Origin of the sequence: Shewanella sp. SR1, from assembly GCF_020447145.1 — a bacterium.
Taxonomy (GTDB): Bacteria; Pseudomonadota; Gammaproteobacteria; order Enterobacterales; family Shewanellaceae; genus Shewanella; species Shewanella baltica.
Window position 1 is genome coordinate 57,672 of sequence record NZ_JAJAEF010000011.1, and the last position, 57,671, is coordinate 115,342.

The 57,671-nt window shown below is 46.7% G+C and carries 50 protein-coding genes and 1 pseudogene (2 of these 51 cut by a window edge); 41 read left to right on the top strand and 10 right to left on the bottom strand.

Features of this window, described 5'->3' with window-relative positions; translation table 11 throughout:
• The 3 genes from KV201_RS12260 to KV201_RS12270 form a co-directional block, all read right to left on the bottom strand.
• Nucleotides 1–641, bottom strand: the 5' portion of a protein-coding gene (locus tag KV201_RS12260; RefSeq protein ID WP_226059482.1) for an ABC transporter substrate-binding protein. The gene continues 136 nt to the left of window position 1, outside the view; the window shows 641 of its 777 coding nt (coding positions 1–641); its start codon is at nt 639–641; its stop codon lies beyond the left edge, outside the window.
• Between the two features lie 236 nt (nt 642–877).
• The gene (locus KV201_RS12265) at nt 878–2,413 is read right to left on the bottom strand and encodes a tetratricopeptide repeat protein (protein WP_226059483.1); all 1,536 of its coding nucleotides are present in this window, start codon (nt 2,411–2,413) and stop codon (nt 878–880) included.
• 118 nt (nt 2,414–2,531) lie between these two features.
• Nucleotides 2,532–3,368 (bottom strand): mechanosensitive ion channel family protein, encoded by an 837-nt coding sequence (locus KV201_RS12270; protein ID WP_011847958.1) that lies wholly within the window; start codon nt 3,366–3,368, stop codon nt 2,532–2,534.
• Nucleotides 3,369–3,538: 170 nt separating this feature from the next.
• Between KV201_RS12270 and KV201_RS12275 the strand changes: the two genes are divergently transcribed.
• The 3 genes and pseudogenes from KV201_RS12275 (at nt 3,539) to KV201_RS12285 (ending at nt 5,836) form a co-directional block, all read left to right on the top strand.
• Complete coding sequence (locus tag KV201_RS12275; protein WP_226059484.1) at nt 3,539–4,018, top strand: hypothetical protein; 480 nt, start codon at nt 3,539–3,541, stop codon at nt 4,016–4,018.
• Nucleotides 4,019–4,321: 303 nt separating this feature from the next.
• Nucleotides 4,322–4,509, top strand: a pseudogene (locus tag KV201_RS22615) (hypothetical protein).
• Nucleotides 4,510–4,660: 151 nt separating this feature from the next.
• The gene (locus tag KV201_RS12285; protein WP_006083289.1) at nt 4,661–5,836 is read left to right on the top strand and encodes a type III PLP-dependent enzyme; all 1,176 of its coding nucleotides are present in this window, start codon (nt 4,661–4,663) and stop codon (nt 5,834–5,836) included.
• A gap of 64 nt (nt 5,837–5,900) precedes the next feature.
• Here the strand turns inward: KV201_RS12285 and KV201_RS12290 are convergent, their stop codons facing one another.
• Nucleotides 5,901–6,113, bottom strand: coding sequence for a YdcH family protein (locus KV201_RS12290; protein ID WP_006083288.1), 213 nt, complete (start codon nt 6,111–6,113; stop codon nt 5,901–5,903).
• Nucleotides 6,114–6,526: 413 nt separating this feature from the next.
• Between KV201_RS12290 and udp the strand changes: the two genes are divergently transcribed.
• Nucleotides 6,527–7,285: a uridine phosphorylase gene (udp, locus tag KV201_RS12295; protein WP_006083287.1), complete on the top strand. Its 759-nt coding sequence runs from the start codon at nt 6,527–6,529 to the stop codon at nt 7,283–7,285.
• A gap of 101 nt (nt 7,286–7,386) precedes the next feature.
• Here udp and KV201_RS12300 read toward each other — a convergent pair whose 3' ends face one another.
• Nucleotides 7,387–8,139: an outer membrane protein OmpK gene (locus KV201_RS12300; protein WP_226059485.1), complete on the bottom strand. Its 753-nt coding sequence runs from the start codon at nt 8,137–8,139 to the stop codon at nt 7,387–7,389.
• A 475-nt stretch (nt 8,140–8,614) separates the two neighbouring features.
• On the opposite strand from KV201_RS12300, the gene KV201_RS12305 reads away from it, so the two are divergent.
• Genes KV201_RS12305 through KV201_RS12315 form a run of 3 tightly spaced genes read left to right on the top strand, consistent with a single transcriptional unit; the run spans nt 8,615 to nt 10,971 of the window.
• Nucleotides 8,615–9,085, top strand: coding sequence for an NfeD family protein (locus tag KV201_RS12305; RefSeq protein WP_012586650.1), 471 nt, complete (start codon nt 8,615–8,617; stop codon nt 9,083–9,085).
• Nucleotides 9,086–9,097: 12 nt separating this feature from the next.
• Nucleotides 9,098–10,033, top strand: a complete 936-nt coding sequence (locus KV201_RS12310) for a slipin family protein (protein WP_006083284.1) — start codon at nt 9,098–9,100, stop codon at nt 10,031–10,033.
• Nucleotides 10,033–10,971 (top strand): SPFH domain-containing protein, encoded by a 939-nt coding sequence (locus KV201_RS12315; protein WP_011847954.1) that lies wholly within the window; start codon nt 10,033–10,035, stop codon nt 10,969–10,971. The genes KV201_RS12310 and KV201_RS12315 overlap by 1 nt, the downstream gene beginning before the upstream one ends.
• A 206-nt stretch (nt 10,972–11,177) precedes the next feature.
• Here the strand turns inward: KV201_RS12315 and KV201_RS12320 are convergent, their stop codons facing one another.
• The 4 genes from KV201_RS12320 to priA form a co-directional block, all read right to left on the bottom strand.
• Nucleotides 11,178–11,402 carry a hypothetical protein gene (locus tag KV201_RS12320; protein ID WP_006083282.1) on the bottom strand — a complete coding sequence of 75 codons (225 nt, stop codon included), beginning with the start codon at nt 11,400–11,402 and terminating at the stop codon, nt 11,178–11,180.
• 356 nt (nt 11,403–11,758) lie between these two features.
• The gene (locus tag KV201_RS12325; RefSeq protein WP_012586653.1) at nt 11,759–12,475 is read right to left on the bottom strand and encodes an SPOR domain-containing protein; all 717 of its coding nucleotides are present in this window, start codon (nt 12,473–12,475) and stop codon (nt 11,759–11,761) included.
• A 3-nt stretch (nt 12,476–12,478) separates the two neighbouring features.
• Nucleotides 12,479–14,224: an arginine--tRNA ligase gene (gene argS / locus KV201_RS12330; protein ID WP_226059486.1), complete on the bottom strand. Its 1,746-nt coding sequence runs from the start codon at nt 14,222–14,224 to the stop codon at nt 12,479–12,481.
• Nucleotides 14,225–14,347: 123 nt separating this feature from the next.
• Entirely contained in the window at nt 14,348–16,543 is a 2,196-nt protein-coding gene (gene priA / locus KV201_RS12335; RefSeq protein WP_226059487.1) for a primosomal protein N', read from the bottom strand.
• A 102-nt stretch (nt 16,544–16,645) separates the two neighbouring features.
• Between priA and KV201_RS12340 the strand changes: the two genes are divergently transcribed.
• The 34 genes from KV201_RS12340 to KV201_RS12505 all read left to right on the top strand — a co-directional run bounded on the left by KV201_RS12340 (nt 16,646) and on the right by KV201_RS12505 (nt 57,362).
• The gene (locus KV201_RS12340; RefSeq protein ID WP_226059488.1) at nt 16,646–17,740 is read left to right on the top strand and encodes a FimV/HubP family polar landmark protein; all 1,095 of its coding nucleotides are present in this window, start codon (nt 16,646–16,648) and stop codon (nt 17,738–17,740) included.
• Nucleotides 17,741–17,921: 181 nt separating this feature from the next.
• A complete protein-coding gene (rpmE, locus tag KV201_RS12345) occupies nt 17,922–18,134 on the top strand; it encodes a 50S ribosomal protein L31 (RefSeq protein ID WP_006083277.1) in 213 nt (70 codons plus the stop codon).
• A 536-nt stretch (nt 18,135–18,670) separates the two neighbouring features.
• Nucleotides 18,671–19,915 carry a malic enzyme-like NAD(P)-binding protein gene (locus KV201_RS12350; RefSeq protein WP_006083276.1) on the top strand — a complete coding sequence of 415 codons (1,245 nt, stop codon included), beginning with the start codon at nt 18,671–18,673 and terminating at the stop codon, nt 19,913–19,915.
• Between the two features lie 185 nt (nt 19,916–20,100).
• Entirely contained in the window at nt 20,101–22,044 is a 1,944-nt protein-coding gene (gene csrD / locus KV201_RS12355) for an RNase E specificity factor CsrD (protein ID WP_226059489.1), read from the top strand.
• Nucleotides 22,045–22,290: 246 nt separating this feature from the next.
• On the top strand, nt 22,291–23,169 hold the full coding sequence (locus tag KV201_RS12360; protein WP_226059490.1) for an MSHA biogenesis protein MshI: 879 nt from the start codon (nt 22,291–22,293) through the stop codon (nt 23,167–23,169).
• Nucleotides 23,166–23,768 (top strand): hypothetical protein, encoded by a 603-nt coding sequence (locus tag KV201_RS12365; protein WP_006083273.1) that lies wholly within the window; start codon nt 23,166–23,168, stop codon nt 23,766–23,768. Before KV201_RS12360 ends, KV201_RS12365 begins: the two co-directional genes overlap by 4 nt.
• On the top strand, nt 23,765–24,415 hold the full coding sequence (locus KV201_RS12370) for an MSHA biogenesis protein MshJ (protein ID WP_226059491.1): 651 nt from the start codon (nt 23,765–23,767) through the stop codon (nt 24,413–24,415). The genes KV201_RS12365 and KV201_RS12370 overlap by 4 nt, the downstream gene beginning before the upstream one ends.
• Nucleotides 24,402–24,722, top strand: a complete 321-nt coding sequence (locus KV201_RS12375; RefSeq protein ID WP_226059492.1) for an MSHA biogenesis protein MshK — start codon at nt 24,402–24,404, stop codon at nt 24,720–24,722. Before KV201_RS12370 ends, KV201_RS12375 begins: the two co-directional genes overlap by 14 nt.
• A 14-nt stretch (nt 24,723–24,736) precedes the next feature.
• Nucleotides 24,737–26,416: a pilus (MSHA type) biogenesis protein MshL gene (gene mshL / locus KV201_RS12380; RefSeq protein WP_226059493.1), complete on the top strand. Its 1,680-nt coding sequence runs from the start codon at nt 24,737–24,739 to the stop codon at nt 26,414–26,416.
• A 6-nt stretch (nt 26,417–26,422) separates the two neighbouring features.
• On the top strand, nt 26,423–27,331 hold the full coding sequence (locus KV201_RS12385; protein ID WP_006083269.1) for an ExeA family protein: 909 nt from the start codon (nt 26,423–26,425) through the stop codon (nt 27,329–27,331).
• On the top strand, nt 27,328–28,680 hold the full coding sequence (locus KV201_RS12390; RefSeq protein ID WP_226059494.1) for a tetratricopeptide repeat protein: 1,353 nt from the start codon (nt 27,328–27,330) through the stop codon (nt 28,678–28,680). Before KV201_RS12385 ends, KV201_RS12390 begins: the two co-directional genes overlap by 4 nt.
• Nucleotides 28,677–30,437, top strand: a complete 1,761-nt coding sequence (locus tag KV201_RS12395) for a GspE/PulE family protein (RefSeq protein ID WP_226059495.1) — start codon at nt 28,677–28,679, stop codon at nt 30,435–30,437. Before KV201_RS12390 ends, KV201_RS12395 begins: the two co-directional genes overlap by 4 nt.
• 2 nt (nt 30,438–30,439) lie before the next feature.
• Nucleotides 30,440–31,660, top strand: coding sequence for a type II secretion system F family protein (locus tag KV201_RS12400; protein ID WP_107946442.1), 1,221 nt, complete (start codon nt 30,440–30,442; stop codon nt 31,658–31,660).
• Nucleotides 31,661–31,710: 50 nt separating this feature from the next.
• A complete protein-coding gene (locus KV201_RS12405; RefSeq protein ID WP_226059496.1) occupies nt 31,711–32,205 on the top strand; it encodes an MSHA biogenesis protein MshF in 495 nt (164 codons plus the stop codon).
• Between the two features lie 75 nt (nt 32,206–32,280).
• A complete protein-coding gene (locus KV201_RS12410; protein WP_107946444.1) occupies nt 32,281–32,898 on the top strand; it encodes a prepilin-type N-terminal cleavage/methylation domain-containing protein in 618 nt (205 codons plus the stop codon).
• 64 nt (nt 32,899–32,962) lie between these two features.
• Nucleotides 32,963–33,469: a type II secretion system protein gene (locus tag KV201_RS12415; protein ID WP_107946445.1), complete on the top strand. Its 507-nt coding sequence runs from the start codon at nt 32,963–32,965 to the stop codon at nt 33,467–33,469.
• A gap of 13 nt (nt 33,470–33,482) precedes the next feature.
• Nucleotides 33,483–33,992, top strand: a complete 510-nt coding sequence (locus KV201_RS12420; RefSeq protein ID WP_107946446.1) for a type II secretion system protein — start codon at nt 33,483–33,485, stop codon at nt 33,990–33,992.
• 172 nt (nt 33,993–34,164) lie between these two features.
• Entirely contained in the window at nt 34,165–34,662 is a 498-nt protein-coding gene (locus tag KV201_RS12425) for a type II secretion system protein (RefSeq protein WP_226059528.1), read from the top strand.
• Nucleotides 34,652–35,230, top strand: coding sequence for a prepilin-type N-terminal cleavage/methylation domain-containing protein (locus KV201_RS12430; RefSeq protein WP_226059497.1), 579 nt, complete (start codon nt 34,652–34,654; stop codon nt 35,228–35,230). The genes KV201_RS12425 and KV201_RS12430 overlap by 11 nt, the downstream gene beginning before the upstream one ends.
• Nucleotides 35,230–36,096, top strand: a complete 867-nt coding sequence (locus tag KV201_RS12435; protein WP_226059498.1) for a PilW family protein — start codon at nt 35,230–35,232, stop codon at nt 36,094–36,096. Before KV201_RS12430 ends, KV201_RS12435 begins: the two co-directional genes overlap by 1 nt.
• A complete protein-coding gene (locus KV201_RS12440) occupies nt 36,086–36,580 on the top strand; it encodes an MSHA biogenesis protein MshP (protein WP_172599547.1) in 495 nt (164 codons plus the stop codon). The genes KV201_RS12435 and KV201_RS12440 overlap by 11 nt, the downstream gene beginning before the upstream one ends.
• A gap of 13 nt (nt 36,581–36,593) precedes the next feature.
• Nucleotides 36,594–40,361: a DUF6701 domain-containing protein gene (locus tag KV201_RS12445; RefSeq protein ID WP_226059529.1), complete on the top strand. Its 3,768-nt coding sequence runs from the start codon at nt 36,594–36,596 to the stop codon at nt 40,359–40,361.
• A gap of 340 nt (nt 40,362–40,701) precedes the next feature.
• On the top strand, nt 40,702–41,751 hold the full coding sequence (locus KV201_RS12450; protein ID WP_006083256.1) for a rod shape-determining protein: 1,050 nt from the start codon (nt 40,702–40,704) through the stop codon (nt 41,749–41,751).
• Nucleotides 41,752–41,795: 44 nt separating this feature from the next.
• A complete protein-coding gene (gene mreC, locus KV201_RS12455; RefSeq protein WP_226059499.1) occupies nt 41,796–42,806 on the top strand; it encodes a rod shape-determining protein MreC in 1,011 nt (336 codons plus the stop codon).
• On the top strand, nt 42,803–43,291 hold the full coding sequence (mreD, locus tag KV201_RS12460) for a rod shape-determining protein MreD (RefSeq protein WP_226059500.1): 489 nt from the start codon (nt 42,803–42,805) through the stop codon (nt 43,289–43,291). The genes mreC and mreD overlap by 4 nt, the downstream gene beginning before the upstream one ends.
• Before the next feature lie 2 nt (nt 43,292–43,293).
• On the top strand, nt 43,294–43,896 hold the full coding sequence (locus KV201_RS12465) for a nucleoside triphosphate pyrophosphatase (protein WP_226059501.1): 603 nt from the start codon (nt 43,294–43,296) through the stop codon (nt 43,894–43,896).
• Between the two features lie 229 nt (nt 43,897–44,125).
• Entirely contained in the window at nt 44,126–45,592 is a 1,467-nt protein-coding gene (gene rng, locus KV201_RS12470) for a ribonuclease G (protein WP_198555671.1), read from the top strand.
• Nucleotides 45,592–49,938 carry a YhdP family protein gene (locus KV201_RS12475; protein ID WP_226059502.1) on the top strand — a complete coding sequence of 1,449 codons (4,347 nt, stop codon included), beginning with the start codon at nt 45,592–45,594 and terminating at the stop codon, nt 49,936–49,938. The genes rng and KV201_RS12475 overlap by 1 nt, the downstream gene beginning before the upstream one ends.
• Complete coding sequence (locus tag KV201_RS12480; protein WP_226059503.1) at nt 49,862–50,692, top strand: carbon-nitrogen hydrolase family protein; 831 nt, start codon at nt 49,862–49,864, stop codon at nt 50,690–50,692. Before KV201_RS12475 ends, KV201_RS12480 begins: the two co-directional genes overlap by 77 nt.
• Nucleotides 50,693–50,805: 113 nt before the next feature.
• A complete protein-coding gene (gene tldD, locus KV201_RS12485; RefSeq protein ID WP_006083249.1) occupies nt 50,806–52,254 on the top strand; it encodes a metalloprotease TldD in 1,449 nt (482 codons plus the stop codon).
• Nucleotides 52,255–52,525: 271 nt separating this feature from the next.
• Complete coding sequence (locus tag KV201_RS12490; protein ID WP_107946452.1) at nt 52,526–53,947, top strand: TolC family protein; 1,422 nt, start codon at nt 52,526–52,528, stop codon at nt 53,945–53,947.
• Nucleotides 53,937–54,911, top strand: a complete 975-nt coding sequence (locus KV201_RS12495) for an HlyD family secretion protein (protein ID WP_226059504.1) — start codon at nt 53,937–53,939, stop codon at nt 54,909–54,911. Before KV201_RS12490 ends, KV201_RS12495 begins: the two co-directional genes overlap by 11 nt.
• An 80-nt stretch (nt 54,912–54,991) precedes the next feature.
• Nucleotides 54,992–56,209 (top strand): ABC transporter permease, encoded by a 1,218-nt coding sequence (locus tag KV201_RS12500; protein WP_226059530.1) that lies wholly within the window; start codon nt 54,992–54,994, stop codon nt 56,207–56,209.
• A 1-nt stretch (nt 56,210) separates the two neighbouring features.
• Complete coding sequence (locus KV201_RS12505; RefSeq protein ID WP_226059505.1) at nt 56,211–57,362, top strand: ABC transporter permease; 1,152 nt, start codon at nt 56,211–56,213, stop codon at nt 57,360–57,362.
• 85 nt (nt 57,363–57,447) lie between these two features.
• Here the strand turns inward: KV201_RS12505 and KV201_RS12510 are convergent, their stop codons facing one another.
• On the bottom strand, nt 57,448–57,671 hold the 3' portion of the coding sequence (locus KV201_RS12510) for a hypothetical protein (protein WP_006083244.1). It continues 178 nt past the right edge of the window; only the last 224 of its 402 coding nucleotides appear in the window; the start codon falls outside the window, past its right edge; its stop codon occupies nt 57,448–57,450.

A 57,671-nucleotide genomic window follows, 5' to 3' on the forward strand; every position in this document is an offset into this window, starting at 1 on the left:
GGGGACATGAGCGGAATGCTGAAATAGCGACCGTTCTTGCTGATGTCGACGTATTTCATCTGCTTAAGCTGGGGATCTTTAGCAAAGAATTGCATTTCATGTTGTTCGGAGGTGATGGCTAAATCGATACGTTCTGCCTTCAACATATTGATTAACTGGCCGTTATCATTAACAAAAGACACTTTTAGTTGATTTTGATTGTCATTGAACTGCGGGCAGTAAAAAGCGCCTCTGAGTGCGCCAATGATATAAGGCTTTAATTCATCGAAATTTTTGACCTCAAGCTGTCGATTCGCAAGGGCAAAGTAATAGACGTAGCGCTTGTCGTAGCCCAGTAGCATAGGGTCCAGAAAATCGTTGCGCTCGGGTGTCATCGAATGGACGGGAATGAGGTCGACTTGTCCCGTTTCGGCGACTTTAATCGTGCGTGCCCAAGGCACATTACTCCAATTTACCGTGTGACCTAGACGGGTGATGACTTGATTGATCACCGCAGCACCTGGGCCTTTGCACTCACCATTTTCGAAATAAATAACAGGATGCCTATCGCGGCAGTGTGCTTGCCAGACAACGGCAGAGGTTTCTGCTCTCGCTTGGGGCAGAAATAAGCATGAAATGACAATTATCAGTATCAGCCTCATTCATCTTGCCTATTAAAATGGTCAGTTTTAATTATCGGGCTGGACAGTTAATCCGACTAGGTTTTATGTCTAGTCATTTAGCCGTACAGGTTTAGTGAATACAATGATTGTAGTGCTTATAAATCCACTGTGCTTTTTAAGTAATTATAAATGCACTCTATTTTATCACTAAAAGGTTTGGCTTATTTAATTTGGCCAAACCTTTTCTGAGACTCATTCGCTGCAGCGAAACTTACCTATACAGACGCAAGATAGGGCGTTAATTGAGTTTCAATGGCCTCAATTTGGGTTTCGGCGTAGGCAAGCTCGGATTCTGTTAGGCAAGATTTAGCGCTGGTTTGATAGAGCAACTGATCGCTATTCATACCGTATTTGCCAAAATGAAGCAGTAATAAGCTAGACCAAATAAACACTTGTACTGGCTTGTTTAATCGCTCCGCGCCGTAAATATCGACCAGTTCTTGCATGGCATTTTCATTACCGAGCTCTGCCGATTTGATGTACCAAGCTTCTGCTGCCTGTAGAGCCTCTCGCGTAGGATTTTCATCACTTAAAAATGATTCAGCCTTGTTGCCATAGAAATAGGCTTGTTGCTCAGTGGGGATCGGATACTGATGCAAGAAACTGTCACGCAGCCGCTCGGCCTCTCTTATCTCTAAGGTGCCCAGTTGTTGACTCAATCTGGCTAATTCTTTTAGGTGATCAGCGCTATGGCTCATGGCCGCGAGCTGATAATACATTAATGCTTTAATCGGCTGGCGGCTTACGCCTAAGCCTTGTTCATGTATTTTGCCTAAGCCTGATAGGGCGTCTTCATTCCATTCTGTGATGAGTTCTTCGTAGTAATTTTTGGCTTGTTGGTAGTCATCATCATTTTGCGGGTCGACGAGTAAAAGATTGGCCAACGTGACCTGAGCAAAGCTATTACCTGCTTCAAAGGATTTTGTTAACCAATAACGGGCCTTGACATAATCTACTGGAAAATCTTCGCCATAAAAGAAGCGTCTACCCAAATAAAACTGTCTGAAATCATTGTCTTCAGCTTGTTCGCTGAGCAAAGTCTCTGCACGAGCTACATCTTTTGGCCCACCTTGGCCAGCGAGGAGCATATTGCCTAAGTGCTCTTTGGCCAGTTCATCGCCATTAGCCGCCGCTTTTTCAAAGTACTGTCTCGCTTTGGCAAAGTCAGACGTCACTCGTTTGTCATGCCAATAAAGCGCCCCTAGGTGGTAATCGGCATCTGGATGTTGTTGGGCAGCGGCTTTTTCAAACCAATCAATGGCTTGAGTCGCATTTGGATCGAGTAAAGGCTGTCTTTCATATAAAAGCCCAAGTTCATACTGAAACGCGGCATCGCCTGCTTCAGCATTGGGTTTGAGCTGAGCCTCCAGCATTTCTAGATCTTCCCGAGTTTGCGCTTCTGACGAAAGCAAATTCGGTAGTGTTAACAGTGATAAGTATTGGGAATCGAGTTCGGCCGCTTTTTTATACCAATCGTTCGAGGCTTTAGCATCGGCTGGCACTTGTGGAAATCGGCCCGAATATAATTCGGCAAGGGTGATAGCCGCAACTGCCAACCCTTTATCCACGGCTTGATGAATAAAATCTAAGCCTGCTTCTACTTGATCTTTATTAATCAGTGCGATGCCATGATGGAGTAGCGCATTGGGCTCTCCAGCGGCAAGCGCTTCGGCTTGAGCTTGTTTTTTTTGATATTTAGCGAAGAAAATAAACAGTACAACAAAAGCAATAATTATGAGTATCAACAACATAGTAATCCATCACTATCGATATTTGGGAGCATAGTAAACGTAAATTCGTACAAGAATGCAAGTTTACAATGTGGGCTAGGCAGACCGATTACGCCGGTCAACCCCATGATCATTAGCATTATTTATCTTGCAGATGGATCTCTCTGATGGGGCAGGCAATCTCGATTCCCGCCTGCTTAAGGGCGTTGTAGAGGGCTAAGTTCACCTTATATTTATGCTGAAAATAGCTTTGCGTGGGCACCCAATAGCGCACTCCCATTTCAATCCCGATAGCATTAAAACCATTGATGCCGATATTGGGCATGGTCTCTTGATAGACATAGGGATTGTTGCTCAATAACTCAGTGATCACACTAATGGCTCGTTCGGGATCTGTGTTGTAACTGAGATTAAACTGGGTTTCGACCAGTTTATTGCTAAAGGAATTATGCAGTATCTCACCGACGATATGCTTATTGGGAATGCTGATTTGCTCGCCTTCCTCATTACTCAGAATGGTCATGCCTAAGTGGATACGTTTAACGACACCGCTTTCCCCTTTGATTTCGATAGTGTTTCCCACCACGAAAGGACGGGTGACGATAATGGTCACGCCGGCGGCATAGTTGGCTAACATGCCTTGCAAGGCTAAGCCAGCACCTAAGGAGGCTGCACCAATGGCTGCCACCATAGGGGTGACGCTGATGCCAATTTTGCCGAGGGCGATGATCCCGACCATGATGATGATCAGAATGCGGATCAGGTTACTGACAAAATTGCTTAAGGTAATGTCGATATTGTGTTTTTCGAACTGCTTCGCGACTAAACGTGATGCCTTACTGGCGACCCACAACCCCAGTAAAAAGATCAGCAAAGCGCCGACCAATTGGAAGCTATAGGTGACTAGAAACTCTGTGATCAGCTGATAAACGCCTTGTAGTTGCTGCAATTCCTGATCGAGTCCAGGTGTTATCATTATGATATCCTTGTAATAAACTTAACTGTGCGATTATAGCGCAGAAATCCCATCAAATACTTATTCGCCATGCATGTGTGAAGCGTATCATGTAATCGCGGTTGGTTTAATGAGTCGATAGGGGGAGTCAGGTATGCTGTCCGCCTATCCAATAATGGAGTCGAGTGTTTATGAAAACGCTGTTGTTATGTCTGTCTTGTCTATTAACCCCCATGTGGGCGTATGCTGCGAGTTATGTTGCTGGCGATGCGATTAATCCTATTTCACTTCTCGATCAAAATGATCAAACGATAAGTGTGACAGATGAAACTCAAGTTTTACTCTTTAGCCGCAGCATGAAAGGCGGCGATGTGATTAAAGAAGCACTCACGCCTCTGAGTACGACTCAAATGCCTGCTGGGTTAGTTTATGTCGCGGATATCAGTGGCATGCCTTCTTTAATCGCTAAGTTTGTTGCTGTGCCACAAATGCAAGATTTACCCTTTTCGATTGGGTTAGATAGGGAAGGTGAGATCAGTCGCTTATTACCCGATACCAAAGATATGGCCACTATGATATTGCTCAATCAGCGTAATATTTTAGATATCGCCTATTTTGATTCCAGTGAAGCCTTGGGCCAAGCACTCGCAAAATTGAATCAGCCGCAGTAACGATTCAATTTAACGGACCTATTTTAAGGCATCAGATTAGCCTTCTTTCGTGGTGCGCTCGCCCCCTCAAGCTTATCGCTTTGGGATGGAAATGTTGGCTTGAGCCAGTCAATCCATCTCCTTTGCGATAACGTCGTAAAAAATTCACTTTTTATTCTGATAATGCACACAAATTTACCTTATACCAATCACATTAAATATCTAATCAGTTCAGAGCCTCACAGGCATCTCAATCCAAGGCGCATTGACGCAGAAATGGTTATTCCCTTTTAAGTCAATGCAACACCGGAGTGGGATGCCTGTGTGGCTCCCGAAGGGCGGGTTTCAAAGCGCTTTATACTGCGTTCAAGGCTTTCGACAGAGCACCACTATGCCTTCAAGCCTTCGCCTTGTCTAAAGCGCGTTGAACTCCCGCTGAATGAAAGATATTTAATACGATTGGTATTAGGGTTTGTGTGCATAATTATTTGTTTTATAGAGGCTTTTTTTGATGGTTTAGCCCCTTAAAACATTGTGGAATAAAAAGTTATAAATTCAGCATAAAAATTCGTTGCGTAAAGCGATAAAATATCGTTTACTGCGCACGTTTTTAAGACATTACACTCACTTTTATCTACCTGACCCAAAGGAGACTCTGGCCCAATGAGCCAATTTCAATCTATTGATGTTGCTGACTATTATGACATGGACACATTCAAGCGTATTGAAGCGTTTGCCAAAGACAAAGCAACCCCGTTCGTAGTGATTGATACCAGTATCATAGCGAAACAATACGATGACATGGTTAATAGTTTTCCTTACGCCAACGTTTATTATGCAGTTAAGGCAAACCCCGCGGCCGAGATCTTATCTTTACTGAAAGATAAAGGGTCTAACTTTGATATTGCCTCGATTTATGAGCTAGATATGGTTATGAATGTCGGCGTGACAACCGACCGAGTCAGCTACGGCAATACCATTAAAAAGCGTCAAGATGTACGTGCATTTTATGAGCGCGGCGTGCGTATGTATGCATCCGACTCAGAAGCCGATCTGCGAATGATCGCTGAAGAAGCTCCGGGATCGCGTATTTACGTGCGCATTTTGACCGAAGGTACAGACACGGCTGATTGGCCGTTATCGCGTAAATTCGGCTGCCAAAACGAAATGGCCTATGAGCTATTAGTATTGGCGCAGGAATTGGGCTTAGAACCTTTTGGTATTTCTTTCCACGTCGGTTCACAGCAACGTGATATCGGTGCTTGGGATTCTGCCATTGGTAAAGTGAAAAGCATTTTCGACCGTCTGCGTGATGAGCACAATATCACCTTGAAGATGATCAATATGGGCGGCGGTTTCCCTGCTAACTATATTGATAAAACCAATCAATTGGGTGTGTATGCCGAGCAGATCACTCACTTCCTGAAGGAAGATTTCGGTGACGATTTACCGCAAATCATCCTAGAGCCGGGCCGTTCGTTGATTTCTAACGCGGGGATTTTAGTGTCGGAAGTGGTACTGATCAGCAAAAAATCCTACACAGCGTTAGAGCGTTGGGTGTTTACCGATGTGGGTAAATTCTCAGGCTTGATTGAAACGATGGACGAGGCAATTAAGTTCCCGATTTATACTGATCGTCAAGGCGAGTTGGATAAGTGCGTGATTGCCGGCCCAACCTGCGACAGTGCCGATATCATGTACGAACACTACAGCTATGGTTTACCGAATGACTTAGCCATTGGTGACCGCATGTATTGGTTAACCGCTGGCGCTTATACGACGACGTATTCGGCAGTGTGCTTTAACGGTTTCCCACCGCTGAAAGATTACTATCTGTAAGCTATTGTGGTGACATGAATAAGGGCGCTTAGGCGCCCTTGTTGTTCGGTAAAGAAGTTTGGGATTACTCGTGGGATTTGAGGATCTGATAAATCTCTTCTTTTAGGTGTAACTTTCTGCTTTTGAGTTCTTTCACTGTCGGATTGAAATCACTGGCGACACGTTTTTCCAGTTGTTTGATTTCCTCGTCTAACTGATTATGCTCGTTAAACTTACGTTGAAAATGAGCATCTTGGGTTTTCAGGGTGGAAATTAATTCTCTGTACTCTGGAAACATCGGCATTCTCCTTGTCGTCATCTACTACACTTCTGGTTTCGCCTTAACCCTAACCTTTCACTCTATAGTGAAATGTGACTTAGATCACCTTTCGTCCCGCTTCAGATTAATACTAAATGATGATTTATTTTAATCATTTATAAATCATTGGATTAGATGATTTCGGCCGCTGTCTATGGCATGTGATTAGGATCTGGTTCACACTTTGTTAGGCATAAATCAGACTGACATTCGCAGCGCGGGCAAATTTGCTATCTTGTGAGCAGATGTGAGAGCAATTGGTAATTTCATTACGACTAAACAATTACTTCTTGCCGATAATTCTGTGATCAAGTTAACCTTCACCGCTTCGATACTAGGTTAAAGTCGATTTTATAAGAATTTAATTATCAAAAATGAAAGGGGTTTTCACAATGGCTGATGTATTTCATTTAGGTTTGACCAAAGCAATGCTCGATGGTGCAACTTTGGCAATCGTTCCTGGTGATCCAGAGCGCGTAAAACGTATTGCCGAACTAATGGACAATGCGACGTTTCTTGCTAGCCACCGCGAGTATACAAGCTATTTAGCTTATGCCGATGGCAAGCCAGTAGTCGTGTGTTCAACCGGTATCGGTGGTCCATCGACTTCTATCGCAGTAGAAGAACTTGCACAGTTAGGTGTGAATACCTTCCTGCGCGTTGGTACTACAGGTGCAATTCAACCTCATGTGAATGTGGGCGATGTGATTGTGACTCAAGCTTCAGTGCGTTTAGATGGCGCGAGCTTGCACTTTGCACCTATGGAGTTCCCTGCGGTTGCAAACTTTGAATGTACCACTGCTATGGTTGCAGCGTGTCGCGATGCAGGCGTAGAGCCACACATTGGCGTAACGGCTTCTTCTGATACTTTCTACCCAGGCCAAGAGCGTTATGACACTGTCACTGGCCGTGTAACGCGTCGTTTCGCGGGTTCAATGAAAGAATGGCAAGATATGGGCGTACTGAACTATGAGATGGAATCTTCCACCTTATTCACTATGTGTGCCACTCAAGGCTGGCGTGCAGCCTGTGTTGCTGGTGTGATTGTAAACCGCACCCAACAAGAAATTCCTGATGAAGCTACAATGAAGAAAACCGAAGTAAGCGCGGTTTCTATAGTGGTTGCAGCAGCGAAAAAATTGTTAGCCTAATTTTATTACGCTAAGCGACACTCCCCTGCAAAGTGAGTGAACAAACTAAAAAAGGTGCCAATGGCACCTTTTTTGTTACTTCAAAATTGTGTCTATACCGATTAGAAGTGGTATTGGGCAATCACAGAGTAAGTGTCTTGATCGACGCCTTTCACACCGTATTTATTGGTCCACAAATCGTATTCGATACCCACCAATAATTTATTGGCTTGATGATCACCGAACAAACTCTTACCAAGATCGTATTTCAGCTGTGGGTTGAAGTGGAAGTTCTCCTCGTAGCCATTATCATCTGTGGCAAATACCCAGTCGATAAAGCCATCGAGCACTATGTTGGCTGAGCCAACGGGAATATCGATGCGAAATACTGGGGTGAACTGCCAGCCGTCACTGTTGTTACCTGTGCTCATGCCATTGCGGCGATAGGTATTTAAGTTCAGGTAAGTGAAATAAGGCACGGCGACATCAACGCCTAAACCGTAAAGCAGGCTGTGAACTGGGCCTTCACCTTCTTCATAGGTCAGTGCCAGAGACAAATCTGTCACTGGACCAAAGGCGATTTTCTCGCCGAGGATTTTGCTGGCACTGAAGCGTGGCGAAATCTCACCATAGGTAGTGCTTTCCATGCCTGTATCGTTACCTTTGAAATAGATAAAGTCTTGGAAGGCAAACCAATCACCGTATTTCCAGCCGCCCGCCGTTTCTAAGGTGATAGTGGCTTGTTTGTCCGATGGCGCTAAATCGTAGTCTTCGCCATAGAGGGCTGTTGCACTGAAATCCCACCATTGTACTAAGTCACCCGCAAATGCTTGAGGAGAAAGCATGAGTGCTAGGCATAGGCATGTTTTTTTCATTGTTATTTCCTGTTGTATAGGTCGAAGTTAATTCGTGTCTTACTCAATCTGCTCTCTGACCTATGGCATGGTTTGATGGGTAAGTTCAAACCATGCGTGGGTGTACGTCAAAGGACTGGCACAAAAGTGGGGGCAATATATGCAAAAATTTACATTTATTCAAAGTTTTTATCGAATGTTGTTGTCAAAATCACATAATCGTTATGGTGGAAATCCATTTTTAGCCGATTGATTTTAAATGGATTTTTCTATGAATGAATAAGTGTCGGCTTTGAGGTTTGCTATCTTTTTGAATTGATTATGCTTAATCTTAAAACAACCTAAGGGCATTGCCGTATGGATGTGGGAGAATGAGGCTTAACACATAGGCGATTGATTGCGCGTTTGGCTGAGTAAATTTTGACATATTATGTCGCTTATCCGAAACGCTGCTGTTATAGTTGCTGCAAAGGACACTCTCATTTCAGGGGGAAATATGGAGTTTTCAAATCCGATTTTAGTGTGGGCTGTGGTGGGGCTAGTATTCATGCTCGCCGAAATAGTGGTTCCCGGTGGCATCATAGTGTTGCTGGGTGCGGCTTGTTTAGTCGTGGCTGGCGCGTTAGGCATAGGACTAGTCGAAGGCGTGGTGCAGAGCATGACCCTATGGTTTATCTCGGCCATTGTGCTGTTATTGACCTTCAGACAAGTGACTCAAAGGCTCGTTGGTGGTGATTCCCATGTGGATAACACGGATGAAGCAATCGATCTATACAATCAAATTGTTCGCGTTAAGCAGACCATAGGTCCTGGGCAAGCACCTGGGCGGGTGGAATTTCAAGGTAGTGAATGGCCAGCGCTTGGCGATGGCACCACTATCGCTGCGGGGACCGAAGTCAGAATTATTTGTCGTGAAAATATCGCTCTAGTCGTTGAGCCTATTTCAATAGAAGCTTCCAAAAACTAAAGGATGGAATCTATGTTTGTATTTACCTTAGTCATTTTATTTATCTTTTTTATTCTCTATAAGTTGATGCTTATCGTGCCGATGCGTGAAGTGCATGTCATTGAGCGTCTTGGCAAATTCCGTGCAGTATTAAGCCCTGGATTTCATTTTTTGATCCCTTTCTTCGATCGCGTCTCCTACCGTCACGATACCCGTGAGCAAGTATTAGATGTGCCGCCACAGAGCTGTATCTCTAAAGATAACACTCAACTGGAAGTGGACGGCTTAGTCTACCTAAAAGTCATGGACGGCAAACTGGCGAGTTATGGTATTGAAAACTATCGTAAAGCGGCGGTGAACTTAGCCCAAACCACAATGCGTTCTGAGATTGGTAAGCTGAGTTTGAGTGAGACATTCTCCGAGCGTGATAGCTTGAATGAATCCATAGTGCGGGAAATCGATAAGGCGTCTGAGCCTTGGGGGATCAAAGTATTGCGCTATGAAATTCGCAATATCACCCCTTCGCGCCATGTGATCCACACTCTTGAGAAGCAGATGGAAGCCGAGCGTCGCAAACGCGCCGAAATCACGTTGGCCAATGCGGAAAAAGCGGCGATGATCAATATGTCTGAAGGTGAGCGCCAAGAGGCGATTAACCTGTCAGAAGGTCAAAAGCAGAAACGAATTAATGAAGCCAAAGGTACCGGGCAAGAGATTGCTATTATCGCTAAAGCGAAATCCGAAGGCATGGCAATGATCTCGCAGGCGTTAGCGGTTAATGGCGGCACCGATGCGATGAATATGTTATTAAAAGAGCAGTTTATCGCTCAGGTTGGCAAGATCCTCAATGATGCACAAGTCTCTGTAGTCCCAGCTGAAATGGCGAAACTCGAAGGTTTCTTCGAAGGCATGGAGCAAGTCACTCAGACAGTGAGTGGCCAGAATAATAGTGGCAAAGGAGCGCGATAATGAATATTCCATTAGATACAGATTTGATTGTGATGGCAATTTGGGGGCTGATTTTTGCCATTTTCGTGATTAAGCTTTTTCAATCTATTCGCCTAGTGCCCACTAAATCGGCTTATATTGTTGAGCGTTTAGGTAAGTACCACAGCACCTTAGATGCAGGTTTCCATACCTTGATCCCCTTTGTGGATAAAGTCGCTTTCATTCATGATTTGAAAGAAGAGACCATCGACGTACCGCCGCAGGAATGTTTTTCGAGCGACGAAGTTAACGTTGAGGTCGACGGGGTGATTTATATCTCTGTGACCGACCCAGTCAAAGCCAGTTACGGCATTACCGATTATCGCTACGCCGCTATCCAGCTAGCGCAAACGACGACACGCTCCGTCATAGGGACGCTGGACCTTGACCGCACCTTTGAAGAGCGTGATGTGATTTCTGCCAAGGTCGTGCAGGTATTAGATCAAGCCGGTGCCCTGTGGGGAATACGTGTGCATCGTTATGAGATTAAAAATATCACCCCACCTGAAACCGTTAAAAATGCCATGGAAATGCAAGTGAATGCTGAGCGTGAGCGCCGGGCATTATTGGCTAAGAGTGAAGGCGACAAGCAGAGCAAGATTAACCGTTCAGAAGGTGTTAAAGCTGAGACGGTAAACCGCTCTGAAGGTGAGATGCAGCGCCGGATTAACGAAGCAGAAGGTAAGGCTGAGGAAATTTTAACTATTTCCCGTGCGACGGCGGAATCGATCGAACGTCTTGCCACAGTTATTGCCGCGCCGGGTGGCCACAATGCCCTGCGGATGCAGCTTGGCGAACAGTACTTTAAACAGCTCGATGGCTTAAGCCAGAAGAATAGCCGAGTGGTATTGCCGGGTAATATGGTGGATTTCGATTACTGGATGAATAGCATAGGCTTAACGGAAGAAAAACCGAGCTAAGGCTGTGGTTAACATCTGAAACTAGCTAGATCATTAAGGTCAAATACTCAGGTATTTGGCCTTATTTTTTGGCTGTAATTGGGTGATGTGTGTGACGGTTTGTGTGGTGGATAGTGTAGAGGAGAGGGGGAGATCATACAGCTTCTGTTGAATGAACCGCCAGAAGCTGCAGTTGGGCATAGATAAATTTTTCATTGAATGGAAGGCTAATAAGCTAGGCGTTCATGAATTTGGGAATGGGCGTGGGTTTCAATGAGTTTCGCAATTTGGTTTTGTTCTAATTGCTGAAGCGCTGAAATTTCGTCATAAATCTTGTCTTGAACATCCAGCGGCATGCGAACATGCTCCATAAACATTCTAATTCCTAGCATGTCACCACTTTTGAAAAGTTGGCTGAATTCGGTGGCTTCTATCTCTATTAATGCATTCATAATACTTCACCCTAAGGTTGGATTTGACACAGATACAACAGTCTTGCTGTTACTTAAGAGATACGCCTAAGTTTGATCTAGGTCAATTAAACTGCATATTAATCTTTATTAATAAAGGATTTTGTTGTTTATAAATAATCAGTTATAGATTTAACAAAACAGTACTTTAAAAAATAGGGCTGTTTAAAACTGGGGATATCGAGGTGAGCTTGGGTGAATAGTGAGTGATGTTATGTGGCAAGCTAAAGCGAGATCACATTAAGTCTAGCGGATAAAAAAATAGCGACGAGCGATAAACGCTGGCCGCTATTTTTTGTGACTAGGCTTATTAAAATAAGCCGAGAAAGGGTGAAGCCTTATTTAGGGATTGCCAGAATCTGACAACCATTAATCCCTGCATTTTGCAGCGTGTGACGCTTACGTTCTGCATCACGCTTACGTTCGTAAGGGCCTAAAGCGACTTTGTACCACATACCTGTCGTACCTTCGACCTGTCTTACTTGCGCCTCTAAACCTTGGAAAGCGATCACGGCTTTCATCTCGTTCGCCTGTGATTCTTGGCGGAAAGAAGCGCACTGCAACTGATATTGCATCGGTGTTCGGCTCGCGACCACATCGGGAATATCGACTTCAACATGCTTGTTTTCAAGCTCACTGAGATAGGTCCATTCTTCCTTCGGTTGAGGCGGCAGAGCGTTAGGGTCCTTCTTCGGCGGAGCAACAGGCTCTGCTGTCTCCTCGGTCGCTACAGGAATAACGACGGCTTTACGCTCGGGTTCTTTCACCTTAGGGGTGAGCACCACATTTTCTTGCGGCTTAACTCGAGTTTCGGTTTTCTTGGCCGGAGTTGGCCTCGGCTGCTCTTCTTGCTGAGCATTATCTTTAATGCTCCACAGAAAATAGACGAAACAACCCACAGCGAGTATGACAAAGCCTATCAGCGTCAGCGGCAGCTTCTTACGCGGCGCCGATTTAGATTGTGAAGGCTTTGCTCGGGTTGGGCGAGTCGCGCGGACTGGGCGCGGTTTAGCGCCCGACTGCGGCCTTCTATTGGCATAATCGCGATTACTCATGGCTTACATCCGCTCTAAGGTTTCGATACCGAGTAGATTTAGGCCTTTTTGTAACGTACGAGCCGTCAGTTGTGCGAGTAATAAACGGCTGTTCTTTTGCGCGTCGTTATCGGCAGCAAGCACTGGGCAGGCTTCGTAGAAGCTTGAGAAAGCACCCGCTAATTCATACAGGTAAGCACACAGTACGTGCGGTTGACCTTTATCGACAACGCGACTGAGGATCTCACCGAACTGCGCTAACTTGTTACCGAGGTCTTTCTCTTTTTCATGCTCAAGCACGATTTTCGCTTGGCTCAGATTCAGATCGGTTACACGCTTGAAGATGCCCGCAACACGAGTGTATGCGTACAGTAGGTAAGGCGCTGTATTGCCTTCGAAGCTGAGCATTTGTTCAAAGCTGAAAATGTAATCGCTGGTACGGTTTTTCGATAAGTCAGCGTATTTAACGGCGCTGATCCCAACGACGCGGGCGATTTCAGTCAGCGTGACTTCATCCATATCTGGATTTTTGCTGCGAACGAGTTCTAGTGCGCGCACGTTGGCTTCTTCTAACAGGTCGACTAACTTAACGACGCCGCCGCTACGGGTTTTGAATGGACGGCCATCTTCGCCGTTCATCGTGCCAAAACCTAAGTGTTCCAATGACATATCTTCACGAACAAATTTAGCCAGCTTGGCTAGGCTGAAGACTTGTTGGAAATGCAGTGCCTGACGTAGGTCAACAAAATACAGTACGCGATCGGCTTTTAACACGTTCGAACGGTAGCGCATTGCCGCAAGATCTGAGGTGGCATACAAGTAGCCACCATCAGCTTTTTGGATGATCACTGGCAGTGGCTCACCTTCTTTATTGCGGAAGGCTTCTTGGAACACAACTTTGGCGCCGTTGCTTTCGGTTAATAAACCTTGGGCATCTAAATCTTTAACCACTTGCTCGAGATCGGCGTTATACGCACTTTCACCGTGCACGTCGGCGCGGGTCAGGCTCACACCTAAACGGGCGTAGACTTCATGGCAGTGGCTCAACGAAATGTCGTTAAATTCGCGCCACAGTTTGTTGCAGTATTCGTCGCCAGATTGCAACTCAACCACTAATTGACGAGCGCGGGTCGCAAACTCGGCCGATTCGTCGAAGCGCAGTTTAGCAGCGCGGTAAAAGTTTTCTAAATCAGACAGTTCAAGTTGTGCTTTCTCACCATTTTTGGCGCGTAGCTCTTCCATATAGGCCAGCAACATACCAAATTGTGTACCCCAGTCGCCCACATGGTTTTGACGAATGACTTTGTGGCCTAAAAATTCCAGCGCACGTACCACACTGTCACCAATGATGGTTGAACGTAGGTGACCTACGTGCATTTCTTTGGCGAGGTTTGGTGAAGAGTAATCAACAACAACGGTTTGCGGTGTCGGTAACTTGATACCTAAATGCTCATCGTTGACGGCATTTTGCAGTTGATCCGCTAAGGCGCTGTCGTTGATAAAAAAGTTGATAAAGCCAGGACCTGCGATCTCAACCTTAGCCACATAAGCCGAAGCCGGTAAGGTGTCGATGATCAGTTGGGCTAATTCGCGTGGATTCTTGCCTGCGACCTTAGTCAGCATCATGGCTAAGTTGGTTGCCAAGTCGCCATGACTCTTATCCTTGGTTCGATCTACCTGAATGCGCGCTTCAAAGTCAGCAGGCACAATACCTTGTTGTTTAAAGGATTCTAGAGTTTGTTCAAGTAATGATTGGATATGTGATTTCATGGGTTCTAATCGGCACTAACTTTAAGAGTGAATACAGGGAATAACCGCATATTTTAGCCGTTTGTGGTTAACAATTGCTATCTTCCCGATGATTTTTTATCAAATGATTGTCAAATACTCGACTCAGAGGAGATCCTGCGGGTCTCTGTCTAAGCTCCATCGGCAGCGCTTGGCTTCGATAAGCTGCTCTACAAGCGGATGAATACGTTCAAACTCTTGCTGCAGACGGTTGCGGTTTTTCGCTTGGAATAGCAGTTGGCGACGGAACTTGCCGGCTTTTTTATCTAAGGGCGCTGGCATAGGGCCAATCACCTCAAATTCTTTATCTTGGGGCAAAAGCGCGGCGAAGGCGTTGAGAAAGTTATCGGCATCACTGGCTAAATGAGCTTCGGCGCGCACCAGCACCATGTGCCATGCTGGCGGCAGCAGTGCTTGTTGACGCTCTTTTAACTGGCTGCGAGCAAACTCGCCATAACCGCGGTGCAGCAAATCCCGTAAAATAGGATTGTCGCTCTGGTGAGTTTGCAATAATACCGTGCCGGGTTTACTGGCGCGGCCCGCACGACCGGCGACTTGGGTATAGAGTTGTCCAAAACGCTCGGGCGCACGGAAGTCGGCACTAAATAAAGCGCCATCGACATCGAGTAGCCCAACAAGCGTCACATCAGGAAAGTGATGACCTTTGGCCAGCATTTGCGTGCCGACGAGGATTTTATATTCGCCCTTATGAATTGCATTTAAGTGGGTTTCTAATGAGCCTTTCAGGCGGGTGGTATCGCGGTCGATGCGCACTACTGGATGTTTCGGAAACTCCAGTTGCAGTGCCTCGGCGAGTTGCTCTGTGCCTATACCTTGGCCCATCAACATAGTGCTACCACATTTGTGACATTGCTTAGGTATGGCATATTGATTGCCGCAATGGTGGCAGCAAATTTCACCAAGGGATTGATGTACTGTGAAAAACGCGTCGCAGCGGTCGCACTCATGTAAGTGCCCACATTCGTGGCAAAGCAGGGCGGGTGCGAAGCCGCGGCGATTGAGGAATAGTAGCACTTGGTTGCCTGCGTCTAAATGCAGGCGGATTTCGTTCAACAGCGGCACCGACATTCCTGCTTTGAGCGGCATATTTTTAATGTCGATAATGCCTTGGCGCACTTTTTTAGCTGCGCCTGCACGCTCACCCAATTGCAAATGATGGTAACGGCCGCTTAAGGCATTTTGTAGACTTTCGAGTGAGGGCGTTGCCGTACCTAATATCACAGGAATTGATTCTAAATGACCGCGCATGACAGCCAAGTCGCGGGCGTGATATCCGACGCCTTCCTGTTGCTTGAAGCTACTGTCGTGTTCTTCATCGAGTATGATGATGCCGGGATAGGCCATCGGCGTGAACAAGGCCGAGCGGGTGCCGATAATGATGGCGGCCTGACCACAGCGGGCTTGGCGCCAAGCTTCGAGTCTTTGATTGTCGGTTAACCCTGAGTGCAATATGGCGACATTGACTTTAAAACGGCGCTTAAAGCGGTTGATTGTCTGGGGCGTTAAACCGATTTCAGGCACTAAAATTAACGCTTGCTTGCCTTGCTTAAGAATTGCTTCCAGCACCGCCAAATAGACTTCTGTTTTACCCGAACCGGTAATGCCTTCTAATAAAGTACAGTGATACCCTTGTTGCAGATTTAAAGTGGCAACGGCGACGGCTTGTTCTTTATTGAGTTTATGTGGCGTTTCGTCCATTTCGAGTGTGGTGCGCCAGTCGAGGTTAAGCTCGGCGATTTTTTCGTGGCGTGCCACCCAGCCTTTATCTTCTAGGGCTTTCAGTGCCGCTTTACTGATATCTAAGCTGATCACTTCTTCTTGGGTTAAACTGGCGGGTTTGAGTAACTCGAGTAATTTTTTCTGTGCGGGTGCTCGCTTAACCGCTTCTGGCGCAATATTTTGGCCTATCTCAGTTAATTGCCAGAATTGGATCTTTTGCGGCGCGGCATCGAGCCCTTTGCGAAGGGCCACTGGTAAGGCTTGGGTTAGCATCTGCCCTTGGCTGCAAAAATAGTATCTCGCGGCCCAAAGGGTTAATTTATAAAGTGATTCAGGCAACAAAGGTTTATCGTCGATAAACTCAAGCACAGACTTAATCTGCTTAGGCGCTAAGCTGCACGTATCTGTGATACCTGTGACTAATCCGATTAATTGTTGACGACCGAAGGGGGCTTTAACGCGCACGCCTATCTGCGGTGTACTAGGATAAGTTTCGGGTACGCGGTAGCTAAAGGTTTGCCGCATAGGCACAGGTAACGCAACTTCGACAAACAATGACATATGCAGGCAAGTCTTAGGCAAGAATGTGGTTTAGTGTACTCAGCGCGGCTGGCTAGGGCTAGCCCTAATGATGGTTTACCAAGGATAGTTGAGAGTAAATAAATGGCTAATATAGTGAAATCATTAGGTCTACTCGCGTTAGTGTGTAGCGCACAGAGCATGGCACAAGTCTCCCATGTGAGCGTTAACAGCCGCATGTTTGAGTTAGGTGGTTATCCTAAACTCAGGGTGAATGTGATTGCGGACAATCAAGACATGTCGCGCTTAGAGTTTGTAGTGCAGCAAGCTGGCGGCGAAGAAAAGTTAATGGTTGAGGCGCTTAATCGCTTTTTAGTTTTGCTCACGGGTGTTGAAGATGTGAAGGATAGCAGCGCTAAACTCTTAGTGAGAGAGTATCGACTCGACCGTTGGTATGAGGTCAAAAGTATCAATCTATTTGGTGAGGCTAAGCCAACATCGGCCACGCTAACCGCAAAAGCGGCATCGGGCAGTAAAAATATGACGACAGCGCTGGTGCAAAAGCGTGCGGAGAAAGTGAATGCTCAGTCTGTAAAAGTGGCTGCTGAATCCACGCGAGAGTTGGAGGCTAAGCCTGCGACGGCGGTTATCGCGGCTGCAAATACTCATGTCGATACTCAGCCCACAGTGCCAGCGGCTGAAGTCGTGACTGGTTTTAAATTCCCTGAAGCAGTGAATGAGCAAAATACACAGGTTGCTGAGGCAAAGCCTGTCGCCAAAACCTCTGAACCTGTTGCTGTTAAAACAACGGCTGTTGAAACTGTGATGTCTGAATCTGTTGCCGTTAAAACAACGCCTGTTGAAACTGTAGTACCTGAGACTGTTATGTCTGAAGTCGTAGCTACAGAAACTGCGAAGACAACAAATAGCGAACTCAAAGCGAATGCCGCTGAAACGTCCCCAACAGCTTCGCAGATACCTGAACATTGTCAGTTAACTTATCTTGCTGGTGAGACCTTGTGGCGTATCGCGAATCGCTATGCCAACGATTGGGACGTGAGTGTTTATGGCGCTATGCTGGCGATCTACGAGGCGAATCCAGCGGCGTTCTCAAAAAATAAAATCAACGCACTCAAGAGTAATGCGGCTCTGTCCTGTCCTTCAAAAATGATTTTGGCACAGCATTCCAACGCCAAAGAGGCGCAGGCGATGTTTGAAGCTAAAGAGGCGGGAAAATGAAGCGGCGAACTAAAGTCAAAATAGCCGCAGATTAACCGTCAAACGCTCAGATAATCTACTTGTATCCCTTGTGGGTATGCTGTACCATTCTGCGCCCTAAACATATTGTTATTAACATGCATGTGGTGTCCGACTACGGGTTGGAAGAGCGACATGGCCTTACACTTTTGAGGTAACCCCAATGAAACCAGGTATCCACCCAAAATACGCTATCATCACTGCAAACTGTACTTGTGGTAACGTTATCAAAGTAAACTCTACTGCTGGTAAAGATCTGCATTTAGACGTATGTGGTGCATGTCACCCATTCTACACTGGTACACAAAAAGTTGTTGATACCGGCGGTCGTATCGACAAATTCAACAAGCGCTTCGCAGTGCTTGCAAAGAAATAATTGCGATTGCAATGTTTCTAGAAAAGGCGCCTATGGCGCCTTTTTGCTTGCTATCATTTGCCGAACCGCTTTATTTACGCCTATCTTAATACTTATGTTAAATCCCCCATCTGGTACGACTTCACTCAATTAATCGTCAACTTATTGCGTATTGCGAGTTCAAGTATGTAATTCGACTTATTTATAGCAATTAACTATAAGATAAATATGCTAGCCGCTATATATTGTAATTTAACCAACATTTTTGAGATTAACTCGCTACAACTAGCGCTATAACTACAAAATATATGTTTGTTTCCTACAAAATATATTAAGAAATGCAGCTTTATTATAGGAGATAAGTTTATAAAACTAAGCTTAGAGGGTCTATTTGCAGGCTAAAGTGAAATTTCTGAATCTCTTATTTAAAAATTCCCCTTATTGGCGTATCTTACCTCGACCAGCCAGACTATTAACATCACCCTTTGGTGAGACTAGATGTGTGTTGGTAGGCCTTACTCTCATAAATTATAAATGTCGCATTTCAGGATTTTAAAATGTCAGATATTCGTCAACAAGCACTCGATTATCATGAATTTCCAATACCAGGCAAAACCGCAGTTTGCCTTACCAAACCTGCCGAAACGAGTCACGATCTCGCCCTAGCTTATAGCCCTGGTGTGGCTGAGCCTGTGCGTGAAATCGCGGCTAATCCTGACAATGCGTATCGTTATACCAATAAAGGTAATACGGTTGCCGTGATTACTAATGGAACGGCGATCTTAGGTTTAGGCAATTTAGGCCCCTTGGCTTCTAAACCTGTGATGGAAGGCAAAGCATTATTGTTCAAGCATTTTGCAAATATCGATTCGACAGATATTGAGATCACCCACAATACGCCTGAAGAATTTATCAATACAGTTGCAGCGATTGCTGACACTTTTGGTGGTATCAATCTTGAAGATATTAAAGCGCCCGAATGCTTTGTTATCGAACGTGAATTGATTGCCCGTTGTAAAGTGCCGGTATTCCATGACGATCAGCACGGCACCGCAATTGTGACTGCGGCGGGTATGATTAATGCGCTGGAAATTCAAGGCAAGTTGATCAGCGATGCAACGTTTGTGTGTATGGGCGCCGGTGCCGCAGCCATTGCTTGTATGACTATGTTGGTTAAATGTGGTGCGAATCGCGCTAACATTTATATGCTAGACACTAAAGGTGTTATTCATTCTGGCCGTACGGATCTTAATGAATATAAAGCGCTATTTGCGAATGATACTGACAAACGCACGCTTCTTGATGTTATTAAAGGCGCAGACGTGTTTTTAGGCCTATCAGGTCCTGACGTGATTGGTGCAGAAGAAGTTGCGCTGATGGCCGATAAGCCGGTGATTTTTGCCTGTTCTAACCCAGATCCTGAAATCAAACCGGCACTGGCTCACGCAACGCGTAGTGATTTGATCATGGGTACAGGTCGCAGCGATTATCCAAACCAAGTGAATAACGTATTGTGTTTCCCGTTTATTTTCCGTGGTGCCTTGGATGTACGTGCGTCATGCATTAATGATGAGATGAAAATCGCCGCAGTTCATGCCATTGCTGCACTGGCAAAAGAGCCTGTGCCTGCGAGTGTATTAAAGGCTTATCCTAATGTGACTTCACTGAGTTTCGGCCCTGAATACGTGCTGCCAAAACCTATGGACCCACGTTTATTGCCTAATGTTGCCCGTGCGGTTGCACAAGCGGCTATCGACTCTGGTGTTGCTGCTATCCCTACTTTACCTAAATACGCCGACTAAGCTAAAAGTGGTAAAAACATCGAAAAGAGGCTAATTAGCCTCTTTTTTGTTTTTAAGTGGACATTAAAGTCACAGCGTCTTGGTTGCCTTTTAGGTTATGCTACTGAATAATCAACGGACAACTTTGTTGTACTCCTGTTAAAATCGCACAAATAATTATAATAATCCTGCAGGATAGCGGATAGATGAAATTCACCCGAATGTTAACTACAAAATTAACCAGCTTTTGGTTAATGTCATTAGCCGCTATTGCCTTCGTATTTTTGCTGAGCGCTATGATGAGTTTCGTGCAGCTGACCTATAAATTTCAGCAGCAAAAAGTCGCCGAACTCGAAACTATGTTAGTGGACCAATATCAACACCAACCCGATTGGGATTTGGAGGCTTGGCTGCCGCCCATGCTGCTCGCCTACAATGCTGTTGATTTTCGGCTGACCTTGAAAGATGAAGTGATCTTTGCCTATGAAGGCAATCTCACTACGCAAAATGCCATGGTGTATGACCATGTGTTAGATCCAAAATCTGGTCTGCGTATGCAGCTGACTTTGACCCAACCCTTCGAGCATTACACTTTTAGTTGGTATGAAATCCTCATCCTGTTGGTCGGTGTGTTAGCTGTGGCTGCCTTGGTGCGTTTTGGCTATTTATGGTTTTCCCAGCAATTGGATGGCATTGAAGAATTAGCCTTACGCAGCCGATTGATTTTGCAAGGTAAGCACGAGCAAGCGCTCGCGACTCCTGGAAATGGCAAGCCAAGGCTGATTAACCGCGCTTTGACCAAGTTGTTAGAAGAATTACAAGACGCACAAAAAGAGCGCGGTCGTTTTGACAAATTCATTCGTTCTAATACCTTTCTCGATGCGGAAACGCGCATTGGTAATCGACTTTTCTTAAATAACCGTCTCGACGCCCTTAGTCATAATCAGGCGATGCTCGCCCATGGGGTGATTTATTTATTAGAGATGGATGATCTGGATTTACTGCAGCAATCCCAAGGTGAAGCGGTAACCAAAGAGTTATTAAACTCGACTGTTAACGCGATAAGCCAATTACTGCAAACCCAAGCCAACAGTATCTTTGCCCGTCGTTCCCACAATCAATTTGCCATAGTTGTGCCGCAAATCTCGTTAATCGAAGCCGACCAATTCGCCAGTAAGTTACTTAAGATATGTTTGAGCCAGCCGTTACCCGAAGTCGAGAATAGCGATAACTTTTTCCACCTCGGATGCGCTTATTTTACCGCAGGCGACAATGCAGCTCAGTTAATTGAAGAAGCCGATATGGCATTAAGGGCGGCACAATTACAGGGCAATAGTAATTGGTTTATGTACGACAAAGGTGCGATTGATGAAGAGTTTGCTAAAGGCTCGGTGCGTTGGCGTAGCTTTTTAGAAAACGCGTTAGTGCAAAGGCGATTCTTCCCCTTTAGCCAGCCGATAATTGATTCAGATGGTAATGAGCACCATAAAGAGATATTTACTCGGGCGCGGGATAATCAAGGCGCGCTAATTCGTGCCACACTGTTTATTCCAATGGCGAATAAATGTGGTTTAATGCCGCAAGTCGAACGGCAAATTATTGAGCGGGTTTTATTGTTACTGTCGAATGAATTAGCGGGCGGCGTATCGAATGCTCAAACAAATAAAAAATCAGCGCCACAGATATACAGTATTAATCTGAGTTTGGATTCGCTAATGAGTCGAGCTTTTACCCAATGGCTAAAAACGACGCTGTTAGAATATCGTCATTTGACCACACGACTGATTTTCGAAGTGTCGGAAGATATCGTGATTCAGCATCAAGAAAAGTTGCAGCCTAAATTAGATATGATCCGTAAAATGGGCGCGAGATTATGCGTCGATCATGTGGGCCAGCAGGTCGTTGGCACTTACTATATCCGTGAATGTCATTTTGATTTAATTAAGCTACATAGATCGATTGTGCGGCATATTCATTTACGCCCAGAAAACCAATTATTCATCCGTAGCTTGATTGGCGGTTTGTATCGAACGGAAGTGCAAGTTTGTGCCGAAGGGATTGAAGTCTTCGAAGAATGGCAGACACTGCAAATCCTCGGCGTTGGCGCAGCGCAGGGAATGTATTTCAGTGAACCCATTGAAGCTAAGTAAGGCAAGTGCGGTATTTGGGTGACTAATGTCGTCTTAGAGACAAATAGATCCTATTATTCACGTATTTATCTATAAAATACGAGTATTTGCAGCTAAACTATTCAGTGCCAAAATAATGACGTTTGCCGTTTAAAATTAGGTATACAGCAGCTCATCGGGCAAGGAATACTGGAGAGTGGAGTAACAGGAAGTTTAAGCATTAGAGACTACTCACGCTTTTAAATTCAGTTGGTTACAGGCATCTTTATGGAAAAAAGTCTTATAGGTCGACTCGCCTTTTGGCAGAAAAGAACGGATCCGACTAGCCTTGGCGTCTATGTTTGTGCCGATAAATTATGGGTTTACGCACCTGCTCAAGGGGATAGTGCTGAGCAGTGGTTGCCGTTTGAGCTTAAAGATGAACACTGGTCATCGGCGTTTGCTGCCGTCGCTAAATCCTTCCCTAATGCCCAGTTACAACTGATTTTGGCTTCAGGGCTTTATCAATTACTGCTGACCGATAAACCCAATGTCGATACTGTCGAATTATCCCAAGCCTTGCTGTGGTCAATTAAAGACATGGTTACGCTACCTGTGCCGCAAATCCATTTAGACTATTTCGAGTCACCCATTCCCAGTAATAAAATCAATGTGGTGGTGGTCGATAAAGCTAAACTCGTGAGTATGGTGCAGGCCATTCATGAACAAGATTTACAACTTATCGGTATCAGTATCGAAGAGTTTGCCATGACCAACTTATTTGGTGATGACAACCAAGCACGTCTGGTGGTCAGCCATATTCCAGGGCAAGAATTGTTATTGACTGTGGTTAAGCAAGGTCAGCTGTACATGCAGCGGCGTGTGCGAGGATTTACCCAGCTGGATAAGACCCAAGCCGATGAGTTAACTTATGGCATGGCAGACAATTTAAGCTTAGAAATTCAGCGCTCTATGGATTACTTTGAAAGCCAGTTAAGACAAGCTCCAGTATCTTCTATTGAACTTCTCGCTGATGGTGCCGTGGATACTTTAGCTAAGCTAGTGTCGGCAAACTTTAATCAAGCTGTGAATGTCATCGATAAAAGCTGTGTTGGCGCGCGAATGGCGGGATTAGCCTTCGCCGAATTTTCCAGAGGTGCTGAGTGATTAAATACCGAGTCAATCTCTACACTCCTTCCTTACTTCCGCCGAAGCAAAGATTAACCTTTGCACGTTTGGGGGCTTATGCTGCGGGATTTTTGGTCCTATTTGCGGCTTTAGGCGGTTATAGCTACTGGCAAGTCAGTGAGCTGCAACAGGCTCAGCAATTGGCTGCTCAGCAAAAGCTGCAATTCGATACCCAAAAACAGGCATTAGAAGCACAAATTGCCGCGCGTAAACCCGATGCCGATCTCGTTGCGCGAGTCGATTTAGCGGCACAACAGTTAGAGCTGAAGCAGTTACTCATGGGTGAATTGAGCCTTAGGGCCTCTCTAACCAGCCGAGGTTTTGCGCCTGTACTTAAAGATTTAGCGGTCGTGTCGGATGCTAGCGTGTGGCTTAGTCATATCGTCATTAATGAGCAAGATTTTATGTTCGAAGGTTTTGCCGACCATCCCCAAAGCATTCCGCAGTGGATTGGCAAACTTAAGACTACGCAGACTTTAAAGGGGCAAGCTTTCTCGTCGATGAGCATGGATCGCGGTGAAGATAAACCTTTGGCCTTTACCTTGAAGAGCGATAACAAGGAGGAGGCCGCGCAATGAAGCAGAAGTTAGCCCAACTAGGACAACAGTTTGATGCGTTAAGTCGCCGTGAGCGAGTGCTTATCTCAGTCGCCATTCTGGCCGTGGTCGGTATGCTGAGTTATTTACCCTTAGAGTCTTTGTGGAAAACCCATGTGGCGTTGTCACAACAGTTAAAAGCTTTAGAGCAAGAAAACGCGATTTCGGCCCAGCAGGTTGACTTGTATCAGCAACGTTTAGCGTTAGATCCCAATCAAGATTACCAACAGCGTTTAGTGTTATTAGAGCAACAAAATCAAGCCTTAGATGCCCAGCTCAATGAGCAGATGGTGGATATGGTGCCGGCAGACTATATGCCACAGCTGCTGGGTAATTTACTGGGACAAGTGCAAGGGATTAAATTAATTAAGTTTATGTCGATAGCGCCTATTCCCCTGTTAGCTGTGGGTGACGAGAAGAAACTCAATCTGTATAGCCATGGTATTCGTATGAGCTTAGAGGGCGATTATTTCTCTGTGCTGCGCTTTGTGGAAGCCGTGGAGGCCATGCCAGATAAACTTTATTGGAAGCGTCTCGACTATAAAGTCGCAGAATATCCCCAAGCGACAATAGAGATTGAACTTTATACCTTGAGTATTAATAAGGACTTTATCAGTGTCTCTAAATAAGTCTTATATTATCAGTGTGTTGTTATTGGTCAGCAGCCCTATGGTGTCTGCTGAATCACTGCGTGACCCTACCTTGCCCGGTAAAGGTTTTGCTGTGGTGGGTCATGCGAGTCAAGCGCAGGATCAGGCAATGGTACTTAACAGCATAGTGAGTTCAGGCAACACGGCTTATGCTGTGATAAATAACAAGATATTGTCTGTTGGCGACAGCATTGAGGGGCAGAGTATCGTCAAGATCACCCCCACTTATGTGTCGCTATCCGATGGACGGAAATTGACATTGTTTCAAGCAATAACAGAGAGATAGGGAATACACCTCAGATGAAAGCGATTAAATACTTTACACCTCTGCTCTCACTTTGCCTTGTGGCGTGTCAGACCACAAACAGGCCACAGCCGGAGGCGAGTAAGGCGGAATTAGCGGCCTCAATGGCGACGGCTACGGCATCAACGACGCCACCGCCTGCGACTATGCCGGATGCGGTTCAGCGAGAATTGAATTCGGGCGCTTTACTGTCAGGCTTAACCCCTGCGCTGGAAACTGAGCGTCGTTTCGATGTCTCTGCCCATGATGTGGATGCCAAAGTATTTTTTCCAAGCTTAGTCCAAGGTACGCCGCTGAGTGTTGCCGTGCATCCCGATGTGCAAGGTACGATTTCGCTATCCCTTAAAGGTGTAACCTTAAGCGAAGCGATTCAAGTGGTTGAAGATATCTACGGTTACGAAGTGAGCCGTGAAGGGCGTATTCTAAGAGTGTTCCCCGCTGGAATGCGTACTGAGACTTTCCCGCTGAATTATCTTTATATGGAGCGCGACGGCTTATCAGTGACCTCTGTGAGTTCTGGACGGATTTCCGATAGCAATAATTCCAATAGTAATTCGAGCAATAACAACTCAAATAACAGTGGTTCGAGTAATAACAGCTCCAACAGCAGTAATGGTAATAACTCCAGCAGCAATGGCAGCAGCGATAGCAGTAACGGTACATTTATCCGCTCGCGCACTAAGACTGATTTTTGGGGCGAGCTGAAAGAAACGTTGACGGCGATTATTGGTGACACAGGAAATGGGCGGCAAGTGGTGGTCACGCCGCAGGCGGGTTTAGTGACCATTCGTGCTTTCCCAAGTGAATTACGCCAAGTTCGCACTTTCTTAAATTCTGCCGAGAGTCATCTGCAGCGCCAAGTGATCTTAGAGGCTAAGATCATCGAAGTCACATTATCCGATGGCTACCAGCAGGGCATCCAATGGGACAATGTGCTTGGTCATGTTGGCAATACGAATGTGAATTTTGGGACTTCGAAAGGCCCTGGTTTAAGCGATAAAATCACTTCGGCGATCGGTGGTGTGACCTCGCTGAGTATTAAAGGCTCCGACTTTACGACCATGATCAATCTGTTAGATACCCAAGGCGATGTGGATGTATTGTCTAGCCCAAGGGTTACTGCATCGAATAACCAAAAAGCGGTGATTAAAGTCGGTACTGATGAGTATTTTGTCACTGACGTTTCATCGACGACAGTTGGTGGCACGCCGCCTGTTACTACTCCACAAGTCGAGCTTACGCCGTTTTTCTCAGGTATTGCCTTAGATGTCACGCCGCAAATTGATAGTGACGGCAATGTGTTATTGCACGTGCATCCATCCGTTATCGATGTGAAAGAGCAGACTAAAAATATCAAAGTGAGTGATGCTTCGTTGGAGCTACCTTTAGCTCAGAGTGAAATTCGCGAGTCTGACACCGTTATCCGCGCCGCTTCCGGTGACGTGGTCATCATCGGTGGCTTGATGAAGAGTGAAAACATTGAAGTGGTATCGCAAGTGCCTTTGTTGGGTGATATTCCTTTCCTCGGTGAATTGTTTAAAAACCGCAACAAGCAGAAGAAGAAAACTGAGCTGATTATTCTGTTAAAACCTACGGTAGTTGGCGTCGATACCTGGAAAACTGAGCTACAACGTTCTAAGACCTTATTAGATCGTTGGTATCCGGAGACAAAGTAAGCTTCTATGTATCAGAAGCATTTTGGCTTAAACCAAGCCCCATTTTCACTAACACCCAATACCGGATTTTTTTTCGGCCTGTCGCCACACGTAGAAGCCTTGCAAGTGTTGCAAACTGCGCTACAAACGGGCGAAGGTTTTATCAAGGTGACAGGGGAAGTGGGGACTGGTAAAACTCTGATTTGCCGCAAGCTTATCAATGAATTACCGACTAAGTTCCATTGCGCCTATCTACCCAATCCTTACCTTACGCCTGCAGAGTTACGCTGGGCGGTGGCGAGTGAGTTAGGCCTTAAATACGCCAGCAATATCGACCAGCAGCAGCTCACTGGGCTTATCCAGCAGCAGCTTTTAGCTTTGAGCGCCCATGGTCACGCCATCGTATTAGTGCTCGATGAAGCGCAGGCATTGCCGGACGACAGTTTAGAGGCGCTGCGGTTATTCACTAATCTCGAAACCGAGACGCGTAAGTTATTGCAGGTGGTGTTATTTGGGCAACCCGAACTTGATGAAAGACTTAAACGCCAAGAATTCAGGCAATTAAGACAACGTATTACTTTTAGCTACAACCTTCGCCCACTGACATGGGATGAAACCGATGCTTATATTCGTCACAGATTAGCCATAGCAGGGCGTGCGGGCGAACCACTCTTTACATCACGGGAAACACGTCAGATTGCCTATGCGTCCCGAGGGATCCCCAGATTGATCAATATTCTTGCCCACAAAGCCTTGTTACTGAGTTTCGGCGAGGGCGCTACGCGTGTGCAAACCTCCCACGTTAAAGCAGCGATTCAAGATACCGAAGATGCAAGTGTTCGCCGATTATTATCTTGGAAATGGCTGCCTTTTTTCACTCTGATAACTGTGGCTTTCGGTTTGGGATTACAACACGTTTTGAGGAGTGTTGTATGAGTGTGATCAACAAGATGTTGCAGGACCTCGACAAACGTCAGCAGGGGCACGAACTCAGCAATGTGGCTCAACCGCAGGTGCAATATTTAGCTCGCAGGCGTTCATCATCTCACTGGCTGCTGCTCTGTGGTTTTTCACTGCTACTCGGTGGCGGCGCGGTTTATGGCTGGCAATTTTTCATGGCAGAGCCTGCAGAAGCGACAGCTTCATCTCAAGTGCAGGAACAACATACATTAACCGTCCAAACTGAGTCTGTGCGGATCGACAGTGTTGCCTCAAACGAATCTGCACCTAACGTCGATGCCGCTGCTGAACCCTTGAAGCTTGCGACGACACAGAAGATTGCGGCGGCGATGACAGCGAATAGTGAAGAGTTTGAACCAAGTGCCACCGAAGGAGCATCGAGTCAGGCACCAGAATTGGGAACCGCAAAAGAAGCTGAGCATGAGCAACAAGCTCAGCCACACTCGCAACCACAACAAAAACCACAAGCAGACGTGAGCCTTGCACTCGCAGATGACAAGGTCGATACGGTAAGCGAGCCAAGCCATTCACAGCCAAATCGTGCGACATCGAGTGTGCGTAGCGCCGAGGTCACTGTAGCCGCGCCCTCTGCATTAATGATGTCGGAGCGGGCCAGTGTTGCCGCCGATAATGAAGGTCACGCGAGCAATGGGCTTAACGTACAAGAAGTTAAAGCAGATGCAGGCACTAATCGACTCGCGCCCAAAGAACAAGGGCAAATGGCGATTACTGAGGTGAAGTTAACGCCAAAGCAGCTGGCAAAGAAGCGGTTCACGTTAGCGAGCGAGGCAGAAAGGGATGGTAAGCTCAAAGATGCCATTAGTTACTATGAGCAAACATTAGGCTTTGATCCCAGTATGCATGAAGCGCGCAAGCAGTTAGCTGCGCTGCATTATGGCCAAGGTCAATTAGCCAAAGCCAGCGAAGTGTTACAGCAAGGCATGCTGTTATTCCCGCAGCAATTAGACTTTGCCTTATTGCTCGCTCGGGTTCAGCAAGCCTCTGGTCAGGCTGATCTCGCATTAGCGACGTTAGCCAACATACCTGATACGCATCCGCTGGCGAGACAAAAGTGGATGGCACAATCGGATCTGGCGCAAAAGCTAGGGCAGTTTTCAGTGTCGGAACAAGCCTACAGGCAGTTATTACAACAAGAACCCCAACAGGCTAAATGGTGGATGGGACTGGCTTATGCGCTTGATTCGCAGCAGCAATTTTTCCAAGCACGCCAAGCCTATCGGACTGCATTAGGCCACAGAGGCTTATCGGCGCAGGCGAGTGCTTTTATCGAACAACGTTTGACTCAGCTAGGAGATAGCCAATGAAACCCAGATTAAAAATGCGTTTGGGCGATCTGTTAGTTCAAGAAGCCATTATTACCGAAGCGCAGTTGCAACAGGCGTTAGGCGAGCAGCGCAATACGGGCAAAAAACTGGGCCGTACCCTCATTGATTTGCAATCGATTACTGAGCATCAGTTGCTGCAGTTCTTGTCGCAACAATTGAATGTGCCTTTGCTTGATATCAGTAAAATGCCGATCCCAGCGGAAGTTGTGCATCTTATTCCTGAGGTGCAAGCCCGACGTTTCCGCGCTTTAGCGGTTGAAGACAGGGGCGATAGCGTACTGGTAGCTATGAGTGATCCTGCCGATTTGCAAGCGCTCGATCACCTCGAAATGCTTATCGCACCTAAGCGTTTGAAGTTAGCGGTAGCGCCCGAGCAGCAACTGCTGCAAGCGTTTGATAACTTATATCGCCGTACAGATCAAATAGCTCAGATCGCCGGTAAGCTCGAAGAAGAATACGCCGCCGATGAGATGTTCGATTTAGCCAGCCTGACTTCTGGTGACAGTGACAATGAAACCACAGTGGTTAAGTTGCTGCAGTCGATTTTTGAAGATGCGGTGCAAATGCGCGCCTCGGATATTCATATCGAACCCGGTGATAAAGTTTTACGTATTCGTCAACGTATCGATGGTCAGCTACATGAAACGATTCTGAATGAAGTTAATATTGCCGCAGCTTTAGTATTGCGACTTAAGTTGATGGCTGGACTCGATATTTCTGAAAAACGTTTGCCGCAGGATGGCCGTTTCCACATGGAAATCAAAGGTCATCATATCGATGTGCGTATGTCGACTATGCCGATTTACCACGGCGAATCTGTGGTAATGCGGTTACTCGATCAATCGGCGGGGTTATTGACCCTAAACGAAACTGGTATGCCGCCTGCTATTTTGGCGCGTATTCGTAAACAGATTAAACGCCCCCACGGCATGTTGTTGGTCACTGGTCCCACGGGTAGCGGTAAAACCACCACTTTGTACGGTATTTTGAGCGAGCTCAATACCGCCGACCGTAAGATCATCACGGTGGAAGATCCGGTCGAGTATCAATTGCCACGGATCAACCAAGTACAAGTTAACCATAAGATTGGCTTAAACTTTTCCAACGTATTGCGCACCACCTTACGTCAAGACCCCGATATCATCATGGTAGGGGAAATGCGTGACCAAGAAACCGTGGAGATTGGTCTGAGGGGCGCATTAACGGGTCACTTTGTGCTATCAACCTTGCATACTAACGATGCGGTCACCAGTGCGCTGCGTTTACTCGATATGGGCGCTGCGAGTTATTTAGTTGCCAGTGCCTTAAGGGTGATTATTGCCCAGCGTTTAGTGCGCCGCGTTTGCCATAACTGTGGCGTTGAGTATCAGCCGACACCGCAGGAAAAAGCTTGGCTGAGTAGTGTGAGTCGTAAAGATTTTACCCATGCAAACTTTAGAATCGGTACCGGTTGCCAGAGTTGTAACGGCAGTGGTTATCGTGGCCGTATTGGTATTTTTGAGATCCTCGAGCTCGACGAAAAAATGATCGATGCGATGCGTACCGGTAATCCGCAGGATTTTGCCAGAGCCGCGTTGCAGAGCCCTAACTTTACCCCGCTCGCCGAGTCAGCGTTGCAATATTTGAGCGAAGGCATGACGACCATTGAAGAGGTGGCTAAGTTGGTCGAGGATGTGAGTGAATCACAAATACCTTTGTCGAAGGATATTATTAGCCAACAAGGCGTTGAGGCGTAATTATGCCGATTTATCAATACCGTGGACGCAGTGGTCAAGGTCAATCCGTTACGGGGCAATTGGATGCGGCATCGGAAAGTGCCGCTGCTGACATGCTATTGGCGCGGGGGATTATCCCCCTTGAGGTCAAAGTCGCCAAAGTGGTTAAGTCATTCTCACTGGCTAAGTTATTTGGTGGAAAAGTCGCGTTAGAAGAATTACAGATTTTTACTCGGCAAATGTACTCCTTGACCCGTTCTGGCATCCCGATTTTGCGGGCGATTGCGGGCTTGTCTGAAACCGCGCATTCCCAGCGGATGAAAGATGCGCTCAATGATATTTCTGAGCAGCTCACCGCAGGCCGACCCTTATCATCATCCATGAATCAACATCCCGATGTATTTGATTCCTTGTTTGTTTCTATGGTGCACGTGGGCGAAAACACCGGTAAGTTAGAAGATGCCTTTATTCAGCTGTCGGGTTATATCGAGCGTGAGCAGGAAACGCGGCGACGAATTAAATCGGCCATGCGTTATCCCATGTTTGTATTGATTTCGATTGCACTCGCTATGGTGATCCTCAATATCATGGTGATCCCTAAGTTCGCCGAGATGTTTTCCCGATTTGGCGCCGACTTACCTTGGGCGACAAAAGTGTTGATAGGTACATCGAATCTGTTTGTGAATTATTGGGCGCTGATGTTGGTGGCGCTGATTGGCACTATCATTGGCATCCGTTATTGGCACCATACGGAAAAGGGCGAGAAACAGTGGGATAAGTGGAAACTGCACATCCCCGCCGTAGGATCGATTATCGAGCGCTCGACGTTAGCCCGTTATTGTCGCAGTTTCTCTATGATGCTGAGCGCTGGCGTGCCGATGACACAAGCCCTAAGTTTAGTGGCTGATGCGGTAGATAATGCCTACATGCACGACAAAATAGTCGGTATGCGTCGTGGGATTGAGTCTGGCGACTCTATGCTAAGGGTATCGAATCAGAGTAAGTTATTTACGCCGTTGGTGCTGCAAATGGTGGCAGTGGGTGAAGAGACGGGGCAAATCGATCAATTACTCAATGATGCGGCAGACTTCTATGAGGGCGAAGTAGACTATGATTTAAAGAACCTCACCGCTAAATTGGAGCCTATTTTGATCGGTTTTGTGGCCGTGATTGTTCTCGTGTTGGCCTTAGGGATATACCTGCCCATGTGGGATATGCTCAATGTGGTCAAGGGCGGTAAATAATCGATATGGAAAATGTTTATCTCCTCTCTTATGTGTGGGGCTGAGGTTAAATGCAGACTCAGCAAAAGACAGAAAGCGATCTATTACGCCTCTATGGGCGTATGATAACCATAGGGTTAGTGTTGGTTATCATGGCGGTGATTGGTGCTAAGTACTTTTTTACCCTACCGCAAATCGCTGCCCGTGGATTAGAAGTCGATCATGCGCGTTTTTTAAATGTGCTGGTGATGGTGCGCTCCCAATGGCTATCTTTGGGCAAGCCGCCGCAGATGCAGTTGAATTGGGAGGTGTTTGACAACATATCCAAAGACACTGAGTTTAGTGTCGTCGATATCAATAGTTTAGGATGGCCACAACCTAAACAGTTAAACGGCCAAGGTTGCCAAGATTTGTGGCAGCAACTTATGGGTGCCGAAGTGGATAACGCAGGGCTGGTTGCTGATTATTTAGTTAAGGATAACAGCTGCCACTATCGGTCGCACAATGGCGATAGTTTAGGCTATCAACTGAACTCTGGCAGGGTCATTTTTTTGACTGCACCCTAAAATATTGTTAACTCAAAGGCTTTTTAAAATTGATTTAGCTGTTAGAATAAAATTTCTTAAGTATGGGGCATATATATGAAAACTAAGCAAACAGGTTTCTCATTAATAGAGCTTGTGATTGTGATTGTGATTTTAGGGCTACTCGCCGCAACCGCGATCCCACGATTTTTAAATGTCACCGATGATGCTGAAGACGTCAGTGTTGATGGTGTCGCGGGTGGTTTATCGACTGCCGTTAGCTTTGTGCGTTCGCAGTGGGAAGTCGATGGGCGCCAAAATAGCAGTGTGATCTTAGATGGTACGTCAGTTTCGCTCGATCCTCGTTTTGGTTATCCAACGGGAACTTCAGTAACTAGTGCCACAGCTATGACAAATGTCAGTTGCCAACAAGTATTTAATACCGTGTTGCAGAGCGCTCCACGAAACGTATTATTTAACCAAGATGCACGTAATCAACGTTATACTGCCCGTGTCATTAACGCTGCAGGTGGTAGCGCTAATTCGATTACAGGCACTGTCGTTGCTGGTTTAGATTTATGTGTTTATCACCAGGTGGCTTCACTGGTGCTAAATCAAACGAATGGTGTACCCACTCCCGCTCCCGATTTAACAACGGTAGGTGCTAAGGGAATAGTGTATAACCCCGGCACGGGCAGAGTGTTAAGCTTTACCCAAACGCCATTTGTACCATAGAAACTAAAGCGTCATGCTTAAGTTAATCAACTTTTTTGTAAAGTTATTGAATAGGTAATTAAGAATGAAAAGACAACAAGGTTTTACCTTAATAGAATTAGTAGTAGTGATCATCATCTTAGGTATTCTTGCTGTCACAGCGGCACCTAAGTTTATTAATCTCCAGTCTGATGCATACGCATCCACTTTGAATGGCGTCAAAGCCTCTTTGCAAGGTGCTAATTCGCTTGTTTACTCTAAGGCGGCTATTCAGGGAGTGGAGAGTAAGGATGTATCTAGCATTATCATCGATGATAAAGGTAATTCTGATGCAGCTGACGATGTTGAAGTTGACGGTGTTTATGGATATCTGAAGCAAGCTGCAGCTGATATGGTCTTAGTGCTTGATTTAGATACCACTAACGAGTGGACGATTGTTGAAGCGCCTGCGGTTACAACGACGCTTACAACTCCTGCAATAATTCATCCTAAAAAGTTAACGCCTTCAAATACGGCAAAATGCTGGGTTGAATACAAACAGGCGGATGCCAGCAATCCTCCTAAGTATCATATTGAGTCATCTGGTTGTTAATTAAGGGTTTTAAATGAAAAGACAAAGTGGTTTTACATTAATTGAGTTAGTGGTTGTGATCATTATTTTAGGCATTTTAGCTGTTACCGCAGCGCCTAAGTTTATTAATCTACAATCGGATGCTAGAGCTTCAACAGTGAAAGGATTAGAAGCTGCAATTAAAGGTGCGGATACGCTTATCAACTCAAAGTCTTTAATCGCAGGCAATAATACTGTTGCTTCAACAGCTACACCCCCGCCATCTGTTAGTGTATCTACAGGTAACAAAGTTTTGATTAACTATGGACATGCAACACCTTTATGGACAGGTTCCTTGGAAAATGCTTTGGATATTAAGGTTGCTCCTAGCGGAACATCAAGTGAGTGGCTCTATGTTTTAGCTACTGGTAGCATTTATTTCTATCCTCAAGGGCAAACTGTTCCTGACGGAACGGCCGCAGGTGGCCAATGTTATGTTCAGTACGTGAATGATTTGGATTCATACGGTCCAATTACAGTGACTCCTGTAGTAACAGGCTGTTAAGTCTATTAAGACTTAAAGGCCTGCCTAGCAGGCCTTTTTTTTAGGTAAAATGCGGTTCTTGCATTATTTTAAAGAAATGAGTCCGCCAAGAATTTACCGACATTTATTTGCGTTAATCATACTGTTGGCAGAAACTGAACTTAGTACTTGAAATCAGCAATTAACCCGAGTGATGCTTAACTTCTCTATGTCAAAACAGGCCGGATTTACCTTAGTTGAATTAGTGACGACCATCATCTTGATTTCAATTCTTGCTGTGGTTGTACTGCCACGCCTGTTTACTCAGTCTTCTTACAGTGCCTATAGTTTACGTAATGAGTTCATTAGCGAGCTGCGTCAAGTACAGCAAAAAGCGCTCAATAATACTGACAGGTGTTTTCGTGTAACCGTTTCTGGTACTGGCTATCAAGTGAGTCAATTCTCTACCCGAAATGGGGCGGTTTGTTCTGGTACAGCATTATCGCCCAACCCGCTTTATAGCCAAGCTTTTCAAGGTGGTGCTCAATTAGTGCTAGTAGGCCCTAACAGTATTAACAGCAGTAACTTCAGCCTCGATTTCGATATCGATGGTAGCACTTCGTTGGCTTGTAATGGGCCATGCATTAATGTGATTGCTAATGACACTGTGATGATTAACGTCTCCAGCGAGGGTTATATTTATGCGAATTAATCCTCGGTTGCTATTGGGTAAAGCATCAGTAAAAACATCCAAAAAAGCCAAACCACAGAAGGGTTTTACCCTTATCGAATTAGTGATTGGCATGCTGGTGATTGCCATTGCGATAGTGATGCTAACCAGCATGTTATTTCCAGAGGCGGATCGTGCGGCTAAGACTTTGCATAGAGTGAAGAGTGCCGAGCTTGCTCATTCGGTGATGAATGAGATCTGGGGCAAGCGTTACGATCAAAACACTAATGCCAATGGCGGTGTGCCTGCCTGTGGTAGTCTTTTAGGGTTACCTTGCTCAAATGTGACCAGTTTAGGGTCATCGGAGTGGAAATGGCCTAATGAAGGCGAGGGCCGTAACGATTTTAACGATGTGGACGATTATCACGGTTTAAGTCAAAACGCCACTATGCTCAACTCAACCCAAACCTATGCCGCTGCTTATCCTAACTATCGTTTAAGTGTCACTGTCGCCTATGGGCCTGCGCCCAATACTAAGCTAGTCACCATTAATGTGACTACGCCGGACAATGAAGTGATCACTTACAATCTGGTGAGGAGCAATTACTAATGGGCTCTTTAACTGCACAGCGTATGCAAGCATCCACACGGGGGTTTACCTTAGTTGAGATGGTCACAGTGATCTTGATTCTGGGGATTCTTGTGGTCGGGGTGAGCAGTTTTATTATTTTTGGTACGCGGATTTTTGTTGAGTCGAGTTCAGTCGATCAAGTACTAAGCCAGAGCCGTTTTGCCGTTGAGCGAATGACCCGTGAGCTACGTAGTGCTTTGCCCAACAGTGTGCGTCTTAATAGCGATTCGCTGACCTATCAATGTATTGAATTTGTACCGATCGAGGCCAGCACAACTTATCTCACTATGCCAATCATCCCCGCAGCGGCTGCGAGTACTGGGATCGTGATTCTTGATAGAAATCAGGATGAGAATAAGATTAGTGAGAATCAATTCGCTTGGATCTATCCTTTGGTTGACGCCGATGTGTATAGCAGCGCGAGACAAAAACGGGCACAGGTTAAAACGATTGCTATCTCGGATCCCTCTTTTGAGCATCAAGTGACACTGACTTTTACTGCGCCAACACGTTTTGCCGAAGCATCACCACGACAACGGATCTATTTTGGTTCGAGTCCTGTGAGCTATTGCTTTGAAAAGGGTGCAAGCGGTAATGATTTACAAATAGTGCGTTATGCTGGTTATAACTTTAATACCGTTCAACCAAATCCAGCCACTATGGGTACGGGCGTGCTAATGGCGCAAAGTGTGGCGAATCGTCTCGATAATAGTAATGACTTGCCGTTGATCTTAACGCCATCGAGTTTAGTCAATAATGCCATGGTGCACTTGCAGCCAAGATTTAATGTCAATGGTGAGACGTTCCAATATCGACATCAAGTGCAGGTGATCAATGTTCCTTAATTCATATTGTCGCTCGGTAGGGCGTAACTCAGCATCCAGAACATCACTATCAAGATCAAAATCTTATGTTCTACCTGTGCGGCAGCGGGGCAGTGCGCTGATCATCGGCGTGTTTGTGATTTCTGTGATGTTTTTACTGGCTTCGGCACTGATTAAGATCGTGGAGGACGGCGATACAGGGTTAACCCAAGAAGTGTGGGGCACTCGTGCCTTTGCCGCTGCAAACAGTGGTGCAGATGCGGCATTAGCGCAGTTATTTCCACTCGCAGCGGCAGTAGGGGATGTGCCAGCCTGCTCTAGCGTGTCTTCAACTTGGAAAAATATGCCTAATGTGACTGGTTTTCATGCTTGTAGTGTTTCTTTGACTTGTACTGAATATAAGGTGGGCGCAGTGACTCAGTATAGAATTAACAGCACGGCAGTTTGTGAAAGCGGTGATACGCGTGTTAGCCGACAAGTTGAGGTAGAAGCTCGTGGAAACTGATTTTTCGGCTGTAATGATTAGGCGTCAGTTATTTAAATTACTCATTATTGTGACATGCCTCGTTTTTTCTTCTTTTTCATCTGCGTTAAAAGCCGATTGGAGTAATACCTTTATTGCGGGGGTTAACAATTATGATGTAAGCGGCACTATAACGTTTAATAGCGCATACTTGTACAACGCTCCCTATGATGGTTTTTTCTCTATATACAGTTCATTACCCACCCGTAATTATAACCAAGGTGGTTACTGGGCTGATTTTTTATGCGTGCCTTCTAATGGGTCAGCTCGATTCTGTCGGGCTGGAAATTATGTTGCGAGTCTACCGTCAACACGCTTGGATTTTGGTCAGTGTAAGTCTTCCAGCTCAGTGGATATTGGTCCTCCAACTTATAATAATACGCAGATTGATATAGTTCAGGGTGAGTATAAGAACGTTCTTTTAAAGGGTGAATCCGATAAAACAATTCGATTTGTAAGCCCTAATGGTGTGTACAAAATGAAATCGTTGACGGCTACCTCTGGGAGAATTGTACTGTCAGCAGGTCAGTATTGGATTGAAAACTTAGCGATAAATGATGGCGTTACTTTAGTTTTTCCTTCTACGGGTACAGTGTCATTTTTTATTAAGAATAACTATAGACATTACAACTTAAATACCATTGGACAGCCAGAAAAATTTCTCATTTATAGCTATTCAAATTTCACTCTCAATGGAGGGGCATCTCTTAAATCCTATGTTGTTGCAGAAGGAAATGCGGTGCTAGATGGTAGTTCTTATTTGGAAGGAGCTATTACTGCAAGAAATATTAGTTTAGGTGGCAACAGTAGTATTAAATTTGATGATAATGCTGCAAAGATTGATGTTGTTCCAAATTGTAATCCTGCGCCCGTTTTACAGTGCTTTAATGATCGTTTCTCTCTGGGTGCTTTAAGCAATGACTGGGTGGTTTCACGTAGTAGTGGTTCGTTTACTCCTTCGGTTGTCAGTGGTCGTATGCGCTTAACCGAGGCGAAATCGAATCAATCCACCGCCTCGACCTATCAAAGATTATTCCCAGCAGCCAATAACTTAGTCGAGATCCAGTTCGAGCACTATGCCTATGGTGGTACTGGTGCCGATGGTATCGCGGTGGTGTTATCAGATGCCGCCATTACGCCCCAGCCCGGTGCCTTTGGCGGCCCCTTAGGTTATGGATTTAAGCCCGGCATTAGCGGCTTTGCTGGCGGCTGGTTGGGTATTGGGATCGATGAGTTTGGTAACTTCTCCGGCGAAGGCGGTGACGCTGATACTAATATTGGGCAGCGGCGCCAATCCGTTGCAGTACGGGGTTCTGGTGTTGGAACATCGGGATATCGTTACTTACACGGTGCCTGTAATGATGGCAAAACAAATGTTAATAGTAATTGCTTATCGCCAACCGTTGATAGCAGTAGTAATAGTGCGACATCAAGATACAAAATCACCGTTGACTCACGGACTACGGGTCAGGCTGTGGTTAAAGTCGAACGGAATACTGGTTCCGGTTTTCAGTCCTTAATTTCTCCTTTCAACGTAGCCACAGAAAGAGGCCAAGCGGCGATTCCGAGTGATTTTTTATTGTCATTAACTGGCTCGACGGGGGATTACTATAACAATCATGAAATCGATAATATTCAAGTCTGTGCTTTAAAAGCTAACCCTATTGGCGCACAAATCGATCATTTTGAGTTTGATCATACGGGTCAAGGGCTGACTTGTAGTCCTGAAACGGTCACTATCCGAGCTTGTGCTAATGCGAACTGTAGCCAACTGTTTACCGATCCAATAACGGCCACTTTACTGCCTGACTCAACGACAGATGGCGTATGGGTTGGCGGTAACCCAGTTAGTTTCAGTAATGGAACGACACAATTGCAGCTGAGACGAAATACACCTGGAGTCACGACGTTAGGAGTCAAGGGCTCAAACCCAACGACCAAAGCCTTAAGTAAGACGCTTTGTCGTATTGGCAATAGTGCATTAAGCGAGAATAATTGTTCTCTGATTTTTGCTGATAGTGGTTTTATTTTTGACGTGCCTGATAAGGTGGCAAATAAAGCCGTTAATGTTTCAGTAAAAGCGGTTAAAAAATCGGATACCACTCAACAGTGTGTTGCCAATTTTAAAAGCCAGACTAAAAGCGTTAGTTTTTGGAGCACCTATGTGACGCCAAACTCACCTATTTCTCCGCAAGCCGTCACTATTAATAATACGGCTATTGGTAAAGTTAGTACGGCAGCAAAACCCGTCAATATTGTGTTTGATGCTAGTGGCACAGCAACCATTGCCGTGAATTACCCTGATGCAGGCAAGTTACAGTTAGATGCACAATATACTGGGACAGGCGATGAACAGGGGTTAGTGATGATAGGCTCTGACCAATTTGTCAGCGTACCTGCTGGGTTATGTGTCAAACCCGTGGACGCCAGCGCCAGTTGCCCAAGTGCGGATATGAGCTGTAATGCCTACCGTAAAGCGGGACAGAATTTCGGTATGACGGTTCAGGCAATGGCTTGGGAGAAAGATGGCGATAAGGACTTTTGCTCGGGCAACTTATCTACGCCTAACTTTAGCGATCAAGCCATGCGGCTTGCTAGTAAAGTCGTTGCGCCAAGCATTTCCAGTGGTGGCCATGATGGCGCATTAGGCGTGGCATCCTATAGCCACTCGGCACAGGCCAATAATCTCAATACCTTAACTAATCAGACGATTAGCGAAGTGGGGGTATTCCAAATTGCGGCGCAGGCGAGCCCTAATTATTTAGGGACGGCAAGCAGTTTAAATATTCCAATTGGCTATTCAGCCAATATTGGCCGTTTTGTGCCTGACAGATTTTTAGTCAGTGACATATCTGTCATACCTGCCTGTGGCGGCTTTAGCTATATGGATCAGTTGTTCCCTATGTCGATGAAGCTCAGTGCTTTAAATATCGCGGGGGATATAACGAAAAACTATTTCCCGCCATTCTCCCTGGCTACTGCCAAATTAGTGGGAGAAAACAACAATAATGGTGTCGATTTACAGAGTCGCTTAAGTGCCTTACTTATAAATGCTGATAGTTGGGATCAAGGCGTGGCGATGGTCGATGCTTCTTACCGAGCTAACTTTAGTCGGGTGACCCCAAATGTGGCGACGAATTTGTATCAAGATGGTCCTTTCGAATCATTTGATATTGGCGTGCAATTGATGGATAACGATCCTCATCCCAATAGCATTTATTCCTATGTCGCTTCGCCAGATATGGATGCGACAACGACGGGCAATTGCACTAACTGTAGTTCTAAGAAAATCAGCACTCAAATCTTGCGTCACGGCCGTGTGGTGATGGATAACACCTATGGTCCTGAGACAGAAATACTGCGTATGCCGACTCGGGCCGAATATTGGAATGGTAGCAGTTGGGTATTGAATACCAACGATAGCTGCACTTTCACCACCTATGGCCTTGCTTCTCAGGTTGATAATGCTGGTCTTGGCTACAACTTTGATCCTGACTTAGTGGCGGGGCAAAGTGTTGTACGTTCTGGCGGGACTGCAACATTCCAAGCTGGCCAATTTGAGTTGCTCTGGCAAGCTGTAACCTCAACTGGTGCGCCATACCGCGGTCAAGTGACTGCGCCCTTTGATGTGCCGACATGGCTAGAATGGTACTGGAATTGGAATGGTGTATCACCAACAGATCTTACTGATCCGCGGGCAAGTGCGTATTTTGGCCGTTATCGTGGTCATGACAGAATCATCTATTGGCGTGAGGTAAACTAATCTAAGTGATTTCAGTCATTAGATTGAACTGAGTCTTTCGTATTGATTGGGCGTCAGTTTCATTTATTGAAGGTCGATTGAAACCCTAGCGACAGATTCTAAATGCAATTTCTGAGTTTGACATTTGTTGTTGGTTTGTATGTTTCTTCGTTTTCGGTTGTCGATATTTTCGTCAATAAACAGTATTTTCCGCTTAAATACTGTTTTTTAGAGGACGATTTGAAAAAAAATCACTTCATTAGCGATTGTTAACCTCCTCGGTCTTGTGGAATCAGGGTGGCATTGATAAAGTTAGCTGATTTTTCTTTTCTTCTGACTCCACAGAATACAGGCTAGTTACATGTTTAAGAAGCTACGCGGCATTTTTTCTAATGATCTATCGATCGATTTGGGTACAGCTAACACATTAATTTATGTTCGTGGCGAAGGCATAGTGCTCAATGAGCCTTCTGTTGTTGCTATACGTGGTGAGCGTGGTGGCTCCGGTCAGAAATCTGTTGCCGCGGTCGGCACAGAAGCTAAACAAATGCTCGGCAGAACGCCTGGCAATATCCAAGCTATCCGCCCAATGAAGGACGGTGTAATCGCTGACTTTTATGTGACTGAGAAAATGCTGCAGCACTTTATCAAACAAGTGCACAACAATAGCTTTTTTCGTCCAAGTCCACGGGTTCTAGTGTGTGTGCCAGTTGGCGCCACTCAAGTTGAACGCCGTGCGATCCGTGAATCAGCCATGGGCGCTGGTGCTCGCGAAGTATATTTGATTGAAGAACCTATGGCTGCTGCGATTGGTGCGGGTTTACCTGTATCTGAAGCGACGGGTTCTATGGTAGTGGACATCGGTGGTGGTACCACTGAAGTCGCGATTATTTCGCTGAATGGCGTAGTGTATTCGTCTTCCGTCCGTATCGGTGGTGATAAGTTTGATGATGCGATCATCAACTATGTTCGCCGTAACTACGGTAGCTTAATTGGTGAAGCCACGGCTGAGCGTATCAAGCACACTATCGGTACTGCTTATCCTGGCGATGAAGTGCTAGAGATCGAAGTCCGCGGCCGTAACTTGGCTGAAGGTGTACCTCGTAGCTTTACACTGAACAGCAACGAAATTTTAGAAGCCTTACAAGAGCCATTATCTGGCATCGTAAGTGCTGTGATGGTGGCGTTAGAGCAATCTCCACCAGAATTAGCTTCAGATATTTCTGAGCGCGGTATGGTGTTAACTGGCGGTGGTGCGTTATTGCGTGATTTAGACCGTTTATTAATGCAAGAAACCGGAATTCCAGTAATGGTGGCGGACGATCCATTGACCTGCGTAGCACGCGGCGGTGGTAAAGCCCTCGAAATGATTGATATGCACGGCGGCGATCTGTTCTCCGAAGAAACCTAATTTAACTTCGGTATAGGGCGGTTAATCACCGCCTTAGCTTTCCTATGAAGCCAATTTTTGTTCGTGGTATTTCAAACCAATTCCGTCTGACACTGGCAATTATTTTGTCGGTGGCCTTGCTTGTGGCTAATCATCGCCTCGATCCTGTGCGGCAAAACCTATCCTCTGTCTTTAGTCCATTACAGTATTTAGCCAGCGTGCCCGGTGCGGCGCTTGACTGGTCATCTGAAAGTTTTGCCACCCGCAATATGCTGGCGTTGCAAAATAAAGAGCTGCTCAGGCAACAACTGTTGATGAGTGAACGCTTACAGCGTTTCGAACATTTACGCCAAGAAAATGAGCGTTTGCGGGCATTGTTAGGCTCACCCGCCTATCTGGATTCGCGCAAGATGGTGGCCGAAGTGCTAGAGGTCGCCAGCGATCCTTTCCATCACTACGTGGTGTTGAATCACGGTTCTCGTAGCGGTGTATTTGTAGGTCAGCCAGTGGTGGATGCGCAAGGTGTTGTCGGCCAAGTGGTGCAGGTCAGTGAAATGACCAGCAGGGTGCTATTGCTCTCCGACGTATCACACGGTTTACCTGTGCGTATTACCCGTAATGATGTGCGCCTTGTCGCCAATGGTACGGGTGAGCTTGATGAGATAGAACTGCGCCATGTGGCCAAGAGTACCGACATTCGTGTCGGCGATTTATTGGTGACTTCAGGCTTAGGCAATCGCTTCCCCGAAGGTTATCCCGTCGCACGGGTATTGGAAGTCTTGACTGAAGACGGCCAAAGCTATGCTCGAGTTACTGCTCAACCACTCGCAGCGTTAGATCGTATTCGTTATGTGTTGTTGATTTGGCCGTCTCCCGATTCAGGTGTGACCTTGCCAAATCAGCCCACAGCTCCTGCTGCGGATCAATCGCTTAGCGAAGAGGCATCAAAAATCGGCAGCGCAAGCCCTGCTGAAGGCACATCTGCAGAGACGACTAAGCCTGTGACGACACCCGCAGCCACTGTGGCCAAACCGGCAACGGAAACCACTCCTTCAGCGACTGAGGTGCATCGATGAGCTTTCAAGCTGCCAATGGGCGCTTTATTGTTTGGGTGACATTATTTATCGGCGTGATCAGCCAGATCATGCCTTTACCGAGTGCGGTTGATGCTTGGCGTCCCGACTGGTTGTTGATGATTGTGCTCTACTGGTCAATCGCATTACCCCATAGATACAACATCTTAACCGCTTGGGTGTTAGGCCTAGTGTTAGATATTTTATTGGGCGCTACTTTAGGCGTGCGCTCTTTAGCTATGTCTTTGGTGATTTATGTCGCCATCTTGCATTGCCAGCGATTGCGAAATTTCCCTAAATGGCAACAGTCGTTGGTGATCATGTTGCTCATTTGTATGTATCACTTAGTGATTTACTGGGTCGAGTTTGTCATGCAAGAGGCGGTGTTCGATACCGATCTATTCTTACCTGCGATTTCGGGACTCGTGATCTGGCCTTGGATATTTTGGATTCTACGTCGGGTTCGACGTCATTATAAGGTTCGCTAACTGTGGATTTAGTTTTAGCTTCAACTTCGCCACGTCGCAAAGAATTATTGGCTCACATTGGACTCGGTCGTTCTGAGTTTTGTTTCACGCAAGTGGCGCCGGATATTGATGAAACCGTGCAGCAAGGTGAAGCGCCAAGGGATTATGTACGCCGTTTAGCCGTCGAAAAAGCCCATGCTGGACTGGCATTATGCGCAGATATGTCACAGCCTGCTGTATTAGGTTCTGATACTATCGTTGTGCTTGAAAACCAAATATTAGGCAAACCGCTGGATGTGGCCGATGCTAAGCGTACGCTCAGTGAATTATCTGGCCGAACGCATACAGTGATGACCGCTGTGGCGCTGACTTACCAAGCGGATGCAGATTTAAGCTTCAAAACCTCAGTGCGCTTAGTCGAAACACAAGTGCGTTTTTGCGCTTTATCGGCCGCCGATATTGACGCTTATGTCGCTTCACAAGAGCCAATGGATAAAGCCGGTAGTTACGGTATCCAAGGACTTGGCGGTTGCTTTGTGGCTGCGATTGAAGGCAGTTATTCTGGCGTCGTGGGTTTACCTTTGGTTGAAACACGTGAGTTGTTAGCCGAGGTTGGGCTGATTTAACGCCTTGTTACTGGTATTGCGGCTTGAGGTTAGAATGAACCTTGTGGAGGTTTTAGGCTCTTAATCGAGTATCTCCATGAAGTTACCCTTAGCCTTGTTCCTTTATTCGGTTTTCATGCTTAGATAGTGGGTAACTTCTAGTTTGTAACTTCGATTAATTAATCTAGTTTCCCGAATGGGGTGAGTCGTGAATACCAGTCGCTTAAATCCAAATAAAATACAGCGCAAGATGGGTTCAGAATTACTGATCAACGTAACCCCCTCTGAGGCGCGCGTAGCCTTAGTTGAGCATGGCGTGCTGCAAGAAGTACACATTGAACGCCGCATGAAACGGGGTTTAGTTGGCAATATTTACAAAGGTAAAATCAGCCGTGTGTTGCCCGGTATGCAAGCCGCCTTTGTCGATATTGGCTTAGATAAAGCCGCTTTTCTACATGCTTCCGACATAGTGCCGCACACTGAATGCGTTGCCGATGTTGAGAAAGGTCATTTTGTTGTCCGTGATATCGCCGAATTAGTCCGTCAAGGACAAGACATTATGGTGCAAGTGGTTAAAGATCCGCTGGGCACTAAGGGCGCACGCCTGACTACCGATATCACTTTGCCTTCCCGTTATTTAGTCTTTATGCCTGGCTCTAGCCACGTTGGCGTTTCCCAGCGTATCGAGCTTGAAGAAGAACGCAGTCGCCTTAAACAAATCACTTTGCCCTATGTCGATGATGACGGTGGTTTTATTATCCGCACCGCCGCTGAAGGCGTGGGTGAGGATGAGTTATCCCAAGATGCGGCGTTTTTAAGGCGTGTTTGGTCAAAGGTCAGTGAGCGACGTAAGCGCAGCGGCGTGTCTTTGTTATATCAAGATTTAGCCTTACCCGTGCGGATTGTGCGTGACTTTGTCGGTACTGAACTTGACCGTATTCAGGTCGATTCTCGCCGTACTTTTGCCGAGTTACAGTCCTTTGCCCAAGAGTTTATGCCTGAGATTGCCGAGAAGATTGAGCATTATTCAGGGCCTGCGCCTATTTTCGATCTCTACGATGTGGAGAACGAAATTCAACGCGCGCTTGGTCGTAAGGTTGAGCTCAAGTCTGGCGGCTATTTGATTATCGATCAGACCGAAGCCATGACGACTGTGGATATCAATACCGGCGCCTTTGTCGGACACAGAAATCTTGAAGAAACCATTTTTAATACCAATCTCGAAGCGACCCAAGCCATAGCGAGGCAGTTACGTCTGCGCAATCTCGGCGGCATCATTATTATCGATTTTATCGACATGATGACGGCGGATCATAAGGCTCGGGTGCTCAGTAGCTTAACCAGTGCTTTGTCTAAAGACAGAGTGAAAACCAATGTGAGCGGTTTCTCTGGCTTAGGTTTAGTTGAAATGACCCGTAAACGAACTCGTGAGAGCTTAGAGCACGTGGTTTGCGGCGAATGCCCCGCCTGCCATGGCACGGGCAGCATGAAGACGGTGGAGACGGTTTCTTATGAGGTATTTCGCGAAATCATCCGCTTAAATCGCGCCTATGATGCCGATGAATTCCTGTTGTACTGTTCGCCTGCCGTGTATCAAAGCTTACATACCGATGAAAATCATCTGATTGCTGAGCTTGAGGTTTATATCGGTAAGCGTATCCGTTTGCAAAATGAGCCTATGTACTCACAGAACAAATACGATGTGGTGATGATGTAGTGGCAGCACCTTTTACTGCAAAAAAACTAAGTCGTTTTTGTTGGCAATTTATCGCGTTAATCTTAGTGCTATTTGCGCTTGCAGTGAGTTTGATCCGTGGCTTATTGCCGCAGGTTGATGGGGTGCGCCAGCAACTGGTTGATTACGTAAAAAACGAATATAAAGTTGATGTGCAAGTGGGGGAATTATCCGCTCACTGGCAAGCGTTTGGTCCGGCAATTAACATAGATAATTTAGTGATCCCGCCGCAGGAGCAGCTACCTGTCACCCTGATTATTAAGAATGTGCAAGTGAAGTTAGATTTTTGGCAATCGCTGCTGACCTTCACGCCGCGTATCGAAGATGTCAATTTTGATGGTGTCCATATCGCGTTAAACATGGACAAGCTGACCGAAAATAATCCTGCCGCAACCAATAAAGCGCCGCAAGTTGATTGGCTCTATGCATTATTGCTCAAGCAACTCGACAGATTTTCGTTAACCCATGCCACAGTGCAGCTGCTCAGCTTGCGCCAAGAGTTTCGCCCGATCCATATTCGCCAGCTAAATTGGCGCAATAACGGCGAGCGTCACCGCGGTGCAGGGGAACTGTATCTTGATGATAATGCCTCTGAGCATGAATCTCTGGGATTACAGTTAGATCTCAATGGCGATGGCGCGAATCCCGACAGCTTAACGGGGCAGATTTATCTGGCGGCGAACTCATTAGACTTAGGTGAGTGGGCATCGCGTCAGCCTAATCCCTATGATGCGAGCAAAAAATTACCCTTAGAAGGGGTCGTTAATCTTAAGGCTTGGTTTACGTTTGCCGATCGCAGCATCAGTTCTGCCATGGTTCATTTTGAGCCGAGCTGGTTGCAATGGACCTTAAAGGAAGTGCCACAACGATTTGAAATCCAAGCGGGTGATATCGTTTGGCAGCCAAAGGATTCAGGCTGGAAAGTACAGAGCTCAGGGCTTGAATTTGTCACTAACGGTGAGCATTGGCCGCAGTTAATGCTGGCGGCTAAGCGTCAACATGACGAATTCTTTGCCTATGTGAATCAAGTTAACACTCAAAACCTATTACCCCTGTTACCGCTATTCCCCGGAGTCGATAAAGCCATATTACATCAATGGCATGCTTTATCGCCTGAAGCCAGTATTGGGCCCATTCGACTGTATCAAAAGGCCGATCAGCCTTTGCTCGCTACTTCTGAGGTGAAACAGTTACATTGGCAGAAGGTCGACGGTATCCCCAATACTCATCCTTTAGATCTGAACTTACATTGGCAAGACAAGACGCTGTATTTCTCTTTGCCTGCACAAGTTTATAGCGTGGATTTTGGGGATGAATTTTCGGCGCCACTCGTCTTTAACGGTGCGGCAATTGATGGTCAGTTCAATACTGCAGAGTTGAGTTTAAACGTGCCGCAGTTGCAGCTTGAGAACGATGACATAGGCTTAGATGCTGCGCTTAAATTGGATTTCAGTGCTGCGGCGCATATGGCGCTGGCCGCTAATGTTCATATCAATAATGTCGCCAATGCCGACAAGTATTTCCCCAATAAGGCGATGGGCGAATCGCTGGCTGAATATTTGGATACAGGACTTAAAGCGGGTCAGACTCAAGATGCACAGGTCGTTTGGCGTGGTCCGTTAAACGGTTTCCCCTTCGATGACAATAGCGGCGTGTTTCAAGCGGCATTTACTTTAACGGATGCCCAATTCCAGTTTCAACCCGATTGGCCTGCGGTCACAGACTTATCCCTTAATGCTTTGTTTGAAAATGCTCGTATGGATCTTTGGCTCAACCAAGGCAAGCTAATGAACGTGGATGCCACGGGGGCCCATGTATTTATTCCCGCGATTGGCGAACACACTCTGCTGAGGATTGAAGCCGAACTTGCCACCCAAGGCAGCGCGGCGACTAAGGTGTTGCAAGCCTCACCTTTGGCGGGTTCAGTGGGTAAAACCTTAGATGTCGTGCAAGTACAAGGCGCTGTGACTGGTAATTTGGATATCAGTATTCCGCTGTATGACGGAGGCGCAGAAGATATTCGTGGTCAAATTAGTTTTGATAACACGCCCGTGTATATTGCCCAGCCCGGATTGCAGCTCAATGGCGTAACGGGTATCGTCGACTTTGCAAATGAGGTGGTGACAGGTAAAGGGATTAAAGCGCGTTTGTTCGAACAGCCGCTCAACTTAACCTTTGATACTCAGCCTAAAGGCAAAGATTTTAGCCTTAATCTTTCACTCAAAAGTCGTTGGGATCTGAATCGTCTCCCCGAAGCATTGCATAATCCTTTGAGTGATTTCTATCAGGGTAAAATCAGTTGGGACGGCGCTATGACTATGCTGTTTACTGAAAAAGGTTATCAAATTCAAGCCAAAGTAACTTCGGATATGGTTGGCACTCAACTGTCATTCCCGGGATATTTTGCCAAACCCGAAGATGAGCCGCGGCCTTTAGTCGCTGAGTTTATTGGCGATCAAAATGATGCGACCTTAGATGTCAAACTGGCGAGTCATGCCGAGTTTATCGGTGGGTTTGATGCTGAAAAAGGTGCTAATTTCAGTTATTTTGATTTGTTATTGGGGCGTTTATTCGATGAGGATGAAGCCCGAAATACTGAGAAAGGTCATATTCAAATTGACCTTGGTAAGGCGAAACTAGCCGACTGGTTACCTGTGATTAATGCCTTTGTTGGCCAAGAGAAATTACCTAAAACCGGCATCCTCGTCGACGATATCGCCCATGACAGTTTATTCCCTGCGGTGGCGAGTATCGATTCCCATATTGGCCGCCTCGACCTTTTAGGACAACAGCTGACCGAGCTTAGGCTCAATGCGAAACCCAATGAAACGGGCTGGCGTTTTAATACCGTTGCCAACGAATTTGACGGCTGGGTCGATTTCTATCCCAACTGGCGAACCCAAGGCCTCAAAGTTGTGGCGAGCAAATTCTATTTTTCACCCGAGGTTAAGTCGGATACCGATGCCGATTTTGCCAGTGATCAAGTGCTCACTAACCTGCCACCCGTGGCCGTGAATGTGGAGGATTTTCGTTTCTTCGATAAGCCTTTTGGCAAGCTAGTCTTGCAGGCGAGCCCCCAAGCGGCAGGCTATAAAATCCAAACGTTGTCGTTGACTACGCCCAATGTCAATTTGCAGGGCAGTGGCATTTGGCAGCAACAGGCAGGGCAGAATAAAACTGATTTGAGTGTTGAATTGAACGCCACTCAGTTTAATTATCTCTCGGCTCAGTTGGGCATAGATCCCGGCGTCAATGAAGCGCCATTAAAGGTTAACGCGGATTTATCTTGGCAAGGTGCGCCTTATGCTTTCTCCCTTGAAACCTTAAATGGCAAGGTGAAGTTCGACTTAGGCAAAGGGCATTTATCTCAGGTGAGTGATAAGGGCGCACGCATTTTCTCCCTGTTCAGCTTAGATTCTCTGGTGCGTAAACTGTCGCTGGATTTCACCGATGTCTTCGGTCAGGGGATGTATTTCAACTCCTTCAATGGCAATCTGCAAATTGATAATGGCGTGGTGAAAACCACTGATACCGAAATGGATGCGATTGCGGGCAATATGAAGGTCCGTGGCTATACGGATCTCACCACTGAAAGTTTGAATTACGATATCCGCTTTGTGCCACAATTGGCCTCGAGCGTACCGACAGTGGTATTGCTCAGTACCAGTGCCTGGACGCTCGGTCTGGGCGCATTTGCCCTGACAAAAGTGCTTGAGCCTGTGATTGAAGTAATTTCAGAAATTCGTTTTCGGGTGACCGGCACTATGGCTGAACCTGTGGTTGAAGAGCTGGAACGTAAGAGTAAAGAGATTGAAATTCCTGAGGCTATTCTACCTGTTGTCGGAGTTGAGCGCCCAGCGGCGCCAACCGAAGCCGCAAGTCATAATACCGATATCACTCAGCCGGTAGAAGCGAAATCGACCGAAGCTCAATCAACAGCAGCTAAGCCAACTGAAACTAAGTTAACTGAAGCTCAGTCAACTGAAGTCAAACCAAGCGACGCTAAATCTGAGCCACAGCTTCAAGAAGCACAATCAGAAGCGCTTGAGCCACAAGCAGTTAAGCCTCAAGAGGCCAGAACTGAAGAATCAAAGTCAGAAGAGCCAAAGCCAGCCACAGATCAAATTAAAGCGCCCGATTTAAAGTTAGTGCAACCTCAAGCAACGCCTTCGCCTGAAGCGCCGAACATGCCTGCCACACCAGAGAATCAGCCAGCAGTAGAACCGATTAAGCAAATTCAGGGAGATCAGAATGCACATCAGCCTGTTGCAATGTCAGAGCAGTCGCGACGTCAGCGCCAATCTGCTGTTTATCGAATCGCAGCTTAACGAACTCAAACGGGATGCCGATGCGCCCCATTTAGTCGTGTTGCCCGAATGCAGTTTACTGTTTGGTGGCCACGAAAGTCAGCAACTCGCCTATGCGGGTGATGCTCATCAGAGTCCGCTCAAGTCGGCGTTAAGTGCATTGGCAGCCAAATATCAGGTCTTTATGGTGGCTGGCACTATTCCGGCGTTGGCTGAGGATGGCCGCGTGTATAGCCGCAGTTATCTGTTTGATGATAAAGGTGATACTTTAGGGTATTACGATAAGCTGCATCTCTTTGATGTGGATGTTGCCGATGGTACAAAACAATATCGTGAGAGCGAAACCTTCTGCCCCGGTGATCACATTAGCGTTATCGATACACCTTTTGGCAAAATTGGCCTAGCCATCTGTTATGATTTACGCTTTCCCGACTTATTTAGGGCGATGCGTCTTGCGGGTGCTGAGATCATTACCTTGCCGTCGGCCTTCACTAAAGTTACCGGTGAAGCCCATTGGCAAGTATTGCTACAGGCAAGAGCCATTGAAACCCAATGCGTTATTCTTGCTGCAGCTCAGTGGGGACAGCATAACGAAGGCAGTCGTGAAACCTGGGGGCAGAGCATGATAGTCGGTCCTTGGGGCAACATTTTGGCCGAACGTAAAATGGGTACGGGTTGGGTGCAGGCTGAGGTCGATTTAACCGAACTGCACAGTATTCGCCGTAAAATGCCCGTGATGCAGCATAATCGTTTCCTTGAGCCAAGCTTGAAATAACCGCCCGCACTGGCGAGCGGCAATACCGAATTAGACAGCGATTTACGTACAGAATTAGTACCGCGAATTTACACTCAGAATATCAAGATCCCTTGGGGTCAAAGAGAGCATAGATGCCATTTTTAGCACAAGTAGAGCAAAGTTTATTGAAGAATGGGTTAGCGTTAGAGGGTCTGCAAACCTATCTAAACACCATACATCAGCACAAAATCGATTATTCCGATCTCTATTTTCAAGGTAGTCGCCACGAGTCTTGGGTGCTGGAGGACGGCATCATTAAAGACGGTAGTTTCCATATCGAACGCGGTGTGGGCGTGCGTGCGATCAGCGGTGAAAAAACCGGTTTCGCCTATGCCGATGATATTACGCCAGCAGCCCTAAGCGCTGCCGCTCAGGCCGCACGCGGCATTGCCAGTGCCGGTGAGCAAACTCAGGTTCAAGCCTTTAAACGTCAAAAAGCCTTGGCATTATACGACAGCTTAGATCCGATTGCGGCGATGGAAGAAGTCAAAAAAATCAATCTGCTGAAAGAAGCCGATGCCTTTATTCGCAGTTTAGATAGCCGCATTATTCAAGTCGTTGTTAGTCTTGCGGGCGTGCACGAAGAAATCCTTATCGCTGCTAGCGATGGTACTTTAGCGGCAGATATTCGCCCTTTAGTGCGCTTTAACTGTAGCGTGATCTTAGAAGAAAACGGTAAACGTGAACGTGGCGGCGCCGGTGGCGGTGGTCGTCATGACTACGGCGTGTTGATGGCAAGCGATGACACTGGTTTACCTATGTGCTTCGCCTTTGCCCGTGAAGCCGTGCGTCAAGCGCAGGTCAATCTTAATGCTATCGATGCACCAGCGGGCGAAATGCCCGTGGTGTTAGGCAATGGCTGGCCGGGCGTATTACTCCATGAAGCAGTTGGACATGGTTTAGAGGGCGACTTTAACCGTAAGGGCAGCAGTGCTTTCAGCGGTAAAATGGGTCAGTTAGTCGCCTCTAAGTTAGTGACTGTGGTAGATGATGGCACCTTGCCTAATCGTCGCGGTTCACTCAGCATCGACGATGAAGGTGTGCCGACTCAAAGAACCGTATTGATTGAAGACGGTATTTTAAAGGGTTACATCCAAGACAAACTCAATGCTCGTTTGATGGGCGTTGCGCCAACGGGGAACGGTCGTCGCGAATCTTACGCGCATTTACCTATGCCACGTATGACTAACACCTATATGACGGCGGGTGAGTCGGATCCAAGTGAGATCATCAAGTCAGTCAAGAAAGGCATTTACGCCCCGAACTTTGGCGGTGGTCAAGTTGATATCACTTCGGGTAAGTTTGTGTTTTCCGCATCCGAAGCCTATTTGATTGAAAATGGTGAAGTCACACAAGCCATTAAGGGCGCCACTTTAATCGGTAACGGCCCTGAGGCCATGAGTCAGATCTCTATGGTCGGTAACGATATGGCTTTAGATCAAGGTGTTGGCGTTTGCGGTAAAGACGGTCAAAGTGTCCCTGTAGGCGTAGGCCAACCTACCTTGAAGTTAGATCGTTTAACTGTGGGTGGTACGGCTTAGTATTCGTTGAGCTTGTAGATGCGCGATGGCGATAAGCGTGGTAACTGGCAAAGCTTTGTTCGGCTTCATGCTCATATTGAAATTTATGCTCATGTTCATGCTTAAGCGCATGAGCATGTTGAGCGCCAAGGAGCAAAACTGAGATAAATCGCCTTAGTCGCTCGGTCGAAGAGTACTAGGTTCGATCCTCTGTGATCGTCCTTCTAGCCGCTTACCATGATGGATGTTATCATTCGCAAAGGAAATTAGAGTAACTACTCTAGAGGTGTTAATGAAACTATCACGTGTGGCTTGGCTGTGTTTACTGCCCTTGCCTTGTTTATTGCCTTTGGCTGGCCATGCCCAGCCCACGAGCTTCACCGACGCTTGGCAACAAGTGCTGAAGGTGAGCGACAAGTTGCAAGCGCAATCCCAGGAAGTTAATCGCGCTAAAGGTGAAGAAGAGGCGGGCGAGAGCTTAAATCTGCCCTCCTTGAGCCTTAATGGCAGTTATACCCACCTCGAAAAACCGATTGAACTGGATCTTCGGGATCTCAATCCCTTAGCCTCCCTTGATCCCGCGACTTTACCTCCAGCCCTTGGCGGAGCTCTGGCGAGTATTCCGGGGTCAATGTTTGTTACGCCTTTTACTGAGCAAGATATCTTCCGCGCGAGCTTACAAGCCATGTGGCCGATTTATACGGGCGGGCAGATCACTGCAGCCCAAGGTATACACGCGGCTATGGTGGCTGAGAAGCAACAAGAGTTACAGCTTGCCACCCGTGATTTATTTACCCTGCTGGTGGACAGATATTACGCTGTTGATGTCACGCTGGCATTGGTGAACACCCAAACCGATCTTGTCGGCTCTTTAACTAAGCATGTTGATCATGCGCTAGCGTTAGAGCGAGAAGGGCAAATCGCTAAGGTTGAGCGCCTCAATGCGCAGGTCGCCTTAGACAATGCCAAAGTCAATTTAGGCAGCGCTCGCCGTCAACACGAAATGGCAGTTATTGCCCTGTCGCGCATGCTGCAGCAAAGCGATGTTGGCACTGAGTCACCTTTATTTGTCTTGCCGCATGCGCCGTCTTTAGGTCAGCTCACTCAAGTGACGCTGAGCCAACATCCTGCGCTTAAATTGCTCGAAGCGAAGGAAGCGCAGGCCAATGGCTTGGTTTCATTAGAACAGGGTAAGTATTACCCCACAGTATTCCTCTTTGGTAATTACACACTTTACGAAGATGACAGCCTGTTTTCTCAGGTAGAGCCCGATTGGATGGTCGGTGTCGGCGTTAAAGTGCCCATTCTCAGCCGCGACGGTCGCAGTGGTAAGGTCGAAGCCGCCAAGAGTGCACTCTTGCAGGCCCGTTATACCAAGGCACAAACGCGGCAAGACTTGAGTCTGTTACTGGACCAAAGCTATCGCCAGTTATTACAGGCCGAAGAAGAAGTGAAGGCGCTCGATACCTCACTCGAACTCGCCACCGAAAACCTGCGCCTGCGAGAAATCGCTTTTAATCAAGGGCTTTCAACTTCTATCGACAGAGTCGATGCCGAGCTGAAACTCAGCGCAGTTAAAACTCAACAACTGGCCGCCCGTTATCGTTATGTGCAAGCCTATGCCAGATTAATGGCCATCAGTGGTCAATTAGATGAATTTATCGGTCGTACCATAGCCCTTACCCAAGTGCAGGAGACAAACAATGCGCGCTAACAGAATACTTGCCCTTGTGGCGTTGGTCGCATTAAGCCTTATCTTGGCCTATGGCCTCAAGCTGGCTTACAGTCCGCAGCCGAGCCTGTTGCAGGGCCAGATTGAAGCCCGCGAATACAATGTCTCCTCTAAGGTGCCAGGCCGTGTTGAGCAAGTGCTGGTGCGCCGTGGTGACAGTGTGGCCGAAGGTGATTTGCTGTTCGCCATCAACAGCCCTGAGTTGGATGCTAAGTTGATGCAAGCCGAAGGTGGCCGCGATGCCGCTAAAGCGATGCAGCTTGAAGCTAACAACGGTGCCCGTAGCCAAGAAGTGATGGCGGCCAAAGAGCAATGGCTCAAGGCACAGGCAGCTGCAACGCTGGCTAAAACCACTTATACTCGCGTCGAAAATCTCTTCAACGAAGGTGTGGCCGCAAGACAAAAACGCGATGAAGCCTTTACCCAATGGCAAGCGGCGAAATACACAGAGCAAGCGGCGTTAGCCATGTATCAAATGGCACAGGAAGGCGCGCGGGTCGAAACCAAAGCCGCTGCCGCAGGTAACGCCCGTATGGCCGAAGGTGCGGTAAAAGAAGTCAACGCCATTATGCAAGATAGCCAAATGCGTGCGCCTAAGTCGGGTGAAATCAGCGACGTGCTATTGCAGGCAGGTGAATTAGCGCCGAGCGGTTTTCCTATTGTGAGCCTGATTGATATGCAGGATTCATGGGCCGTGTTCCAAGTGCGCGAAGATCAACTTAAGCGCTTCAAGCAAGGTCAAAAAGTTCAGCTGAATATTCCCGCGCTCGGGCAAGATGTGGAATTTACTGTGTCCCATATCAGCGTCATGGGCGACTTTGCCACGTGGCGCTCGACCGAAAGTGGCCACGATTTTGATATGCGCACTTTCGAGATGGAATTGCGTCCAAGCCAGCCGATTGCTGATCTGCGTGTCGGCATGTCTGTGCTGCTGCGCAGTGAGTAAAAGCCGTGACTGAACGCACGCCCAACGCCAATACGGTCGACAAGACTAAGAGTGACTCACAGCCATTGAGCAGAAGCTTTATGGCCTTGCTCATTGCGTTAATTCGCCGTGAGCTTAGTGCCCTGTGGCGCGATCCTTGGCAGTTGGCGCTGATCAGTTATATTCCGCTGATCGGGATTTTCTGCCTGTGGTGGCTGTTCAGTGCCGGCTTACCAAGGCAACTGCCGGTGGCGATTGTCGATCAAGACCACAGTCAATTAAGCCGTATGCTGACCCGTCAGCTGAAGGCAAATCCTGTGACAGAGCCACAGAATTTCACCGATTTAGCCGCGGCCGTGTCGGCGATGCAGCAGGCGAAAGTCTACGCTATCGTGGTCTTTCCCTATGATATGAAAAAAAATTTGCTCACTGGCCACAAGCCCACCATAGATGTGCGCTACAACAGCCAATTTTTGCTGGTGGGTAAGTTACTCTCAAGCCAAATTCAGCTGAGTCTGGGTGACGGCTTGTTGCAAGTAGCGGGCTTAAAACAGCTCGCCAACGGTACACCTAAATCCCAAGTGGCAGTCAATTTAAGCCCAATCAAAAGCCAAACAACGGCTTTGTTTAACCGAAATAACAACTATATAGGCTTCTTAGTGCCGCCAGTGCTCGTTGCGCTGTGGCAATTATTATCTATGTTGGTCATGGCCAACAGCTTAAATCGAGAGCTGCATTTAGCGCCCACGACTCAGGTCAATGGCATATCGAATACCTTAACCGAGCATTTTTGGCCTAAGGTGCTGGCGAAATTGGTGTTGTTTACGCCGATATTGATGCTGCAGGGCGGCTTTATTTTAACTTGGCTGTACTTGTATCTCGCGTTGCCGATGGCGGGCAGTTTAGCCCTATTGCTGTTAGCACAATTAGTGATGTTGCTGGCAGTATGGAGTGTGGTGTTATTAATCTTTGTGGTAATGCGTGACAGTGCGCGGGTCATCAGTTTTTGCACCGCTTTATTTGCGCCCGCCTTTGCCTTTATGGGGATCACTTTCCCCACCCATGATATGCCGCAGTTGGCGCAGTGGTGGCGATTGATAATGCCATCGAGCCACTATATTGAGTCCCATGTGAGCGTCGTCAGTTACGGCGCCGCTTGGCCGAATGTGGCGAGCCAGCTCAGCGGTTATTGGGGCTTTATCTGTTTACTGCCTTTGATATATTTGTTATCGCGTAAATTACTGCCCATCACGATCACCGCCAATACTATCGTGACAGCATATGACTCGGACGCAGCCTTACCTGCGAAGGGGCAATAGGATGAACATGTGGCGACTGATGTTAACTGAACTTAAGGCCATTATTAGCGATAAAGCGATCGCAGTGACCTTGTTTGGTGGCGTGCTGTTTTATTCGATTTTGTATCCTTTACCCTATTTAAACCAAGTACCGACCGAGCAACAGCTGATCGTGGTGGACTTAGACCATTCCTCCTTAAGCCGCCAGTTGATCCGCCATGCCGGCGCTAGTGCAAAAATCCAAGTCATAGGCCAAGTCGGTTCGATTACCGAGGCGAAGCGTTTTATTGAGACGCGCAAGGCCCACGGCTTACTGGTGATCCCAGAAGGTTTCCGCCGTGACTTAATGCTGGGTAAGGGAGTGACGTTAAGTTATGGCGGTGATGCCAGTTATTTCCTGATTTACTCCGCGGTTGTCGAAGGCTTAGTGAGCGCGGGTATGGACGCGGGTAAGCAAGTGCAATTGATTGGCATGTTGGCCCAAGGCACAAATCCTAAACAGGCTGAGCAGAGTGTCAACTCAATTCATCTCAATAGCGTGCCCGCCTTTAACCCAAGCCTAGGTTATACGCCCTATGTAGTACCAGGACTATTTTTGCTGATCTTGCATCAAACCTTGCTCATAGGCACAGGTATTTTAGGGGCAGGGCAATGGCGCCAGAAAGGCTATTGGCAGCAGGTCTCGCCCGTACAACTTTTATGTGGGCGAATACTCGCCTTCATGTTGATTTATCTCTTCTTTACCAGCTTTTACGTCGGCTATTGTTATCACTGGTATCACGTCAGCATTCAGGCAAGTCTGGGTGTTGTCGCGTTATGGTTGTTACCTTTTTTATTGGCTACCGCCGCCGCAGGGGTTGCCATGAGCACCTTGTTTACCCGCCGCGATTTACCGACCCAAGTGCTGTTGTTGATTTCAATGCCGATCCTATTCGTGTCTGGTTTTGTCTGGCCGATAGCGCTCATTCCGGAACCACTGGTTTTAGGTTCGCAGTTTATCCCTGCCGTTCCCGCAATTATGGGCATGCTAGAGCTGAATCAAATGGGCGCGACTTGGGCGAGTGTAATGCCAAAATGGCTACAACTCTGGGGCTTATTTGCGGTTTTCTTTGGCTTAGCGATCTTGGGTATAAAGCGCAGAGCGAGATTGTTGGCTGAAGCTAATCAGCTTTGATGGGACTCGCGGGACAGAGCATCTCGCGAGTGTTTACAGGTCTTGTACTTTACAGGGGCAGTTTAGGTACTTCTGCAATTAATCTTTAGAAGTAGAGACTTTCAACAATTTTACCATCCACGAGCATATCGCACTTATCGCCTGAGCTCGATTTAGTCGCTTGAATGACGCCGGCAATCGCGCCAAATGCGCCACCTTGGCTGCTGAGCACTGAGCCGAAATAGCATTGGCTAGAAATCTTGAAATCCTTGTATTTGCCGCTCAAATGTTGAGTAGGAGTGTAAGGAGGGAAAGTGCCTTTCATAACAG

What these genes read in the sequence shown, in the direction of transcription:
- tldD (WP_006083249.1), top strand. Translation starts at nt 50,806, where the DNA reads ATGCCATTTTTAGCACAAGTAGAGCAAAGTTTATTGAAGAATGGGTTA.
- KV201_RS12270 (WP_011847958.1), bottom strand. Translation starts at nt 3,368, where the DNA reads ATGATAACACCTGGACTCGATCAGGAATTGCAGCAACTACAAGGCGTT.
- KV201_RS12420 (WP_107946446.1), top strand. Translation starts at nt 33,483, where the DNA reads ATGAAAAGACAAAGTGGTTTTACATTAATTGAGTTAGTGGTTGTGATC.
- KV201_RS12395 (WP_226059495.1), top strand. Translation starts at nt 28,677, where the DNA reads ATGAAACCCAGATTAAAAATGCGTTTGGGCGATCTGTTAGTTCAAGAA.
- KV201_RS12430 (WP_226059497.1), top strand. Translation starts at nt 34,652, where the DNA reads ATGCGAATTAATCCTCGGTTGCTATTGGGTAAAGCATCAGTAAAAACA.
- mreD (WP_226059500.1), top strand. Translation starts at nt 42,803, where the DNA reads ATGAGCTTTCAAGCTGCCAATGGGCGCTTTATTGTTTGGGTGACATTA.
- KV201_RS12300 (WP_226059485.1), bottom strand. Translation starts at nt 8,139, where the DNA reads ATGAAAAAAACATGCCTATGCCTAGCACTCATGCTTTCTCCTCAAGCA.
- mshL (WP_226059493.1), top strand. Translation starts at nt 24,737, where the DNA reads ATGAAAGCGATTAAATACTTTACACCTCTGCTCTCACTTTGCCTTGTG.
- KV201_RS12305 (WP_012586650.1), top strand. Translation starts at nt 8,615, where the DNA reads ATGGAGTTTTCAAATCCGATTTTAGTGTGGGCTGTGGTGGGGCTAGTA.
- KV201_RS12445 (WP_226059529.1), top strand. Translation starts at nt 36,594, where the DNA reads ATGATTAGGCGTCAGTTATTTAAATTACTCATTATTGTGACATGCCTC.
- KV201_RS12320 (WP_006083282.1), bottom strand. Translation starts at nt 11,402, where the DNA reads ATGAATGCATTAATAGAGATAGAAGCCACCGAATTCAGCCAACTTTTC.
- KV201_RS12410 (WP_107946444.1), top strand. Translation starts at nt 32,281, where the DNA reads ATGAAAACTAAGCAAACAGGTTTCTCATTAATAGAGCTTGTGATTGTG.
- KV201_RS12490 (WP_107946452.1), top strand. Translation starts at nt 52,526, where the DNA reads ATGAAACTATCACGTGTGGCTTGGCTGTGTTTACTGCCCTTGCCTTGT.
- rng (WP_198555671.1), top strand. Translation starts at nt 44,126, where the DNA reads ATGGGTTCAGAATTACTGATCAACGTAACCCCCTCTGAGGCGCGCGTA.
- KV201_RS12400 (WP_107946442.1), top strand. Translation starts at nt 30,440, where the DNA reads ATGCCGATTTATCAATACCGTGGACGCAGTGGTCAAGGTCAATCCGTT.
- argS (WP_226059486.1), bottom strand. Translation starts at nt 14,224, where the DNA reads ATGAAATCACATATCCAATCATTACTTGAACAAACTCTAGAATCCTTT.
- KV201_RS12425 (WP_226059528.1), top strand. Translation starts at nt 34,165, where the DNA reads ATGCTTAACTTCTCTATGTCAAAACAGGCCGGATTTACCTTAGTTGAA.
- KV201_RS12505 (WP_226059505.1), top strand. Translation starts at nt 56,211, where the DNA reads ATGAACATGTGGCGACTGATGTTAACTGAACTTAAGGCCATTATTAGC.
- KV201_RS12325 (WP_012586653.1), bottom strand. Translation starts at nt 12,475, where the DNA reads ATGAGTAATCGCGATTATGCCAATAGAAGGCCGCAGTCGGGCGCTAAA.
- KV201_RS12360 (WP_226059490.1), top strand. Translation starts at nt 22,291, where the DNA reads ATGGAAAAAAGTCTTATAGGTCGACTCGCCTTTTGGCAGAAAAGAACG.
- KV201_RS12385 (WP_006083269.1), top strand. Translation starts at nt 26,423, where the DNA reads ATGTATCAGAAGCATTTTGGCTTAAACCAAGCCCCATTTTCACTAACA.
- KV201_RS12500 (WP_226059530.1), top strand. Translation starts at nt 54,992, where the DNA reads ATGGCCTTGCTCATTGCGTTAATTCGCCGTGAGCTTAGTGCCCTGTGG.
- KV201_RS12415 (WP_107946445.1), top strand. Translation starts at nt 32,963, where the DNA reads ATGAAAAGACAACAAGGTTTTACCTTAATAGAATTAGTAGTAGTGATC.
- udp (WP_006083287.1), top strand. Translation starts at nt 6,527, where the DNA reads ATGGCTGATGTATTTCATTTAGGTTTGACCAAAGCAATGCTCGATGGT.
- rpmE (WP_006083277.1), top strand. Translation starts at nt 17,922, where the DNA reads ATGAAACCAGGTATCCACCCAAAATACGCTATCATCACTGCAAACTGT.
- KV201_RS12450 (WP_006083256.1), top strand. Translation starts at nt 40,702, where the DNA reads ATGTTTAAGAAGCTACGCGGCATTTTTTCTAATGATCTATCGATCGAT.
- KV201_RS12285 (WP_006083289.1), top strand. Translation starts at nt 4,661, where the DNA reads ATGAGCCAATTTCAATCTATTGATGTTGCTGACTATTATGACATGGAC.
- KV201_RS12290 (WP_006083288.1), bottom strand. Translation starts at nt 6,113, where the DNA reads ATGTTTCCAGAGTACAGAGAATTAATTTCCACCCTGAAAACCCAAGAT.
- KV201_RS12495 (WP_226059504.1), top strand. Translation starts at nt 53,937, where the DNA reads ATGCGCGCTAACAGAATACTTGCCCTTGTGGCGTTGGTCGCATTAAGC.
- KV201_RS12480 (WP_226059503.1), top strand. Translation starts at nt 49,862, where the DNA reads ATGCACATCAGCCTGTTGCAATGTCAGAGCAGTCGCGACGTCAGCGCC.
- KV201_RS12405 (WP_226059496.1), top strand. Translation starts at nt 31,711, where the DNA reads ATGCAGACTCAGCAAAAGACAGAAAGCGATCTATTACGCCTCTATGGG.
- KV201_RS12275 (WP_226059484.1), top strand. Translation starts at nt 3,539, where the DNA reads ATGAAAACGCTGTTGTTATGTCTGTCTTGTCTATTAACCCCCATGTGG.
- csrD (WP_226059489.1), top strand. Translation starts at nt 20,101, where the DNA reads ATGAAATTCACCCGAATGTTAACTACAAAATTAACCAGCTTTTGGTTA.
- KV201_RS12315 (WP_011847954.1), top strand. Translation starts at nt 10,033, where the DNA reads ATGAATATTCCATTAGATACAGATTTGATTGTGATGGCAATTTGGGGG.
- KV201_RS12440 (WP_172599547.1), top strand. Translation starts at nt 36,086, where the DNA reads ATGTTCCTTAATTCATATTGTCGCTCGGTAGGGCGTAACTCAGCATCC.
- priA (WP_226059487.1), bottom strand. Translation starts at nt 16,543, where the DNA reads ATGTCATTGTTTGTCGAAGTTGCGTTACCTGTGCCTATGCGGCAAACC.
- KV201_RS12265 (WP_226059483.1), bottom strand. Translation starts at nt 2,413, where the DNA reads ATGTTGTTGATACTCATAATTATTGCTTTTGTTGTACTGTTTATTTTC.
- KV201_RS12310 (WP_006083284.1), top strand. Translation starts at nt 9,098, where the DNA reads ATGTTTGTATTTACCTTAGTCATTTTATTTATCTTTTTTATTCTCTAT.
- mreC (WP_226059499.1), top strand. Translation starts at nt 41,796, where the DNA reads ATGAAGCCAATTTTTGTTCGTGGTATTTCAAACCAATTCCGTCTGACA.
- KV201_RS12370 (WP_226059491.1), top strand. Translation starts at nt 23,765, where the DNA reads ATGAAGCAGAAGTTAGCCCAACTAGGACAACAGTTTGATGCGTTAAGT.
- KV201_RS12350 (WP_006083276.1), top strand. Translation starts at nt 18,671, where the DNA reads ATGTCAGATATTCGTCAACAAGCACTCGATTATCATGAATTTCCAATA.
- KV201_RS12435 (WP_226059498.1), top strand. Translation starts at nt 35,230, where the DNA reads ATGGGCTCTTTAACTGCACAGCGTATGCAAGCATCCACACGGGGGTTT.
- KV201_RS12390 (WP_226059494.1), top strand. Translation starts at nt 27,328, where the DNA reads ATGAGTGTGATCAACAAGATGTTGCAGGACCTCGACAAACGTCAGCAG.
- KV201_RS12340 (WP_226059488.1), top strand. Translation starts at nt 16,646, where the DNA reads ATGGCTAATATAGTGAAATCATTAGGTCTACTCGCGTTAGTGTGTAGC.